Consider the following 57,671-nt stretch of genomic DNA (forward strand, 5'->3'; position numbering starts at 1 on the left):
AGCTTCCAAAAACCATTTTATTTGAACATAACAACACAAAAGAACTCGTCGAATATTTAGTAAAGGGGCATGAAAATAAGCTCCGGACAGCATTGTTAAAGGAAAAAACGAAGCCTGCAAAAAATGAAGCTCCACTTCAAACAGAGCGTACAGATCCTAATAAGCCATTTACTTTTCATACACGCCGCTTTGTTACAGAGCAGGAAGTCACTGAAACTCAGCTAGCAAATACCGAACCACCAAAAAAAGAAAAGACAAGTAATTTGCAAGGAACACATTTTAATGATTCTAGTACAGAAGATATCGCAATAATCGGGGTAAGCGGGCGCTATCCGATGTCTAACAGTTTAGAAGAGCTTTGGGGGCATTTAATCGCCGGAGACAATTGTATTACAGAGGCACCGGAATCCAGATGGCGCACATCTTTATTGAAAACATTATCAAAAGATCCAAAAAAGCCGGCAAATAAGAAACGCTATGGCGGATTTTTACAAGATATAGAGGCATTTGACCATCAGCTTTTTGAGGTGGAGCAAAACCGGGTGATGGAAATGACACCGGAACTCCGTTTATGTTTAGAAACCGTCTGGGAAACGTTTGAGGACGGCGGCTATACGCGAACCCGGCTGGATAAATTGCGGGAAGATGACGGAGTAGGTGTTTTTATAGGGAATATGTATAACCAGTATTTTTGGAATATCCCATCTTTAGAGCAGGCAGTCCTCAGCTCAAATGGGGGAGACTGGCACATTGCAAATCGCGTTTCCCACTTTTTTAACCTGACCGGACCGAGTATCGCTGTCAGCTCAGCATGCTCTAGTTCATTAAACGCCATACATCTTGCGTGTGAAAGCCTGAAATTGAAAAACTGCTCAATGGCGATTGCTGGAGGCGTCAATTTAACACTCGATCTCTCTAAATATGATTCTTTGGAGCGTGCCAATCTGCTGGGAAGCGGCAATCAAAGCAAAAGTTTTGGCACCGGAAACGGGCTTATTCCCGGGGAAGGCGTCGGAGCTGTCCTGTTAAAACCGCTTTCGAAGGCGATGGAAGATCAGGATCATATTTACGCTGTGATCAAAAGCAGTTTTGCCAACCATAGCGGCGGAAGACAGATGTATACAGCTCCGGACCCGAAGCAGCAAGCAAAGTTAATTGTCAAGTCGATTCAGCAGTCGGGCATTGATCCAGAGACTATCGGCTATATTGAATCGGCGGCAAATGGTTCGGCGCTGGGCGATCCTATTGAAGTAATTGCCTTAACAAACGCGTTTCAACAATATACAAACAAGAAACAGTTTTGTGCGATAGGCTCTGTCAAATCCAATCTGGGGCATTTAGAGGCGGCTTCCGGTATTTCTCAGCTGACAAAAGTGCTGCTGCAGATGAAGAAAGGGACGATGGTGCCGACAATTAACGCGATGCCTGTCAATCCAAATATTAAGCTGGAACACACGGCTTTCTATCTTCAGGAACAAACAGAGCCATGGCATCGCTTGAATGATCCTGAAACTGGTAAACAATTGCCTCGCAGAAGCATGATCAATTCCTTCGGAGCGGGGGGAGCCTATGCCAATCTTATTATAGAAGAATATATGGAGACGGCCCCTGAGAAAGAACATATCGCTCTCCGCCAGCAGGAATTCACTGCCGTTTTTTCAGCCAAAACAAAATGGAGCCTGCTTAGCTATCTAGAAAATATGCAATTGTTTTTAGAGAAGGAAGCTTCTCTGGATATTGAACCCGTTGTACAGGCTTTACACAGGAGAAACCATAATTTAGAGCATAGGGCTGCATTTACAGTGACATCGACTCAAGAGCTGATCGAGAAACTAAAGGTGTTCCGAACATCAAGAGAAAGCTCACTCCAGCAAGGCATCTATACATCATTCGATTTACTGCCATGGCCGGAATCAGCATCTAAGGATAGAGAAATAAACGCAGCAGAGCAATGGGCACAAGGGGCATCGATTGCTTTTAAAGAAGCTGATATAGGGAACCGATCAGGCTGGATTCATCTGCCTCACTATGCATTTGACCATAATACATCATTTCATTTCGATGTATCGTCTATCAATGAGAAATCGTCAGATGTTGAAGACAATATCAATCAGCCGGTCATTCAAGATCAATTCACTTATGATGAGCCTTACGTTCAAGGACACGTCTTCAACAATGAACGGGTGCTTGTCGGTGCCACATATGGCAGTCTGGCCATTGAAGCATTTTTTAACCTGTTCCCTGAGGAAAACAGCGGCCGTATCAGCAAATTAAGTTATATCAGTCCAATTGTCATCAAACAAGGCGAGACCATTGAACTTCAGGCAAAGCCGCTGCAAAAAGATCAAGTCATAGAACTGCAAATCATGTATCGCGAGCCGTCCTCTGGTTTGTGGAAGCCTGCCGCAATCGGACAATGCGGAATCGGTTCTTTTGAGCCCAAAAAAGTCAATATCGAGAACGTTAAGCATTCATTAACTAAGCTTCATCACATCGATCAGATGTATAAAACCGGAAACGGTCCTGAATGGGGAGAGTTATTTAAGACAATTACTCATCTTTACAGAGATCACAAATCTATACTGGCAAAAATTTGCCTGCCCCAAAGCGGGCCGGCAAACGGGCACCATTACACTGTAAGCCCACTGATGACAAACAGCGCGTACTTGGCTATCCTCAGTTTCTTAGAGCAGTTTGACATGACAGGCGGCTTCCTGCCGTTTGGAATCAATGATATCCAGTTTACAAAGCAAACGATAAAAGAGGATTGCTGGCTTTTGATTACATTGGTTAAGAATACAGGTGACATGCTGCTGTTTGATGTAGATGTGATCAATGAGTCGTCAGAAACAGTGCTGCACTACTCGGGCTACTCGCTTAAACAGCTTCGTATTTCGAATCATAGAGGAAATCAAAATAAGGCCATCAAAGCCAGCAATCTGAAAGATCGTATCAGAAGCTATGTAACAGATAAACTGGCAGTAAACATGGCCGATCCGTCAAAATTGTCTCTTGCAAAAGCGCATATCATGGATTTTGGAATCGATTCTTCTCAATTGGTTGCACTGACAAGGGAGATGGAAGCAGAGACAAAGATCGAATTAAATCCGACTCTGTTTTTTGAATATCCGACTATTCAAGAGCTAATCGACTTTTTTGCGGACAAACATGAAGCATCATTTGCTCAGCTGTTTGGTGAAGCTCATCAGCAGGAAGAACGCTCAGCTCAAATCGAAAACCAAATGAAACAGATTCCGGCATACGAGTCGAACACGGATAAAACAATCGAACACGCGGCAGACGGCATAGCCATTATCGGCATGTCGGGACAGTTTCCGAAAGCAAACAGCGTAACGGAATTTTGGGATAACCTTATCCAAGGAAAGAACTGTGTCTCTGAAGTGCCGAAAGAACGCTGGGACTGGCGCAAATATGCCGCAGCCGATAAGGAAGGGCAATCAAGCCTTCAATGGGGCGGTTTTATAGAAGGAATAGGTGAGTTTGATCCCCTGTTTTTTGGCATATCGCCTAAAGAAGCGGCGAATATGGACCCACAGGAGTTTCTGCTTTTGATACATGCATGGAAGGCGATGGAAGATGCAGGCTTAACAGGGCAGGTTGTATCCAGCCGCCCGACAGGAGTATTTGTCGCAGCCGGCAATACGGATACAGCTGTGATTCCTTCCCTAATTCCAAACCGTATATCCTATGCACTTGATGTAAAAGGGCCAAGTGAATATTATGAAGCTGCCTGTTCCTCAGCTCTAGTGGCTTTGCACAGAGCTATACAATCCATTCGAAACGGCGAATGTGAGCAAGCCATTGTCGGGGCTGTGAATTTGCTGCTTTCACCAAAAGGCTTTATTGGCTTCGACTCAATGGGCTATTTGAGTGAGAAAGGACAGGCCAAATCCTTTCAAGCAGGTGCAAATGGCTTTGTCAGAAGTGAAGGAGCAGGAGTTCTCATCATTAAACCATTGCAAAAAGCCATTGAAGATTCTGATCATATTTATTCGGTTATTAAAGGTTCAGGTGTATCGCATGGCGGCAGGGGAATGTCACTTCACGCGCCAAATCCGGCCGGCATGAAGGATGCAATGCTGAAGGCTTATCAAGGAGCACAAATTGATCCCAAAACGGTGACCTATATAGAAGCGCATGGGATCGCCTCTCCATTGGCAGACGCGATAGAAATAGAGGTGTTAAAGTCTGGCTGCAGTCAGCTCGAATTGGAACTTCCACAGGAAGTACGGGAGGAAGCGCCATGTTATATCAGCAGCTTAAAGCCGAGCATCGGACACGGTGAACTCGTCTCAGGCATGGCTGCTCTTATGAAGGTCAGCATGGCGATGAAGCATCAAACAATACCAGGCCTATCCGGATTTTCGTCTTTGAATGACCAGGTGTCATTAAAGGGCACCCGTTTCCGAGTGACTGCCGAGAATCAGCAATGGGGGGATTTAAGTGACGCTGCAGGCAAAAAAGTTCCGCGCAGAGCGAGTATCAACAGCTATAGCTTTGGAGGCGTAAATGCGCACGTCATTTTAGAAGAATATATTCCTTTACCAAAACCACCGGTTAGTATGAGTGAGAATGGTGCCCACATTGTAGTTCTTTCTGCAAAGAATCAAGACAGGCTAAAAGCAATTGTTCAACAGCAGCTTGACTATCTGAATAAACAACAAGAACTGTCATTACAAGATTATGCTTATACACTCCAAACCGGCCGAGAGGAAATGGAAGACCGCCTGGCGCTCGTCGTCCGCAGTAAAGAAGAACTGGTAATCGGCTTGCAAGCCTGCTTAGCTGCGGAAAAAGGCGATAAGCCGAAGAGTTCTGTACCTGTCTTTAGCGGAAATGCAGAAAATGGCTCGTCAGATCTCGAAGCCTTGCTGGATGGTCCATTAAGAGAAATGGTGATCGAGACTTTGTTGTCTGAAAACAACCTTGAAAAGATCGCGTTTTGCTGGACAAAAGGGGTGCAAATCCCATGGGAAAAGCTTTATCAAGGAAAAGGTGCCCGCAGAATACCGTTGCCAACCTATCCATTTGAAAAGAGAAGCTGCTGGAACGGCTTTCAAGCAGTAGAGAATACGCCTTCTGTTTCACAGGATGAGCGTATCAACAACAGCAGCGATCATCACATATTAGCAAATGTACTAGGGATGGCTCCGGATGAACTGCAGCCTCATAAGCCATTGCAGCAGTATGGATTTGATTCAATTTCTTGCATACAGTTATTACAGCAATTGCAATCAAAGGTGGACCCTCTCATTGCCTTGACGGAGCTTCAAGCATGCCATACTGTTCAGGACATGATGGACTTGATCGCAAAGAAAAAGGAGGATACATCCTTACAAAATGATCAAGCTCGCACGTTTCCGGAATTGATACCGTTAAATGACGGCAAGCGGGGGCGCCCTGTCTTTTGGTTCCATGGCGGAGTAGGAGGAGTTGAAATCTATCAGCAATTTGCACAAAAGAGCCAGCGCCCTTTTTACGGCATTCAAGCCAGAGGATTCATGACTGATTCTGCTCCTTTGCACGGAATTGAACAAATGGCTTCCTATTATATAGAGATCATTCGATCCATACAGCCTGAAGGTCCTTATGATGTAGGCGGATATTCCTTAGGCGGGATGATTGCATATGAAGTCACTCGCCAGCTGCAAAGCCAAGGCCTTGCTGTCAAAAGCATGGTGATGATTGACTCCCCATATCGTTCTGAGACAAAAGAGAATGAGGCATCTATGAAAACGTCAATGCTGCAAACAATTAATACGATGCTGGCATCGATTGCGAAACGGGAAAAACTTACGGATGTTCTCATCAGCCGTGAAGAGGTGGACATAAGCTTAGAGGATGAAGAATTCCTGTCTGAGTTGATTGACTTGGCAAAAGAACGAGGGCTAAACAAACCAGATAAGCAAATACGTGCGCAGGCTCAGCAAATGATGAAAACACAGCGCGCCTATGATTTGGAGTCGTACACTGTTAAGCCTCTCCCTGATCCTGAGACGGTAAAATGTTATTATTTCCGCAACAAAAGCAGGTCTTTCTTTGGTGATTTAGACACTTATTTCACTTTATCAAATGAAAAAGAACCGTTTGATCAAGCTGCCTATTGGGAGGAATGGGAGCGGCAAATTCCCCATTTCCACCTGGTGGATGTCGATTCAAGCAACCACTTCATGATATTAACCGAACCGAAAGCGTCAACAGCCATGTTAGAATTTTGCGAAAAGCTTTATTCAAACAGGGGAGTAGTGAATGCGAATTTCCTTAAGGCTTTCCGGAAGAAACATGAAGCGAGGGAAGAAAAAGAAACAGATGAATTGGTGAAGCGCTGAGAAAACACAAACGCCCCCTCTTTTAAAAGGGGGCGTTTTGAATATTATTTTGAAAGTGAAACAGGGAGACTTTCTAATCCTCTTAAAAAGACATTTTTTCTCCATTGAATGTCATCAGGTGCAACCGCAAGTTCAATATCAGGAAATCTCTTCAAAAGTGCGTTAAATGCAATGTGGCCTTCCAGCCTGGCAAGAGGCGCTCCTAAGCAGAAATGAATGCCAAAACCGAAAGAAATATGTCTGTTAGGCGACCGATTTATATTTAATATTTCGGGGTTCTCAAAAAAATTCGGGTCGCGATTGGCCGATCCGATGCCTATAAAAATCATGTCTCCTCTTTTGATCGAATGCCCCTTATATGTAAAGTCTTCGATGGCCCACCGATTTGCCATCATAACGACAGGTGAGGTGTATCGCAGCAATTCTTCAACCGCTGTAGCGATCATTTCAGGCTGCTGCTTGAGCTTCTCACATTCCTTCTTGTGCTGCAGCAATGCGAGGGTGCCTGAGCCGAGTAAGTTAACAGTCGTCTCAAGGCCGGCTACAACGAGCAAGAACAGCATCGAATAGAGCTCTTTTTCGCTTAACTTGCTGCCGTTTTCCTCAGCATGCACAAGTTTGCTGATTAAATCGTCTTTTGGCTTTATCCTTCTGTCATGGATCAGCTTGGCGATATAATCTTTAAATTCACGAAGAGCCTGATTTGTCAGCTCTCTATTACCTTCAGAGGTATCAACCATCGCATTGGTCCAGATTTGAAACTGTGACCGATCTTCTTTTGGGATTCCCATCAATTCAGATATAACAATAAAAGGCAAAGGGGAAGCGAAGGATTTCATGATATCCGCTTTATTTTCATTTTCCATTTCATCTAAAAGCTGTTCAGCAATTTGTTCAATGCTGCCGCGCAGATTTTCAATGGTTCGGGGAGTAAATGCTTGATGAACAAGTGATCTCAGGCGGGTATGGTCAGGTGTGTCTTTTGCCAGCATATGATCGGATACAAAATCGATATCTTCACTAACGTTGAGCATTTTGATTTGTTCTTGGTTCATCACATTTTTTACGTCTCTTGTAATTCGATTGTCTTTTAAAAAGGCCATACAATCATCGTATCGGGTAATTAACCAGGCCGGATATGTGGCTCCGAACCGTTTTAATTCAAATCGGTGAATGGGCTCTTCCTCTCTAAATCGTCCTAAAACTGAAAAAGGATTGTGATGAAACTCTTTACCATGCGGATGAAACATCAATTTTTCCATTTGCATTCTCCTCGCCTAATAGGGTAAATAGATGAATCAAATTGCTGAACTAGTTTACAAAAAACAGAATGATTTGAAATGTAATCCTGTCTCTAAAACTATATATCTATTTTAGGAGTCATTCAATAGGGTGAAGAACGAAAAAAGTGAAAAAACGGCTCGATATAAAGCAGCGCCTTTGAACGAAAGCTCAAAGGCGCTACGCTGTATTATTTTGATGAAAGTGGCTTTCAGCTGTGCTGGATATCAATTGTATATACTGCACGATCTGTTACGACCTTCAATCCTTCGTTTTCTTGGTGAATATGAATTTCACCTAATAAAGGAATCTCATAGGCATTTTGCGGAAGCGGTACGTTTCCGTCCTCAGTGAATGTTGTTCCTTCGCCTTCTAAAACCAGCTCTTCTTTCGCAACATAATCATCAGGATGATTCGTACTGCGTATAGCCACTTTTTGAAGGTGGAGAACTATCTGATCCAAGTCTGATATCTCTTCATTATGGGTCAATTCACCTTTTCTAATATCAAGCGTCTGGCCGACTTTTGACTCCAGCCATTGAGAAAGCTGTGTATTCGTGTGTGCCATCAATATTCCTCCTTTTGATCTACACGATACTATTCCCAATTGCTGCATCTTTTACACGGAAAAGAGCCGCCTCACTCTTTATGTATGAAACAATTCGCTGTTGAGAGCCTTGATATAGCGTACGGCAGAACGCTGGACCGCTTCGCCGGCATTTTCTTTGACAACTTTAGAAAAAGCATTGTAAAGCCGGTTGAATTGAAGCGGTTTTACTTTGGCTGCTATTTCTTCAACTTTGGAGGCGGGAAGGGGAATGAGATTTGGGTAGCTGTACATAAAGCTGACCCAGTTTCGGTCCGCCGCAACCGTAATGATATCTCCGGTCAATAGACAGCCTTTCCCTTCATTGCCCTTGCTCCAATGCAAAACAGCACCGCCTTTAAAATGTCCGCCCAGTCGGTAAAGGTCCAGTCCCGGCTTCACGTTGAGCGTTTCCCCTGACCAGAAGTGAATGTGATTGCTTGGCCTTGTCACCCATTCTTTATCATCCTCATGGATATAGATCGGGGCCTGAAACGTTTCAGCCCACTCAACCTGAGTAGAGTAATAATGTGGATGAGACAAGGCGATGGCTTGAATACCGCCTAATTCGTTGATTTGGCCAATTGTCTTTTGGTCAAGATATGTCATGCAATCCCACAGCACATTGAAGCCCTTATGCTGGATAAGATGGGCTGTTTGTCCAATCGCAAACTCTGGTTCAGTTTTGATGCTGTAAAGATGCTCTTCTTCCTTTTTGAGGATGTTTTGAAGGTTTCCTTTCTCACGCATGTCTTCAAGGGTTGTCCAACTTTGTCCATCGGGATGAATATACTGCCTTTCATCCTCGCAAATCAGACACGAGTTGGGCGGATCTACAGTCTGTGCATGTTGCACACCGCATGTGTTGCAGATATAATATGGCACTTTCTTCAGTTCCTTCATCTATTTTCCATTATTTTACCTTATGATTATGAATATTCAAACAAAAAAACCGGCAGTTCTGCTGAGAGAGAATTGCCGGCTTTTGATGATGTTTATTGGCCGGGAACGGAATTTTCTGCGTTGACAGCGCCCGCTCCGTACACATTCGGATCTTCATCTTTCCATTTGTCCGTGCCGTTTTTCAAAAGCTCTTTTACTTCATCAGGGGTAAGATCCGGGTTTTGCTGAAGAATTAAAGCTGCGATTCCTGCGCAAATCGGTGTTGCCATCGAGGTTCCTGACATTGTAAAGTACTGAGACCCTACACGGCTTGACTTTTGGAGCTTATCAATATAAGAATTCGGAGAGCGAAGGGAAATAATATTAACACCCGGCGCTAAAATATCGGGCTTTTCTTTCCCGTATACTGTCGGGCCGCGGCTTGAGAAGGAAGCGACAGTATCATCATCGCTGCTTGCAGTATTGTTATCGTCAAGCGCACCTACTGTAATCACCTTTTCGCTCACGCCCGGGCTTGCAATGGTCTGCGAATCAGGGCCTGAGTTTCCGGCAGCGACACAGACGACAATCCCTGCGTTCCACGCTTCTTCAACCGCTCTGACTAACGGATCTTCCTGTTCATGATCATATCTAAGGGCATCGCCCCCGAGCGACATGCTAATAATATCAATCGGTTCATCGGGGTTGTCCTCATTGTATTGAATACACCACTCAACACCCTCTATAATATCTGCTAACGTTCCTGAACCCTGCTTGTTTAATACCTTTACGCCGATGAGATTGGCTTCCGGTGCAGGTCCGCGGTATTGACCGGAAGAGGATGCGCCGCTGCTTGCGACATCACCTGCACAGTGTGTGCCATGACCATTATCATCGTATGGCTCTGTTTTTTGATTGACCATGTCCGCGAATCCGATAATTCTGCCTTCTAGATCAGGATGCGGGTAGATTCCTGTATCGACAACAGCGACAGTAACACCTTTTCCTGTCAGGGTTTGCCCGTTTCTGACGACTTCCTTCGCATGGCTTGCTTCGGTTGCCGTGTCTAAAAGCGCTTTGACTTCGCGGTTTAAATACACTTTACGAATATTGCTGCATTCAGAGAGAAGGGAATGTAATGCTGAAGGAGTAACCTCGGCGCTGCAGCAGTTGATTTTGTTGAAGCGGCTTTTTAGCTTGCTGCGTTTTTCTTTTTGCAGCACCTCTCCAGCCATTTGAAAGCCGGTCTCGTGACAGCCTTCCTCAAATTCGATAATGACTGACATTTTTTTTCTGTTTTGCAATTTGGTTTCGAAAAATTTATGCAAGAAGCAAGGAGTCCATTTGAAGGGCTTGTAAAGCTGCAATACGGTTTCCCGTAACGGCCAATCTAGCTTGTGAGCATTTGCTCTCACCATTTGTACCATAGAGTACCCAAACATGTATTTTCCTCCTATTATAAGGTTGTCTGTATACTCTATGAACAGATGATAGGTTTGGTAAGTTTGTTTGTCCTCTGTAAGAGACAGACAAGAGTTTGTTTTTCTGAATCTTTCGCATTAGATACGATGGATTCAGAAGTTGAGGAAATCATTGGGGATTGAAAAAGAACGTTTGTTCGTATTATAATGTGGTCATATCAAACTGGGAAGGGGAGAGCAACTGTATGAATTTCTACTTGCACCGTTCTTTGGAAAGCCAAATGCCAATCAGCATTATATATATGAAGAAAGACGGAACGATTAGTAAAAGAACGATTATTGTGAGACAGAAAAGCAAAACGAAAATCAAAGCATTTTGTTTTTCGAAACAACAGATCAGAACATTTTTATTGGACTCTATCCTCTCCTGTGATTTTGTGAGAACAAATAAGCAAAATCTCTATTCTGCAGGCCGGTAACAGCTGTCCGTCTCAGCAACCGGGCAGCCTGTTACTAAAACCCTCCTTAAACCTATATACATTTATTTGCCAAGTGAGGTTGTTCCTACCTTTTTTTGTCTTTCCTCTCAACCTTTTTTCACTCTTATTTGAAATGAACCGCTAATAACCGTGACAATCAATTGATTTTTTGAAACCGGGAACTTTTTCACTGATGATATTGTGTATACAATGGTAAGATAAAACCTATTGGCTAAACCTCATATAATGAACCGCGCCATTCTTATGAAAGGAGTTAAACATGAGAAGATTTTTACTAAATGTCATATTAGTCTTAGCCATTGTCTTGTTCTTGAGATATGTTCATTACTCATTGGAACCTGAACCATCAAATCAGCCAGATACATATTCAAATTTCAGCAGCTTGGCAGAGAATGAGAGCCCAGCCGATTACGATATTTCATATAATGAGAAAAAAGGAAGCAAAGTCTTAATTATGTCTCCGCATGGCGGAAGAATTGAAGGCGGAGTAAGTGAGCTTGTGCGTTATTTCAATAATGAATACTCTACATACCTGTTTGAAGGGTTGAAGTCCCACGATAACCAAACGCTGCACATTACAAGCACCAACTTTGATGAGCCATTGGCTAAAAAGAAAATCAAGGAGCATCAATATGTGGTGGCTTTTCACGGATATAAAGGAGAGAACAAGAATACGCTTGTAGGGGGAACAGACCGAAAGCGGGCGAAAATGATTGTGAGAGCCCTTGAGCGGAGAGGGTTTTCCGCTGAGTTAGCGTCGTCTAAAAGCGGTCTTGCTGGATTGAATGCCGAAAACATTAATAACCAAGGGGAAACGGGGCTAAGTATCCAGCTGGAAATCAGCCGTGAGCAGAGAGAAGCATTTTTTGATGATTTTTATTATAAAAATAGAAAATACACAAAGAACAGTGAATTTTATGCTTATGTCAGTGCGATCAAAGGTGTCCTGGAAAAAGAGTATTCGTAACAAGCAGATCAGAAGACAAAAAAAGAGAAGATCAGTAGACTGAAATAGGATAAAAAAGGAGGCAAAACAATGGCAGATCATCATTTTTATTTAAAAGCGAACTGGCCGGGTAACCGCAATGATGTCGGTACGATCGAAAGCGGAAACCTGATCACATCGATTTCCATTCCTAAAGAAATGGATGGCCCGGGAGAAGGGACCAACCCAGATGAAATGCTTCTCGGGGCGGCAGCGACCTGTTACATTATTACACTTGCAGCGATGATGGAGAGAAGCGGGCTGGAAAAAGAACACTTACAGATGGAGTCAGAAGGCATTGTCGACGTCACAAAAGGAGTCTTTACATACAAAAAGATCATTCACCGTCCCTATGTCGTGCTTAAACATGATGCTTCACAAGACGACGTCGCATTGGCGCACAAGCTTTGTAAAAAAGCGGAGTCGTCATGCATGATTTCGCGTGCAATTCAAGGAAATGTCGAGCTGCAGCTTGAAGCCTCTGTGAAACTGGGTGGAGAATAAAGAAAACAGACGGTCACTCACAGACCGTCTGTTTTTTATCTTCAGCGTGGGCTTTCGATTGATTTAGCACGACCACGCCTGCAATGACAAGCGTGAGACCGAATACACCTTTTAAACTGATGGTTTCGCCAAAAAGCAAAAACCCGACAATTGCTGTAAGCGCGGTACCAACGCCCGACCATGTTGCATACGCGCTTGATAAGTCAATTGTTTTTAAAGAAAAGCTTAGAAACGTAAAAGCAGAAAGAAATCCGACTATGACTCCGGCAATGGGCCAGGTTTGTGTAAATCCTTCTGAAAGCTTCAGCATCGTGCTCCCAAACACTTCAGATACAATGGCGAGAGCCAAATAAAGCAATCCTCTCATCTTCATCACTCCTTTACTGCCAATTAAGTAACACGACCCCTGATAGTAATAAAAGAATCCCGATCAGCCCTTTGGCATTCAGATCTTCCTTGAACCATTTTACTCCGATCACTGACGTCAGCACCGTGCCCGCCCCGCTCCAAGTCGCATAGGAGAGGCTCAGGGGAATATGGTTTAAAGTCAGGGACAGCATATAAAAGGCGAGGGAATAGCCAATAACGACCAAAGCACTTGGCTTCCACTTTTTGAAGCCATCAGATACCTTCAGCATGGCTGCTCCTATCGATTCCGAACATATGGCAATCGTGAGGAATATATATCCTATCAACATCATGAATTCTCCTCACTATATTTTTAGATTAGAAAAAACTTCAGCTAGAAAAATATTAGTGTATGCCTATGTATGAGTCAAGAGATTCATTTTCACACACATAAAAAGACCCCTTTTTAAGGGGCCTTTTGCGTTTAATAATAATAAGGGAACGGGGCATACGGATAATAGGGGTATCCGCCATACAAATAAGGATTAAATAAAGCGCTTCCTATAAGCCCGCCTGCAAGGCCGCCGATAAACGGTCCTCCAAAAAATCCGAATGGCCGGCCAAACCCAAATCCATAGCCAAATCCGGGTCTTCCAAACCCGTAACCAAATCCGAACGGTCTTCCAAACCCAAATGGTCTCCCGAATCCGAACGGTCTTCCAAATATTCTTGTATCTTCAGGGCTGAAATGCTCTAACTCGTTCATGTTTTCTTTCCTCCTGTAATAAAGTGTAGATGATGCAGTGTATTCACCCTGCCCGGATTTGATTGGGCGAATCGAGGAAAAGGAGGATGTGAACACATTGGGCCTGTATCAGTCTGACTGGTCAAAAGCACCGCCCCACGCACATGCTTATCATGTCAAAACAACGAGAGAACAGGGCCATTATCATCTCATCGAAGGGTTTACTCAGCCGGCAAACGGATCAAATACCGATCAGCATACACATTACTATACAGGGATCACTTCATTTGAAAACGGCCATTTTCATCGGTATTACGGAATCTCAGGACCGGCGATTCCTTTAGCAGATGGCACACATTATCATGAAATCGAAGAAACGACGTATCTGGCCTATAACGAGCCGATTGAGATCCAGTACGGAGGGGTTGTGTACGATCCCGGAGATGACAGAAGAAAAACGCATCGTCATACCCTGAAAGGAAAGACAAGGGAAATTGTCGGCAATGAGCCGCTCGGCTGGTAGAAGGATGTTTACCGATGCAAAAAAAGGGCAAAATGGATAGGTGGTTGTCCATGTTGAATGCTATAATGGGGGGAGATTTATAAAAGAGAGTGATACATATTGAATAATACGAAGCAGCCCGTTGTCATTTTAGTCGGACCGACGGCAGTGGGGAAAACCAATTTAAGTATTCAGCTAGCCAAATCCTTAAACGCGGAAATTATCAGCGGAGATTCGATGCAGATTTATAAAGGGATGGATATTGGAACAGCTAAAATTACCGAACAGGAGATGGAGGGAGTGCCCCATCATCTGATTGACATTTTAGATCCCCAAGACTCTTTCTCTACTGCCGATTATCAAAGCTTAGTAAGAAATAAAATCAGCGAGATTGCAAATAGAGGAAAGCTTCCGATGATTGTCGGCGGTACAGGGCTTTATATACAATCTGTGCTTTACGATTATACATTTACGGAAGAGGCAAATGATCCCGTGTTTCGAGAGAGCATGCAAATGGCCGCTGAGCGGGAAGGCGCTGACTTTCTTCATGCCAAACTTGCTGCAGCAGATCCCGAGGCAGCAGCTGCGATTCATCCGAATAATACAAGAAGAGTCATTCGCGCACTGGAAATTTTACATACGTCCGGAAAAACGATGTCCCAGCATTTGAAGGAACAAAAACGAGAACTTCTGTACAATGCAGTGTTAATTGGCCTAACAATGGATAGAGACACGCTTTACGAAAGAATTAATCAGCGGGTCGATTTGATGATGCAGTCAGGCCTTCTTCCCGAAGTGAAACGCTTATACGACAAGAACGTGAGAGACTGTCAATCAATACAGGCGATAGGCTATAAAGAGCTGTATGCATATTTTGACGGTTTTGTGACACTTTCCGATGCTGTCGAACAGCTAAAGCAGAACTCGAGGCGGTATGCGAAACGCCAGCTGACGTGGTTTCGCAACAAAATGCAGGTCACATGGTTCGATATGACACCGCCTGTTGATATGGAGCTGAAAAAAAAGGAAATTTTCACACATATAGCAGGAAAACTCGAATTTTAATCGAAACTGTATGATATAGAGAATCAAGGAGGACGAAACATGAAACCGATTAATATTCAGGATCAGTTTTTGAATCAAATCCGGAAAGAAAATACGTATGTCACTGTTTTTTTGCTGAACGGCTTTCAGTTGCGGGGCCAGGTGAAAGGCTTTGATAACTTTACCGTATTGTTGGAATCGGAAGGTAAGCAGCAGCTTATATATAAACATGCGATCTCAACGTTTGCGCCGCAAAAAAACGTCCAGCTTGAACTCGAATAGATCAAAAAATGCCATGTCAAGACATGAGGAAAGGCTGCCGGGGGTTCCCGGCGGCCATTTTTAACATGAATCCACTTTTGCTCCAAGCTTTTTGTGTAAGCTGACCATGCCAAGGCACGGTCTTTTTTTATGAGAACAACATACGGAAGTGAAAATGGTATATTATGTATAAAATGAATTTAGGAGTGATCGACCTTGTTTGAAAGTGAAGCAGAACTGAGACGAATCAGGATTGCACTTGTATGGATAGCTGTCTTTTTACTGTTCGGGGCGTGCGGGAATCAAGATACCATTATTGAAACAGACAGCGGCAATTCAGACTATGAAACGCCTCAGCCCACCTCGTTTCCACTTGAACATAACCATTTTGGCGTTATGGAGGACGGCTATATCAAAATTTATGAGTATAATGAGTCCCGCAATGAGGTAAAGCTGAAGAAAGAATACGCGGATGATGAACTTGAATAAAATTCACAAGCATTCGAATTTACAAAGCGGATTCCAGCCGCTAAACTAAATACAGACACAGATCAAACAGAGGGTGAAAACATGAAGCATAAAGTGATCGTGAATCATTGGGAAGAAATTTGCGAAGATGATTCTTGCTATGAATACGGAACAAGTATCATTGTGAACGGAAAAGAATTAATCAGAGAAGCGTCAATTATCACTGCTTTGAAGGCGGTTTTAGAAGAGATCGGCGCGGATGTTGAAATAGAAGAAACAGTAGAGAGTGAAAAATGCTGTGATAGCTTAAGAAAAAAAAATCTAGACTACTAAGCAGTTTTTTTTCATGTTATGATAAACATCGGCTAAAAAACGACACCCCGAGTAGGACGAGAGATGATTCTCGTTCTGCTCTCTTTTTTGGGCCCTAATGAGTCTGCCCATTTGCCTGATTTGATCAAAATATGAATTTTTCATAAAAACGAATCTATATATTGTGTTTTTGCTAGAGGGTAGTATACTATATATAGTGTTAGTAATGAGAGATTCATATTTTTTGATAGGTCGTGATAAAACGTGGTACAAATCATATTTGATTCGAAAACAGGGAATGTTCAGCGGTTTGTGAATAAAACAGGCTTTCAGCAGATACGCAAGGTGGACGAAATGGACCACGTGGACACTCCGTTTGTTTTGGTCACCTACACGACAAACTTCGGCCAGGTACCGGCATCAACACAATCATTTCTCGAAAAATACGCCCATCTCTTATTAGGAGTCGCTGCGAGCGGCAACAAAGTATGGGGCGATAACTTTGCAAAAAGCGCCGATACCATTTCAAGACAATATCAGGTGCCGATCTTGCACAAATTTGAACTCAGCGGCACATCTAAAGACGTTGAATTGTTTACTCAGGAGGTAGAAAGAGTTGTCACAAAATCAAGTGCCAAAATGGATCCAGTTAAATAACGAAATCATGATCCAAAAAGATGGAAAATTCCAGTTTGATAAGGATAAAGAGGCTGTACATAGCTATTTTGTAGATTATATCAATCAAAACACAGTCTTCTTTCACGATTTAAAAGAGAAGCTGGATTATTTGGTTGAAAACCAATACTACGAAGAGGAATTCTTAAGCCTTTATTCTTTTGAAGACATTAAAGAAGTGTTTAAGACAGCTTACGCTAAGAAGTTTCGTTTTCCTTCCTTCATGAGTGCGTTTAAATTCTATAATGACTATGCTTTGAAAACGAATGACAAGAAAAAAATCCTCGAGCGTTATGAGGACCGGATCTCAATTGTTGCGCTGTTCTTCGCTAACGGCGACACTGAGAAAGCAAAAGAATATGTAAACCTGATGATCAATCAAGAATATCAGCCGAGCACACCGACATTTTTGAACGCCGGCAGAAAACGCCGCGGTGAACTTGTGAGCTGCTTCTTGCTCGAAGTTAATGATTCTTTAAATGACATTTCAAGAGCGATCGATATCTCCATGCAGCTTTCTAAGCTTGGCGGCGGGGTTTCTCTTAACCTGTCCAAGCTTCGCGCGAAAGGTGAAGCCATTAAAGATGTTGAGAATGCGACAAAAGGCGTTGTAGGCGTCATGAAGCTTCTTGATAACGCGTTCCGTTACGCTGACCAAATGGGACAAAGACAAGGATCCGGCGCGGCGTATTTAAACATTTTCCACCGCGATATCAATGATTTTCTTGATACGAAAAAGATTTCTGCGGATGAAGATGTGCGTGTCAAAACGCTTTCGATCGGTGTTGTCATTCCGGATAAGTTCGTTGAGCTTGCACGCGAGGACAAAGCGGCTTATGTATTCTACCCGCACACGATTTATAAAGAGTACGGCCAGCACATGGATGAGATGGACATGAACGAAATGTACGACAAGTTTGTCGACAACCCTCGGGTGAAAAAGGAAAAAATCAACCCGCGGAAACTGCTTGAAAAATTGGCGATGCTTCGTTCTGAATCAGGCTATCCATACATCATGTTCCAAGATAACGTCAATAAAGTGCATGCGAATAACCATATTTCCAAGGTCAAATTTTCTAACCTTTGCTCTGAAGTGCTGCAGGCATCTCAAGTTTCTTCATACACAGACTATGATGAAGAAGATGAAATCGGTCTGGATATTTCCTGCAACTTGGGTTCGCTTAACATTCTCAATGTCATGGAGCATAAATCAATCGAAAAGACAGTCAAGCTTGCGACAGACTCTTTAACACACGTGTCTGAAACAACTGACATCCGTAATGCGCCTGCTGTAAGACGGGCAAACAAAGCGATGAAATCAATCGGCCTCGGTGCTATGAACCTTCACGGCTACCTTGCGCAAAACGGCATTGCGTATGAAAGTCCGGAAGCGCGTGACTTTGCAAACACGTTCTTTATGATGGTGAACTTCTACTCCATCCAGCGTTCTGCGGAAATCGCAAAAGAGAAGGGTGAAACGTTTGATCAATATGAAGGCTCAACCTATGCGACAGGTGAATACTTTGACAAATACGTTTCTACTGATTTCTCACCGAAATATGAAAAAATCGCTAATCTGTTTGAGGGTATGCATATCCCGACGACAGAGGACTGGAAAAAGCTAAAAGCATTTGTGGCTGAACACGGTATGTATCACAGCTACAGATTATGCATTGCGCCGACAGGCTCTATCTCATACGTCCAATCAAGTACGGCGTCTGTTATGCCGATTATGGAACGCATTGAAGAACGAACATACGGCAACTCAAAAACGTACTACCCAATGCCTGGGCTTGCATCTAATAACTGGTTCTTCTATAAAGAAGCCTACGATATGGACATGTTCAAGGTTGTGGATATGATCGCCACTATCCAGCAGCACATTGATCAGGGAATCAGCTTTACATTGTTCTTAAAAGACACAATGACGACCCGTGATTTAAACCGAATCGATCTGTATGCACATCATAGAGGAATTAAAACCATTTACTATGCAAGAACGAAAGATACTGGGCAAGACAGCTGCCTTTCTTGTGTTGTTTGATTAAAGGAGAGTTTATAGTGACAAAAATTTATGACGCAGCAAACTGGTCAAAGCATGAAGACGATTTTACCCAAATGTTCTATAACCAAAACGTGAAACAGTTCTGGCTTCCGGAAGAGATTGCTTTAAACGGCGATCTCCTCACATGGAAGTACCTCGGAAAAAATGAGCAGGACACTTATATGAAGGTACTGGCCGGACTTACGCTTCTTGATACAGAGCAGGGGAATACGGGGATGCCGATTGTGGCTGAACACGTAGATGGCCACCAGCGGAAAGCGGTGCTGAACTTTATGGCGATGATGGAGAACGCTGTCCATGCGAAGTCGTACTCTAATATTTTCATGACCCTTGCACCGACTGAAACGATTAATGAAGTATTTGAATGGGTTAAACAAAATAAATATTTGCAGAAAAAAGCGCAAATGATTGTCGGGCTTTACAAAGCCATTCAAAAAGATGATGAAATTTCACTGTTCAAAGCGATGGTTGCTTCCGTCTATCTGGAAAGCTTCCTTTTCTACAGCGGTTTCTATTATCCGTTATATTTCTACGGACAAGGAAAACTGATGCAAAGCGGTGAGATCATTAACCTGATCCTTCGTGACGAAGCGATTCACGGCGTGTATGTCGGTCTCCTTGCTCAGGAAATTTATAATAAACAGACAGAAGAGAAAAAAGCAGAGCTTCGTGAATTTGCGATCGACCTTCTGAATCAGTTATATGAAAATGAGCTTGAGTATACAGAGGACTTGTACGATCAAGTCGGACTCTCACACGATGTAAAGAAATTCATCCGCTATAATGCGAATAAAGCGCTGATGAATCTTGGATTTGATCCATACTTCGAAGAGGAAGATATTAATCCGATCGTATTAAACGGATTAAACACAAAAACAAAATCGCATGACTTCTTCTCTATGAAGGGGAATGGTTATAAAAAAGCGACAGTTGAGCCGCTCAAAGATGATGACTTTTATTTTGAAGATGAAAAAGAGCAGATATAATATCTGCTCTTTTCGGCTTGAAGGTTCAAATGAGGAGGACGCAGTACCCATGGGAAAAATGGACGAAATGATTTTAGTTGCCCCGCGCGATGATGTGTTTAAGAAAGAAAGCTTAACCTTCCAGGGCGTGTACAGTGAAGATAGCAGAGTAGCCGAAATCATGGCTCAGATTGAAGCGGCCTATCGTGAAATGAGAAGAGGGGACGCAGAAGAAGATCCGCGTTTCAAGCAGCCGATACCTTATGTCGTCATTAAGCGTGAAGATGAAGTTTTTCTTTACGAGCGGCTGGCTGGCGGCGGTGAATCACGACTGCACAACAAGCTTTCTCTCGGCTTTGGCGGCCATATGAACGCCATCGAAGGGGCAGCTTCATTTGCTGAAGTCTTAAAGCTGAACACAGACCGTGAGCTTGAGGAAGAACTGCAAATAAATGAAGAAGATAAACAGGCGATTGTCACACTGGGATTGATCAATGATGATGAAAACAGTGTTGGCAAAGTGCATATCGGTATTCTTTCTGCGCTTCAATTAAAGCCTGGCGCACAAGTGGAAGTGAAGGAGAAAGAACAAATTGCGGGTAAATGGATGAAAGTTTCTGAATTAAAACAGGATGACATCTACAACCGTCTGGAAACATGGTCACAGTTTGTTGTTGATATTCTTGAATAAAAAAACCCGGTTTCTCGCGATGAGGAGCCGGGTTTTTTTATGAGACGCTCGTCCCCGTCTCGGCTATGATTCTAGGATCACAATAGCGTCAAAGCCGGCATTTTTCGCTCTGGCAGCGAGGGTGTCTGCATTGTCTTTGGATGAAAATGCGCCAATCTGCACTTTGTATAATCCGTCCTTTAAAAGGACAATCGAGTCAAAACCTTTGGCTTCGGCATTACTTGCGAGCGAGTCGGCATTCGCTTTGACTTTAAATGCGCCGATTTGAACCTTATATAACCCTGAGCTGGAAGTCTTTTTAAGGTTAAAGGCTTGCTCCAGCCCGTTTGCATGTCCTCTCGCTAAGCTTTGAATAAAACTGCTCGTTTTCAGCTTATTTGCATCGGCAACGGTATCAATGAAGCCGTTCTCGGTCAAGAGGGCAGGCATTGCCGACTCCCTTAGGACGTGGAAGTTCGCTGTTTTTTTGCCGCGATCGGCAAAGTCGACAGCTTGTATCACTTCAGAGTGAATTGTCGATTGATAAGTCGTCGTTGGGGCTCCTACATCTGGATAAATATAGCTTTCAAAACCTGTGCCTCCCCCGGAATTAACGTGAATGGACAAAAAGAAATCTGCTCCCCAGTTATTTGCGGCATTTGTCCGGTCGTTTAAGCTGACATATTGGTCGCTTGTCCGGCTCAGCAGCAAAGAAATGCCTTCATATTCATTAGTTAATATCGTACGTAAGGCTAAAGCGATTTGCAGGGTTAACGTTTTTTCCTGAAGGCCATTACCTGTTGCGCCTGGATCAGACCCGCCATGGCCAGGATCAATAAAAATTTTAACCATTTTTCATCACCTCATTACAGGATATGAAAAAACACGGCTTCTGCTTGTACGATTATCATTCAACTGAAAAATAAGGAAATAACCCTTTCAAATTCGGAAATTATTTCTCGGGAAAGCGCACAATTCAACATGAAGCGACAACAGATACGGTCCGACATGAAATCTGTGCATACGCCATATGTTTGTATGTACTATGGGTTCGGTTAACCTGCACTGATTCCTGCTGGTTTTAAGCTTTGCGTTCATATTAAATCAAGCATTTGAAACGTAAATTGATGAGAAAAGCTCCTTTCATTAAAGACACCACTTTATAAATCGAAAAAAAGAAAAACGCTTCAGGTATCTTAGGGCGGGTAATACGCTTCGTACAAAAAACAGCCCGTTGCATGAAAAAAGGATTGGCGAATGGAGAAAATAATGAGAAAGAAGCTCACCATAATACTCTGACAAAATGATTAAAAACAAAATCTCATGGTTTGTCCACCCCATGTCCGTGAATACAATAAGAAATAAAGTATTTCTCGGGAAAGCGCAGGATTCCTTATTGTTCCCGAAAAAAGCAATTGTTTCGACACATGATAGGCGTTTGTCACAATCGGCATCCGCTTGAATATCATATAGAGAGAACAGAGAGGTGAAGATGTTGGAGCGCGCTGTGACTTATAAAAACAACGGACAGATCAACATTATTCTGAACGGGCAAAAGCAGGTGCTGACGAATGCTGAGGCAGAGGCGGAATATCAGGCTGCATTGCAAAAAAACGAAGCAAAGCACGGCATTTTGAAGGAAATCGAAAAAGAGATGAGCGCATTAGTTGGGATGGAGGAAATGAAACGCAACATCAAGGAAATATACGCCTGGATTTTTGTGAACCAAAAACGCGCGGAGCAAGGCTTGAAGGTTGGAAAGCAAGCGCTGCACATGATGTTTAAAGGAAATCCGGGAACGGGAAAAACGACGGTTGCACGGCTCATCGGCAAGCTGTTCTTTGAAATGAATGTCCTGTCAAAAGGCCACTTAATAGAAGCGGAGCGGGCTGACCTGGTCGGGGAGTATATCGGACACACCGCCCAAAAGACGAGAGATTTAATCAAAAAGTCATTAGGTGGCATTTTGTTTATAGACGAAGCCTACTCGCTGGCAAGAGGCGGCGAAAAGGACTTTGGGAAAGAAGCGATCGACACACTTGTAAAGCATATGGAAGACAAACAGCATGAGTTTATTTTGATACTCGCCGGATATTCACGGGAAATGGATCATTTTCTCTCGTTAAATCCCGGACTCCAATCAAGATTTCCCATCTCCATTGATTTTCCAGATTACTCTGTGACCCAGCTCATGGAGATTGCGAAACGAATGATCGATGAAAGGGAATACCAGCTCAGTCAAGAAGCTGAATGGAAATTGAAAGATTACTTAATGACAGTGAAAAGCACGACAAGTCCCATTAAATTCAGCAATGGACGTTTTGTCAGAAATGTGATCGAAAAATCGATCAGAGCACAAGCCATGAGGCTTTTAATGGGAGACCAATACTTAAAAAGCGACTTGATGACCATCAAAAGCCAAGATCTTTCCATTAAAGAAGAAGCATCTGGATCTGCATAGACCTCTCTGTTTTTGAGAGGTCTGTTTTTTGCTCGTATTTCCGCTTTTCAAAGCAATCGATTTGTGGTATACACATGCAGGGTTTGGTATGATAATACTACTGCCCAATATGCAAAAGAAAGGAACATCCATTTGAACGAACAAGAAACGATTCAGGAGAAAGCCATTTTAGTCGGATGTCAGCTGCCGCATATCACGGATGAGCATTTTGAAAATTCTATGGAAGAGCTAGCATCTCTGACAAAAACAGCAGACGGAAAAGTACTGACCAGCGTCACACAAAAACGGAACAGGGCTGACGCCGCTACATATATAGGAAAAGGGAAGGTAGAAGAGCTGAAGGCACTGGTGGAAGAGCTTGAAGCTGATCTCCTCATCTTTAATGATGAACTGTCGCCAAGTCAGCTGAAGTCATTGGCAACAGCAATTGAAGTGAAGATGATTGACCGCACGCAATTGATATTAGATATTTTTGCAAAGCGGGCGAGAACGAGAGAAGGCAAACTTCAAATTGAGCTGGCTCAGCTGCAATATGCACTGCCGCGTCTGACGGGACAAGGGATCAATCTCTCCCGGCAAGGCGGAGGAATTGGGGCAAGAGGTCCCGGGGAAACGAAACTGGAAACCGACCGCCGCCATATCAGAAATCGCATTCATGAAATCAACACACAGCTTTCCACTGTCATTCGCCATAGAAGCCGATACCGTGAAAGAAGAAAGAAAAACGGTGTGCTTCAAATTGCGCTTGTCGGCTATACAAACGCAGGGAAATCAACATGGTTCAACCGCCTGACGAGTGCTGACAGCTATGAAGAAGATCTCCTGTTTGCCACGCTGGACCCGATGACCAGAAAAATGGTCCTGCCAAGCGGCTACAGTGTTCTTCTTTCAGATACAGTAGGATTTATTCAGGATCTTCCGACGACATTGATTGCTGCATTCCGCTCAACGCTTGAGGAAGTAAAAGAAGCGGATTTGATCCTGCATTTAATTGATTCTTCAAATGAGGATTATGCGGGACATGAAAAAACAGTGCTTGGGCTTCTCGAGGAGCTTGAAGCAGATGATATCCCGATGCTGACGGCTTACAATAAACGTGATCAAAAACTGCCTGATTTTATACCGTCCGCCGGAAGGGATCACATTATGGTCAGTGCGAAATTTGAGGACGACGCTGCAGCCTTTAAAGAAGCGATTCAGCGCTATTTGCGCCAAGAACTGTTAACGTCTTTTGAAGCACATGTGCCGGCAAGTGAAGGGAAGCTCCTTTCCAGAATCAAATCGGAAACGATGGTAGACCGCTTCTATTTTAATGAAGAAAATGAACAGTATGACATATCCGGCTATGTCCAAGAAGAGCAAAGTATCATCGGTGAATTAAAGAAGTATATGTAGGAAGGAAATATAAAGACATGTTTGACACATTAACACACGGAGAATTATTAAAGAAAACGGCAATGGAAGTGGAAGCGGACATTGCCGGCATTCATAAACAAATAGAAGAAATCAGCGAGCGAAATGAGTGGAGAGTGCTTCAAAGCTATAGAAAACACAAAGTAAGCGACACTCATTTCACGCCGTCTACTGGATACGGCTATGATGATATCGGAAGAGACACGCTTGAAAGCATATATGCGGATGTGTTTGGCGGAGAAGCGGGGCTTGTAAGGCCGCAAATCATTTCAGGCACACATGCCATCTCAATTGCTTTGTTCGGTGTCCTCAGACCGGGGGACGAGCTCCTTTATATAACGGGCAAGCCGTATGATACGCTAGAGGAAATTGTGGGCGTCAGGGGTGGAGAAAACGCTGGTTCGTTAAAGGATTTTCAAATCGGCTATAATGCGGTTGATCTGACGAAAGACGGAAAGATAGACTATGATGCAGTCGCCGCTGCGATCAATCCGAAGACAAAAGTAATCGGTATTCAGCGCTCAAAAGGATATGCGAATCGCCCTTCTTTCTTAATTAGTGAAATAAAAGAAATGATCCGTTTTGTAAAAGAAATCAATGAAAATCTGATCGTCTTTGTGGACAACTGTTACGGAGAATTTGTGGAAGAGCTTGAGCCTTGCCATGTCGGAGCCGACCTGATGGCGGGATCTCTCATTAAAAATCCCGGCGGCGGCCTTGCGAAAACAGGCGGCTACCTCGTCGGAAAAGCGAAATGGATTGAAGCTTGCTCATACCGTATGACGTCACCCGGCATCGGCAGAGAAGCGGGGGCATCTCTTTACTCGCTCCAAGAAATGTACCAAGGCTTCTTTTTGGCGCCTCACGTTGTGTCTCAAAGTCTAAAGGGAGCGGTGTTTACAGCGAGATTCCTTGAAAAACTCGGCTTCACTTCAAACCCGAAATGGGATGCGAAAAGAACGGATTTAATACAATCCGTTGAGTTTTCTGACAGAGAAAAGATGATTGCTTTTTGCCAGGCTATTCAATTTGCATCGCCAATCAATGCTCATGTGACGCCTTATCCAGCCTACATGCCTGGATACGAGGATGATGTCATTATGGCAGCAGGGACGTTTATTCAAGGAGCAAGCATCGAATTATCAGCTGATGGCCCTATCCGCCCGCCGTATGTAGCGTATGTTCAGGGAGGATTAACCTATTCGCATGTGAAGAATGCCATATGCAGTGCAGTGGATTCATTGATGGAAAAGCAATTAATTTAAATTTTTTAAAAATTTCTCTGGATTTGATGTTAAGAATCCTTACATCGTATTGACACATAATATAACATCACCTATAATGAAACTAAGTTAAGAAAAGGAGGAAATTGAGATGAGTGATAATATTCGCCGCTCAATGCCTTTATTTCCAATAGGAATTGTCATGCAGTTAACTGAGTTATCAGCAAGACAAATTCGATATTATGAGGAAAATGGACTGATATTTCCAGCCAGAAGTGAAGGAAATAGACGATTATTTTCATTTCATGATGTAGATAAACTGTTAGAAATCAAGCACCTGATAGAACAAGGTGTAAACATGGCAGGAATTAAACAGATTCTGGCGAAAGCCGAAGCCGAGCCAGAACAAAAACAAAACGAGAAGACGAAAAAACCAATGAAACATGATCTGTCCGATGACGAACTGAGACAGCTCCTGAAAAACGAGCTCATGCAAGCCGGCCGTTTTCAAAGAGGGAATACATTCCGTCAAGGCGACATGTCCCGCTTCTTTCATTAATCCGTTAGCAACTGTTTTGCTATATACATTTACCTTTTAAGAGGAGGAATTTTACCAAATGGCAAAGTACACTAGAGAAGATATCGAAAAATTAGTAAAAGAAGAAAACGTGAAGTATATCCGTCTTCAATTTACTGACATTCTTGGAACAATCAAGAATGTTGAGATTCCTGTAAGCCAGCTTGGAAAAGCGCTTGATAATAAAGTCATGTTTGACGGTTCTTCTATTGAGGGATTCGTTCGTATCGAAGAGTCAGACATGTACCTGTATCCAGATCTAAATACATTTGTTATCTTCCCATGGACAGCTGAAAAAGGTAAAGTAGCACGTTTCATCTGTGATATTTACAATCCGGATGGCACACCTTTCGAAGGTGACCCGCGAAACAACTTAAAACGGATTCTGAAAGAAATGGAAGACCTCGGCTTCAGTGATTTTAACCTTGGGCCTGAGCCTGAATTCTTCTTATTCAAATTGGACGAAAAAGGCGAGCCGACGCTTGAACTAAACGACAAAGGCGGGTATTTCGACTTAGCTCCAACTGATTTAGGAGAAAACTGCCGCCGCGATATCGTACTTGAGCTTGAAGAGATGGGCTTTGAAATCGAAGCGTCTCACCACGAAGTAGCACCTGGTCAGCATGAAATCGACTTTAAATATGCTGGAGCAGTCCGCTCTTGTGATGACATCCAAACATTTAAACTAGTTGTCAAAACAATTGCCCGTAAACACGGCCTGCATGCGACATTTATGCCAAAACCATTGTTCGGTGTGAACGGTTCAGGTATGCACTGCAATCTATCACTCTTCAAAAATGGTGTTAACGCATTCTTTGACGAAAACGCAGATCTTCAGTTAAGTGAAACAGCGAAGCACTTCATTGCAGGTATCGTGAAGCACGCAACAAGCTTTACAGCAGTAACAAACCCGACAGTAAACTCTTACAAACGTCTTGTTCCTGGCTATGAAGCACCTTGTTATGTAGCATGGAGCGCGCAAAACAGAAGCCCGCTTATCCGTATCCCGGCTTCTCGCGGCATCAGCACACGTGTTGAAGTACGCAGTGTAGACCCAGCTGCAAACCCATACCTTGCACTTAGCGTATTGCTTGCTGCAGGATTAGACGGAATCAAAAACAAACTGGAAGCGCCGGCTCCAATCGACCGCAACATCTATGTGATGAGCAAAGAAGAGCGCATGGAAAACGGAATCGTTGACCTTCCAGCAACACTTGCGGAAGCACTAGAAGAATTCAAATCAAACGAAGTCATGGTCAAAGCGCTGGGCGAGCACCTATTCGAACACTTCATCGAAGCAAAAGAAATCGAATGGGATATGTTCCGCACGCAAGTACATCCTTGGGAACGCGAACAGTATATGTCTCAGTATTAATCTTTCAATCCCTTGGCACTATTGGTGTCAAGGGATTTTTTGATTCGTTAACAATTTTAATAACTTAATATAAATCATAGACCACCCACAAAACACCCACAAAAAAACAATTAAAAATTACTCCAAAATAGTGGAGATATAATTTTCGTACTTATTCATTGAATCCCTATCAATCTTTTTGCTGATATGTGAGTAAATATCTGACGTAACTTGAATACTTTTATGACCCAGTCGTTCTTCTACATATTTCATTGAAGCACCTGACTCAAGGAACAAAACAGCATGTGTGTCATGAAGGGCGTGAATAGGGAGTTTCTAGACCAGCTTTATTTAGTATTCGGACAAAAGCATTATAATGTGAACCATCTTTGCGAGTGAAGACTAAGTTAAGGTCATGGTGATAGATCCCGTTAAGCTGAAGTTTATCTTTGTTTTGTCGTTTTCTAAGTTCGTGAAGTTCATTTACCAACCTTTGATCAATAGTAATAATACGCCTGGATGTATAAGTCTTAGGGTCGCCAAATAATTCATCTTTTGAAGCTGCTTTAAAATCTAGAGTTTTAGAAATTGAGCTGGTTTTATTTTTTAAATCAATATCTGACCACTGTAAAGCAGCAGTCTCGCCTTTGTGCATGCCAGTATTTCCGAGTGTTTTAAAGAAAATATAGTACATATAACCATATTCATATGCTACACGTAAAAAAAGAGGTATGTCATCGCAATTGATAAACTCCATATAGTATTCTCGTTTTTTATTTGTTTTAATCTCGATACCATAACAAGGATTTTTTTGAGCTTTCCTAATATTGCTGCTTTCTCCATTGCATTTCGCATTGTTGTGTGGATAATTTTGGTGGTTCATATAAGAATTGGTCATCATTGCCGCTCGGCCGTCTGTCGGGAAAACTGCTTTTTGCTTAAACGTTGCGGCTAATTTTATGGGTAGTGCATTAAATCAATATAGCGGCGGGGCGGTAGGGATTTTCTCTCTTGAAATGTCACGTAAGCAGCTCTTAAAAAGAATGGCTTCAATTCTCGGAAATATCAATGCAGATGCGATGCGTAGGGGAAATTTGACAGCGAATGACTGGAACAAGCTTTCACAAGCAAATGGCATTCTTGGTTCTGCTGATCTGAGAATATTTGATCGTCCAGGCGTCACAGTTAACGAAATATGGTCAAAGGCAAGAAAAATGAAACGGGAGTATGCCGGCAAAGATATCTTGATCATTATTGATTATTTGCAACTGATTACAGGATCAGCAAAATATAGGGGGAACAGAACACAAGAAATAGGCGAAATAAGTCGCATGCTCAAGCATATGGCTCGAGAGTTAGACATTTGTGTGATTGCTCTTAGTCAGCTTTCAAGAGGCGTAGAACAGCGGCAGGATAAGCGCCCAATGATGTCTGATATAAGAGAATCAGGGCAAATTGAGCAGGACGCAGATGTCATTGGGTTTCTTTATCGGGACGATTATTATGACAAGGAAAGTGAAAGTAAAAACATCATCGAAATCATCATTTCTAAACAGAGAAACGGTCCTGTTGGTACAGTTACTTTAGTATTCATTAAAGAGTACGGCTTGTTCTTAAATTTGGAGCGTAGGTATGACGGTTAGAGAATGGTATCAAGCGGCGCTTCAGTATAATTATTATTCTCTCATTCTGCTGATTGAGTTTTTAGTTTATGAGAAAAAAACGATTCAGCTCGAAGATTCGGAACAAGCACTTAATTTTTATATGCAAGAGAGATTTAAAACCAAAATGAATACTTGTTTGCTTGAATATCAAACAAAATTGAAATCGGAGAGATAAAATAATGAGAGTTGAAAATTTAATTATTAACCATAGTACTAAAAGGCTGGAGATTGATATAATGAAGTACAGGAATAACTTTGCTGTTGTGGTTGGAGATGGAAAAGCTAAGTTGATAGAGCTTCCTTCCCATGGTGAAACAAAAATTATTACACACCAAGAGAGAGTGAAGCGGATTCGAATTGATGAGGGGGAAGAATTTTGATTTTTAGCCATAAAACTATTGTTGAATTATTCGAACAAAAAGGTTTTTCTACACACAATGAAATTGAAATGTTTTGCTTAAAACATGATTTTGATATCGATTTGAGCGAACAAGTAAGTGTAAATAAAAAAATTACTAATATGATTAAGTATGTAATTTCTGAGCAAATAAGTGATGATAATTTGTTGGAAATTGCTCAAGATCTAGCTTTGGAGATATTTTCCGATGATGAAATGTTCAAAGATTCTTTAGCGCTTTTCGGTAAGAACAGGGTTTATAAAAAGGAGTTACTTAAGAATCATCTGTTACTGGACGGCTTTAATGTTCTTAAAGGAGGTTTGTTAGAAACAATAGTTAGTCGGTCAATAGGAGAACAGAAAAATGAAGTTCAGTCCCTTTTAGAAAAGTATAAATCTATCTTTGTGGATTCCTTGTTACATATCCAGAATGCGGAGAAAGCTTTTGTAAAAGCTGAATGGGGAAATGCCGCTAGTAATGCTAGAAAGTTTATTGAATCTTTAATCTTAGATATGTCTAAGTATTTAAACTTAGATAAAAAAAGTAATGGAGAAAATGACTCGCAAAATAATATGAGGCAGAAATTATCTTTAAGTAACCCACCTATTTTAACCCAGAGTAATAAGTTTTATGATAAAGAAGGGAAAGGGCTATATAATGGATACTATAATTATTTATCGCTTGTAGGTGCTCATGCTGGGCCTCATCCCGAAAAAGAAGATGTATTACTTATTTTCCAAACAGTATACCCAATTGCTCTTTATCAGCTTAACCGTTTTACTAAGACAATTATTTAATATGCAATGCTCTACCAGTTAACTGGAGATCACTGAAACAGACAGCTTTAAAAAGCAGTCTGCTTCAGTGATTTTTTTTGCTTGGAATTTATAAAAGGAGATTAAACCATGAGTCAAAAGATAATGAAATTACCTCTGATTAACGAACAAGCGACTAAATTAAAAGTTGAGAAGTTGCTGGATCAATACCGGCTTTATCTCTTACAGGTTCCAGACGATTCTTTACCAAAGATCACACCGACTTACAGCATTGTGCCGCCGAGTATTACAAATGAGTTTTATTCTTCAACAGAAGAGAATGCGATAAAGCGTCTTGATTGGGAGATTGAGCGTAACCGTTTTTTGAAAAGGATCCAAAAAGCAGTTAACCGTCTTTCGCTTAAGGAACGCCAGGTTATTGTCATGCTCTATATGCAGCAGGATGAAATGTATGATTATGAGGTATATGCCGAAATGGGATTAAGTCAGCGGAGCTTTTATCGAGTGAAAGCAAAAGCACTTTATAGGCTGGCGTTTGCTCTTAGAGAAGAGGTTTATACAAAAAAGCGTGAAAAACCAAAAAGGGTGCACAACTTTGATTTTATTTGAGAGGATTTTTCGAAAAAAAGAAGCGCGTAAAAAACCAAAAAGGGTGCACAACTTTGATTTTATTTGAGACGCTTTTTCGAAAAAAGAAGCGCGTAAAAAACCAAAAAGGGTGCACAACTCTAATTTTATTTGAGAGGATTTTTCGAAAAAAAGAAGCGCGTGAAAAACCAAAAAGGGTCACAATTTTGATTTTATTTGAGAGGCTTTTTCGAAAAAAAGAAGCGTGTGAAAAACCAAAAAAGAGTGACAAAAAATCAATTTTTTATATAATATGAGTAAAGTATTTTTTCGGGAAAAATATAAAAGGCAAGTTATTTTTTTGACTTTTTTATTCTCTTTGTTTATAAAAAAGTCAAAAAAAAACTTGTTAAACACAAGTCATTTTTGTTATCATAAGTTTATCGGTAATGGGCTTATATTTTTTGCCTATGAATTAAATTGATGAAAAATATAAAAGCCAATTTAAAAACTTTGCAACTTTTTAAAACATAAAAACTTGTTAAACACAATTTAAAACAAAAGTTTTGCAATGAGGATATTAAATTTAACATAATGATAATAGGATTTTAAAAAAGAAAAGCCACCTAGGGTTATAGATGGCTTGTAAGTAATAGTTACTGTTGTAGTCTATTTAAGATCTTTTCTGTAATTCTGTTTTCCAATTTAATGTAATGATATCTAATTAACAAGATACCAATGGCTAAATAACCAATGCTCATTTCTTTCCCGAAAATTATTAACTTTGTGTCGAATAATTTTTCGAGTAAGAGTAGAAACAATCCTTCCATATTCATTTATCATTCACCTCCAATTTCAAAGGGTTTTCACTTGGAGGACTAAATGATTCTAGCACTTTAATCAACTTAACTATAACAGTCACCCTTTCTCATGTTTTAGCACGTTACACGGCGTGCTGAACCTATTGTATGTAAACAGAGGCTGCAACCTCTGGTGATCTCAAAAAAAGTAACACGAAAATGCCCTTTTAGGGCTTTTTTTAATATTTAAGAAATGCTAAGGATGTTAACATATTATTTTCCATGTTAGCATTCTGATAGATTTATAGTCAATAAAATTCGACAAATTTTCAAAAATCTTTGTAATCGGCTAAAACTCAATGCTCGAAAAGAAATGTGTACTTTAGAGATTATGAAAGGTTCTCACCGCAACAGGGTGTTGCTGTGATTTAATTTTTTAAGGGCTTTTTAATCCTTATGCTGAGTATTTTACATGAATCATCCAACTGCTGGATGATTTTTTTGTTTTTCATACATTTTTTAAAAAAACAGGTGTGATTTGAAGATTTGGCTTAATAATAGAGAGGACAAGGGATTGTCTCAGCTCAACGAGTTGCACAGTATAAAACATATGGGTAATTCGTGGATAAATGTTACAAAATCTGTTATTCTTAATTTGAAAAAATAATAGAAGAGGTTAAAGATGGGATATAGTCACGAGCAATGGGTAAACAGAATAGCTTATAGGGCAGATATAACAGGTCACTTAACACATTTAACAAAGCCTGTTTATGATGAAAATGGGGAATTGATAAAAAAATCTATATCTGTACTGAAGAAAATTATTGAGGAAAAAACTATTTTGGGAAGCTCTACAGAGAGTGGTTTTATAGTTGGAGATAGAAGAGCAGCTTGTTTTCAAGATATGCCTGCATATGGAATTAGTCAAAATATTTTACATGAACAAAATAATAAGGATGAATTAGGAAATAAACTAAGGTATCAAGGATATGGTTTAGCGTTTACTAAACCTTACGTTTTTGAGCGGGGTGGGCGTCCTGTTATATATGAAAAGACAGAAACTGCAAAGAGATTTTTACCGAGAAACGAATATTGGAGAATAGTTAACTATGATCTTGATAATGAAGAACATATAATTGATTGGACTCATGAAAGAGAATGGCGGGTTCCAGATCAATTTAAATTCGAACTAGATGAAGCTTATATACTTGTTCCAAATCATCATTCGTACAAAAAGTTATTAGAGAGAATTGATATGGATATTTTAAAAGAAATTAAAGGTATAAGCGTTTTGGGGAGTATATTGCTTTAATTGGCACAAACTTGGCAGAATAACGGCACACCATTTTGTTTTCGGTAAGGTATTATGGTAATAGGCAATAAAACGATAAGAGCATTTCATTGGATTTATGATGAGCCAATTCTCTTTTATTCATCTAGCAGCATCAATTCTTAAACTTTGAATAAGGTGTTAAATTTAGGATGTATAAGACTATATATAAAATAGGAGGTGAATTTAATGATCATTGACCCTATTTTAATTAGCTGTTTGAACAATTATACTCATGTAGAATTAAGTGTTGAACCAGATATACCAGGAAAAGATGAACAAATTCTACATGAGATAAAAGGTCATCAGGTATTTGAAACTAAGACGGGTGCACTCTTACTCATACATTTGAAGAATCCAGAAACTAACGAAGCATATACATACAGCTATCCTGACATAACTAAAGTTGAGCTAACCAATTGGTCAGACCGTCACGATAAATGGTATATATATTCTTTAGATCGCTCAGAGTTTAAAAATGAGAATTATGAGAAGAAGATGATATATAGGTTGATCTTTAAAAAATAAACAAAAAGCATCCCTAGAGATGCTTTTTGTATTTAGTTAAAACATATTAGGGGTGAAATGATTGGCATTAGATATTAATCAAACTTTTCTGATGAATTTACGAGAAAAATTAGAGGGAAATGGTTTTACTGCGGATGATTTTAAAATCTCCACGTTAACTAATAATTATTTGAAAGCAATAACTTTGCAAATTACTTATATTTATCACAAAGATTATTACTTTTCATTTGAATTAAATCCTGATGGAGAAATGAAAAATTTGGAGTTAAGTCCCGGGAAATTATTATCCCGTGAAAAAACAAGTGGCGCTTTCAATTATGGTACTCTTTCAAGAGAAATTAATACTTGGGTTAAGAATTTAAGAAGTGAAATGGGAAATTCAGTTGTTGGAAGACAAATTAAAGATACGCAAGAAAAAATAGAAGAAATTGAAAAGATTATTGATGAAAAGTTTGAAGAAGTATCTGAGAGTTATTTTACAAAAGCTGAGGGACAAAAGCTGAAAGATAAACTTGATGAGCTTGAAGAAAAGTATTCTTCAGCCTTTGATAAATCGGAAGAACTTGAATTTGAACTAAATGCTGAAAAGGAAAAGTTGCATCAGGAAATTGAGTTGTTGAAGGACCAAGTTCAATATTTAACTAAAAAGAAATGGGCAACTGCTTTAATGGTTAAGCTAGTTAATTGGTGTGCGAGAAATCCTCAGGCGGCAAAACAGATTGGTCAATCGGCAGTAAAAACCTTACTTCCAAAAGAGATCGAAGATTCTTTACCTACAAGTTTACTTCCACCTACAGATGAGAATAATTAAAATTAATATTCAGCGTTATGAACTTACTAACATACAATTTATAAAAATCTAACATTTTTAAAAGCTCTCCTAATTGGAGAGCTTTTTTATTGTAAGTGGTCTATTATTATGCATAAGTTTTTGAAACCTTGTAATGAACCTGGATGCCCTAACCTGGTAAGAGAGGGCTATTGTAAAAAGCACAAGAGAACCAAGCTAGCCTATGACCAGTATCGTGAGTCCGCTGCTAAAAGGGGTTACGGACTGCAAGTGGAGGCAGGCGCGGCTCGGTTATCTATCAACGCGTCCGTTCTGTGTATCTTGCATGATGAAAGGTAGACGGGTGCCGGCAACAGTAGTTGAGCATATCAAGCCGCCCTTTTTGAAAGTTATTAACTCACTAGTTTCAAATGGAACCGGAGTTTATCTAAAAAGTTCGACAAATTCCGCAAATTGTTTCTTTATACATTGCTTTCACCGATAATAAGGTGGGAGGTATTAATATGAAAATTGATTCAAAAGATTTTATTTTGATTCTAGTTATACTATCTTTATTATTAGGGGATTTACTGATTTATACAGGAATCTTAAATGAATTTTTTAAAGATAAAGAAACTTTATGGGCTGGGATAATTGCTTTTGTAGGAGCTGTTGTTGGAGGTCTAATAACATACTATGGTGTAAAGATCCAAATTTATTCCAGAGAAGTTGAAGTATTTATGAGTACTGTCTCAGAAAAACTAACAAAGCTTGATAGTTTATTAGGATCATTAGGAGGTTACCTAGACTTCATAGCTGTTATTCAAGATGACCCTACTTTGCTTGAACAAACTAAGACAGTTCATATTGATGGTCATATTAATGATTTTTGTAACAGTCTACGTGAAAATTTAAAAGAAATAAATGACTTTCTGGATTATGATTCGAAATTTAAAATAAAAAAATATCTTTCATCTATGTCAATACATTTTATGGATTATGAAGATGCATGTAAAGCTGAAGATACATGCAGGAGTATTTACCTGATATTATCAGAAGAAAAACAAATTTTATACAGAAAGTATAAAAAATATAAGATCAGAAGCATCCTGTAGGATGCTTTTTCTGTAAACTGCTTCCGGTAAATCTCAAGATAGACAATTGGCGGTTAACGGCTTGAGTGCGGTGCAGTTTTGAGTGAATAAACATTCAAGAGAATCGTTCGACAAATTTCGCTGACTGTTTCTTTACAATAGATCTTATCCGATAATAGTTATGGAGGGATTATAATATGGATTTTTCATGGATAATACCAGACATACCAGAAAAGTTAAGGCCAGCTGTATTAACAGCAACAACTACGTTAATTGGAGCTTTTATAGGAGCATGTGTTGCTCAATTTTTTTCACATCGACTTACTCTAAAAAGAGAAAGAAAGCATAATCAAAGAGTAATTTATAATGAACTATATGCTCCTATTTTAACTGAGATTTATTTATATTATGATTATGTCACTGCTTTTAGAAAAGATTTATTCACCAAAGAAGTTAATGTAGATAAAATGATGAATGAAATATGTGACCATATAGGAAAGAATCTTAAATATGCATCACCTAGAATAATAAATGCTTATAATACTCTAGCTCGGTTTGATTATATGGAGGATTTATCGGGGGTGGGGAGAGAGCGTTCTAAATACGAATTAATTGTTGAAGTTCTTAATGAATTAATAAAGATAGCCCCTTATGATAAAAAGAATATCAAAGAAATCTCGAAATATAGAACATGTTACTATTTACTGCAAATTTTCGGTTTTATATTTTACGAGTATGGAAAAGCAGAGCTGTTTTTAAGTTATGATTTTAATTTCAAGAGAAAAAAACTTTACAATGATAGAACTTACAAAAGATTAAAGTTATATTACGACATTAAATATCCAAGTAATTGGGCAAAAAAGATTATTAAAAAACTGTTTATATTAAGGTATGACTCTTTTGAGGATTATTTTTTTAGTATACTAATACCTAAAGAGCATCGTTCAACAATGAAATATACTATACAGTTTATTAAAGGGGAAATTCAGGATGAGGGCAAAGCTTTGCCTGGTTACAACTAAGTTTTATTTTGGTGTTTAAATTTCAAAGACATTGTTTTTTTATTTCATTTTTTGGTATAGATATATACTCTGAAGTCTTTTCTTAACTGAAAAGACTTTTTATTTTAGGAGGTTGTACATTCGATGATTAAAGATATAGACGGGCAACTTCATGCCTCTTAGGCCGAAGAGAGTATGCGCCGCCCCTGGGTGCCCCAGCCTCACCCGTGGCCGGTACTGCGATGCACACAAAACACAGCAACCAGAAGCAACAAAACATTACAACAAACATTCAAGAAACAAAACAATAACAAGTTTTTATAAATCAACAGATTGGAAACGAACAAGAAAACTTGCTTCACTCCGGCTGACATGGTGCATCATATTGTGTAAGTAAAAGAAGATTGGGCGAAAAGATTAAACTTGGACAACCTTGTAAGCCTGTGTAACGCCTGTCACAACAAGGTTCATGGCGGAAAGGGCAAGTGACCCTCCCCCCTATCCAAATCTCTGGGAAGGAAACGTTAGGAGAACGGCGCCCCCTCTTCTGCAAACAAACACCGCTTTTCAAAGTTCTGGAAAAACAAAATACCCTCCCGGCGAAATTGCCGAGAGGGCTTGGTACGACTGGTTTTGTTGTTGATTCCATCGTATCACGATTGGTGAAAAAACAAGCAAAAAATGCAATTTTTTTGATGTGAAATGAGGTGAGAACATGCCGAGGCCTGCAAAATCCGCGACGCTCCAATTGATACAGGGCAACCCAAATAAAAAGAATATGGAAGAGCTGGCCGCCCGGGCTGAGCACGAGAAGAAAATGAAAATGCGCCCGATAATATAAAACCGCCAACGTGGTTGGATAAGGTCGGGAAAAAAGAATTCAAACGGGTTGCTGCTCTATTAACAGAAGTTGAAATCATCACGGAAGCGGACATCAGCATGTTGGCTGCCTATTGTAATGCCTATTCGCAGTATGTATCAATTTCTAAAATTATTGAAGAAGACGGGATCATGGTCCATACGGAAGCAAAAGACGAAGACGGCAACCCAATAAAGCTTGTTGGTGAAGAGCATCCGTTATTAAAGTGGCAAAAGAATTATTTTGATCAAATGAATTCAGCAGCGAATGACTTTGGCCTTACACCGTCTGCCCGGGCAAAACTTGCTATCACCCGTACCCAGGAAGAGCGGGAAAAGACGGCTGCGGAGAAGGAGTTTAAAAACGTATGAAGACAATCAAACAATTTCTCATTGATTACTCGCGCGATGTGATATCGGGTGAGATTGAGGCGTGTGAAAAACACATTTGGGCCTGCGAGCGTTTTTTAAATGATGTGAGTCGGGAAGGAACAAGGGAGTTTCCTTATGTGTTTGATGATGAAAAAGCTCGCCGGTTCCTTTACTGGATGACTCAGTTTAAACATACGAAAGGGCCTTTGCTGGGAGCTCAAAGGGGATGACGTAAGGCAGGTTCAAAAAGCGCTGGCTGCGCTTTATTTCTACCCGGATAAAAGGGGCGAAGAATAACGGTATTGATGGCGTGTATGGATCAAAAACAGCAAATGCGGTCAAACGGTTCCAATCAGTAAGTGGCCTTTCTGCTGATGGCATTTATGGACCTAAGACAAAAGCGAAAATTGAAGCGCTATTGAAATAACATAATAATCCTCCCTTGCTAATTGTGACATTACGTATCAAAAATAGCCCTTTAGTAGCTGACTTTTTTTGTTACAATAATGGAAATAGTAAGGGGGGATAATATGGCTTTACTACGCTTTATAAGTTTGTACGGAATAGCCATCATTATATTGGTGGTCATAGCGAATTTTGCTCCTTTTTTGGCGATGCCATTATACTATATTGCCGTAGCTGCATTAGTCTTTCTGATTGTTTATCTGATATATCATTATACCCGAAAAAATAGTGGGAGGAAAAAGTAAAATTGTAAAGAAATGTATATAAGAGGGCGAGGTGACTGATAAACAGGAGGAGATTATCGTGAAAAAGATATTGCTTTTTTGCCTGACTTTCTCGTTGGTATTTAGTATCTTCGGTGGAGCAGCGAGCGCAGCACCTAAACAAAAGTCACAGCAAGATATTACTGACATTAGAAATTACGTTGAAAAAACAGTTCCTTTGTTGAAATCCAGCTTAGAAAATCTACCCAAAAACTCTTCTTTGGAAAAAATCGAAAAAGTAATTTCGAATCACTACAAAAACAATCCAGCACCTAAAGCGTTTAGCAATCCAGACATATCACTTTATGATGTTTTCCCAGAAATGAAATCAGAACTAGAAAAATTCAACGGTAAAGCTTTCAATATGAACAGCTTTATGGCTGAACAAGAAAAAAGCAAATCCTATGGGGATGTGCTTACTTTTGAAACACAAAACAGTACGGTTAAGGTTTATCTAGGTGATCTGGGGGATATCCAGATACTTGAGCAAAAAACTTTAACTGACTCTCCAGACTCTAATGCAAGCGTCCAAGGCACTACAAAAACAGAAAGGACCACTGGTATTGCTTATGGACTTGGTGGACCGAAGCTCTTCACACTTTGGGCCGAAGGAAGATTTAAATATGACGGCAAAAAAGTTTGGGCTACTTATAAAGATGGCGACTATCAGCGCCACCCGATGGGGACAGCTTTGGCAATCTCTCCTAGGGTATTAGGACAAGATCGGGATGCCAGCCATGGGGGATATGCCTATAGAGAGGTTTATTCACGTATATATGTTGAATCCATTGTAGGTTTTAAATGGGCCGGCATCGTTTTAAACTCAGCTCTTGTTGAGGCGTTTATAGGGTCTACTGCAAAAGGAAGTGTTTACGGAGGCGTTAAGAAAGTGTAAAGGTAATAACCTCGCCCGAAAAGCCCGTCTCATAAGGCGGGCTTTAAATAATCCATAATTTCTTTTCTTTATCCCATGAAAGAGCGCCTTTGCGGATCAGGCTATGATATTTACTAAAAACACTTATATCAAGTCGACTAAGTTGATGACTAAAATTTGACCAAAAAATATAATTAATCATACATACCGCATTACAATTTTATACGAATGAACTGCTGATACGCATATACATTATGTATATTATCTAAAAAATCATGTTCCGCACGCAAGTACATCCTTGGAAACGCGAACAATATATGTCTCAGTATTAATCTTTCAATCCCTTGGCACTAAAGGTGTCAAGGGATTTTTTATGTTAATAGGTAATAAATTATGGAGCGGCACTGCTAAAAAGCAGGGTCACTTTTAGTCTATGTCACTAATAATTCTATGTACTAAATTTTCAATTAGGGAAATAATTCCACGCATACGCATAAATAATTCGACAAATTCTGTGATAATTCCATTGTTCAATACTTCTACCAGCAATAATAAGATGAGTAAGGTAGATGTTTATCATTGACGTCATAACCAAATGAATCCATAATTACGTTGAAATCTAAATCAATTTTCAAAAAGGAGATTTCTATGAAAAAATTGACTATCTTCTCCGGGGGATTAGGAGTGGTTTTTTCTGTACTGGCTCAACTGTTTGCGGTTATAGATGACTCTTACACTTTGGGGAATTTATAGTTTTTAGGTGCTTTGGCGGGAATTATAACCATGCTTGCTTCAATCCAGACAAATAATAAACCAGTCTTCAGCATATTATTAATTGCTAGTTCAGTAATAGGTCTACTTGGAACTGGTCTTGTATACATCATACCAACACTTTTCAATATAATAATAATTTATAAATTTTCAAAAGTAAGCCAATGGTAAAATAAAGGTTTTTTTATTTAGTATTTCTTTGACAAGGTCGGTAATGAATCGCAGAATGCTTATGCTTGCAACTGGTCCACACAGCTGGGGCTTCCGTGGGCATGATTATCGAACGCCATGTTTCTAGGATACCGGAATTGAAATATTTGCTGAGACATTTCGTGAAGCTGATCACCAAATGACCATTTTCATAGAGGCACGTCTAAAGAAGCTATCATAGGAGGACAATACTGTGTGGAAAGCTTTAAGTCAATTACTCAAGAAACAGAAAAATCAAAGTCCAAGCGATGAAGATTATATACAGATTCCAGAATTAGAAGTAAAAGTTTTGGGGATGCTTCACAGTATCAATATAGACCTGGTTAATGTAATAGCCCAAGCAGTAAAGTCTAAGGAGTTTATAGGACAAATCGAAGGCATCTGGCATTCTATAACAAATCAATTTTATTCACTCGCTCAAGGGTTTGAGAATGAGGATATCAATAAGCTTTCTGCGGATCTTGATCATGCTGCCGCCACTTGGGAAACTGTTTTGCTAATAAAGCAAAAGAGTTTGTAACAAATTCATACCAAGGGTAAAAGAAAAATAAGGGCCTGAAAGGGCTCTTTTGCTTATAGTCATATTTCCCGTAAGTATTACTTTTTGGATTTTTAAATTTTAAAGCGTGTTTGTTTCACTGAATTCATAGTCAAAAGGGGAATGTTTTTATGCTTGGAATCAACGTTGAAAAATCAAATGAAAACTTAATTATCAATTGGCAGCTATCCAAAATTGAAATTCCAATCAAAGAAATCAATGATGTATTTCTTGATCCAAACTATGGGGGAGAGGAGAAAAGCGCAGTAAGGATTGGGTTTCCTTATGGCTCAACAGATAGGGTAGTAATTAAAACAGCATATAACACTTACATTTTGTTCACCACTAATCCTGCTTTAATTATGAGTAAAATTGTTTCTTAATAAACAGTTTATGTCCCTTTTAAATTTATCTTAATGTTCTGTGTGGTAAAATTTAGTGAGATGATTTAAGGAGGAGGAGCATTTATGGAAGAAGGAAAGTTAGTTCACATGACATTAGATGGTATTAAGAAAGCAGTTACTAAATATGGTACATTTCCTGTGTTCCATCATGGGGGTTATGTCTTGGAAGATGCTACTTTTCATTTCAAAGATCCTGCTAGTCCTCAAGAAATTAGCGATATAGAACAGAAGCTAGGTGTTACTTTCCCTAATGACTATAAAGAGTTTTTGTTACAGCACAATGGGATGGAAATGTTTGATGGGATTGAAATACTTAGCTTAGAGGGAATCATTGAATATAATGAGGTTCAAGATTTCCCAGAGGGATACGTTTTAATTGGATATCATTTTGATGGAAGATATGTCATAGACACAAACAAATCAAAAAATGGATTAGGCTATATGCTATATCTAGACTCAATTGATGATATTGAAGATGCGATTAACTTAGATTCTAATTTCGAGATATGGTTTGATATGCTAGTGTCTTCAAATGGAACGAAATATTGGGAAGTAAATCCGAATCTCCAAGAGTATTATAAACTGGTTTCAGAATAACACTTCGGCAAAAGAAAAAATTATGACTAATTTCAACAACCAAAGAAACTGCAATTTGAGGGAAGTATAATGACAATTTACGAGCAAATTAAGGATGCTTTGAAAAATAAGATCAATGAGTTGGTTTCACCTCAAGAAGTAAAGAAAACCCTTCAAGAAAAATACGGAACTAATCCGGATAGCATTATTTTATCAGATTATTGTTATAACCGGTATAATAAGGGGATTTCTTTTAATAAGCACCTCTTTGAATATATGAATAGAAGTTCTTACAAATACTTAGGTGAAAACTCTCTTTATACAGGACTTATTTTCAGAAAATCAAAAGGGGAAGATAAGGAAGTTATCGTAGGCGAATGGGTAAACGGTGTTAAATCACTCCGAGAAGCTTCTGTTACTAATAACCAAATAAATGATCAAGACGAAATCATTAGTAAAGAACAACTTGTAAACCTTTATAATGAATATAACCAAATCCTGAGATATGAAATGAATGTATTGAACTGTAAGCCTACAGAATTGAGGCATTTAATTGGCAGAATCGGTGAATTCATTTGTGCAATCCAAACCAACGGCACTCTGGCACGTCAAACTAATCAGCATGGATTTGATGTTGTGAGTGATGGCAGGCGGATTAGTGTAAAAACAACAGCTCAATCAAGTGGTTTTATTTCGATAAATAAAAATACATTTGATGATTTTGATGTTTTTTTTGTAGTTCAATACGTAAATGATGATTTTAAAGTTATTTTCTTCGGCTCAAAGGAAGAAGTGCAAAAAATAAGCAGAGTTTATGGAAGCCAATACGAAGTTGAAATATCACTTCTTAAAAAGCTTAATAAGGAATACCAATTAAATTAAACAATCTTGTTGATAACAAACATCCTCTTACTTATTGTAAGGGGATGTTTGTTTAATTCTTACATATTTTATCTTTGCAATCTGGCTTACGAGTTGCATCCACAGTAAATGATCTTACTTCGTCTTTAGTTTTGTCATAAATCCCCATATTACCCCTCAGAGAAGGGTAAGGTAATTATTTTGGAGAATCATATTCCATTGCTTGTTCACAGTCAGAAATCCTTGAGTTGTTCTAGCAAGAGGCAATATTGTTGAATAAGGATAGTTTTAAAGAGGTTATTGTTGTCTTCATATTGAAATAAAGATTAAGTATATTAGAGGGGAGTTGCTTTAATGCACATAACAACAAAAAGGTTATTGATACGTGAATTTGAATTCAAAGATTGGCAAGCTGTATATGAGTATACATCTGATAGTAATGTAATGAAGTATATACCTGAAGGGGTTTTTACTGAAGAAGATGCAAAGGCATTTGTAAATAAAAACAAAGGTGATAACGCTGAAAAATTCCCTGTCATACTAAGAGATGAAGACTTTCTTATAGGCCATATTGTTTTTTATAAGTATTTTGGTGAACATACATATGAAATTGGGTGGGTGTTTAATCCGAATTATCAAAATAAAGGGTATGCTTCTGAGGCAGCACAAGCTATTTTGGAATATGGATTTAAAGAAATGAACTTACATAGGATTATAGCTACGTGTCAACCTGATAATATTCCCTCATACCGAGTTATGGAGAAGATTGGAATGAGAAGAGAAGGATTTTTTAAAAAATGTATTCCAAAAGGCAATGAATGGTGGGATGAATATTATTACGCTATTTTAGAGGAAGAGTGGAATTGAACTTTATTGAGTGCGGCAATACAAACAAAATATCACCCTCTACTTAGAACATATTAGTTAAATGAAGGTGATATATAAAGTGATATGACAGTGATTAAATGGGATTCAATGAGCTCCGGTGAATTGTTTTTGGGTGAGTTCACTAAGGATGATACCTGATACGCAGCCATACCATTCGAGCGTTAATCATTTTATAACTGATCTTTTCACTTTTGCCCACGGGGGAATAAGACCCTATTTAAGTTTGCCAGACGATTGTTTGATCCGTTGTTGATGATTGTCAGGATTTTTTGTGAAGGAATATCTTTATATAGTGGTTGATTATTCCCTTCTGGTAAAAATTGATCTATGTTGGATTGCTTAACATGTCATTGAACTCAGAGAATAAAGTGAACCTGCCACAGATGTTCATTATCTTTTAGGGGGTTCCAAAAAGACCGTATTCCTATCGATCACTCAGAGTGAAAATGGTATACTAAAGTTACAATCACAGGAAGGAATTACAATTTTTCTAGGTCTACATAAAATCATCTGATTAATCGAAAGTGAGAATGTATGAATGAATTTAATAGGGTATATGGAGGAAAGGTTTCAAAACCTCGAATTAATTCCTAGCATCTATAATCAATGGGGCACAGGAATCCATTTTTGTCTTGGGGAAAATATCTATCAACTCAAAGCAAATGAAGAATTGAATCTAAAGATGTTTCAGGTTGTATATGAACAAACCTCAATCATTTTTAATGAATTATTTGAACAAAATGATGACATATTCCTTGTGACGAATATGTATAAGCACAAAAAGAAAGAGAAATGTATAAGAAAATTAAAGGTGTATCAACCGTTTCTAAAATGTAAAAATCATTTGAATCAAATTATGGTGAAGACATATCCCTACCCTTTCGAAATCAATAAAGCTGAAGAATACGAGATGCAACAATTTTCCCTGTTATGCAAACCTCGAGACTTACGTGTAACTGAATTACTTAAAGCAGCCAGTAATGAGGATTTTCCACAAAAACCGAAATTCGGAGGTTACTCTATTGATTACCCTGATGTTTTCTTTGTGAACATTACAAAAGACATTATTTTCTTTATCTATGATGATCGTGGATGTGAAGTCATAGCTCTTGATTTCAAACGAATACGTCCACTTTATGAAAAATATCACGACTGGGTAGAAGAGTATAAGTGCATGTAATACTCTTTCATAAAACGATTTATACCAGAAAAAGCAGAATTAGATTATGGGGGCCTTACATTAAACGGTTATTGAAACTAAGAAACTTAGAATTTTTTCAGTTGGGATTGATGATGAGAGATCTGCATTTTTATTAGTACTTGATGAAAGATTATTAGATTTTGATTCTCAAGGTGGAAACCTTATTAGTGTTTATTTAGTTACTCACTTTGAGTTATCTGATCAATCGTATTCTTTTGGGTATGAAGCATAACTGTTCGTATGCAATGGATATTCTAAGCGCTAAAGAGGAATTTGATTTCGATTTCCCATTTAATATGCTTGCAATAAAAAGCTATGTACAAGAATTAATAAAAATGTTAGGGATTGATATAACTCTGCCTGAAATGAAAGAAAGAGATTTTGACAAACTTTCTCAAGATTAAATAAAACTACGATTTTAAAGAGAACGGAGACTTGCTTTCAATATGAATGTTAAAAAAACTGCAGCTGTTTTTTCAATCACGATTCCAATTATCTCAGCTATCCTAATTATTAATTTTTTTACGGGAGTTATGTCAATTCCATGGCAAGGAATGCCGGTGTTTTTTCCATTATTGCTTTCTCCTATAGGAATCATTTTAGCGTTCGTTTCAATGAAGACAAATAAACGGTGTGCTGTATATGGGATTGTCTTAAATGCAATTATGTTTCCATTTCCTTTTTTCTGGTTTATCGGAGGGACTTTGTTATTTGGAGTTTAAGATCCATTAGGCAATACGCTTATACATTGGTATTTTCGAGCTTGTAAAAAGAAGGAATAAAAAATTTTCAGAATTGCTTGGCTTTACTTTATGTTGAAAGGGGTCGAGTAAGGTGGATAGGAAAAAGGATGAAATACAAAGAAAATATAGGGAACAAATGAGGGAGAAGAAAGAACAAGAAAAAGAAGATGGCAGTTCACATACTTTTGAAATTGTTGTTGTGCTAGCCATTATCATTTTGATGTTTTTCTTTAATTCAGTATTCAAGGCTTTTTAGATATTGTACAGATGACTTTCAGGATGTTTGAAAAAATAACCCTTTGAGATATATACCACATGAAAGTATTGAAGGACTTATGAAAATTCAAGAGCTAGTTGAATCTTAATAATTAATCACCAAATAATGGGGATGTAAAATGAAATTGTATAATGAATTTATCAATATAGCTAAAACGTTTAATAAAGAGTTAGACATAATTCCATTATTATATGGATCTTTAGGCCTTGAAAAGGTAACTGGGTTAGACTTTTCCCCAGAAGATATTGATATCCTTATTCCTTTAATTTTTTTAGAGGAAAAGTGGGAAAAACTAAAAAAAGTGATGGAACTGCATGGATACAAAATGGTTGATTTACATGAGCATGAATTTAAGAAAACTAATACAAAAATAGGCATTGCTTACATTGAGGATTTAAAACCATTTGCAGATGTAGACTATAATAACCTAGAGGTTTTTGAAGATGGCGGAGCGAAATATCATTTGCTAACGATTGATGATTACCTCAAGGTTTATAAAAAGTCTTTATTAGATGGTTATAGAAGAAGGAAGAAGAATCATAAAGACCAAAGTAAAATTAACATATTGAATAAATTAATACGGAATTAATTTCTGTATTCTCTTTTGTTTCCAGTCTCAATTAAAATTTTTAAGATTAAAATAAGTTTGAAAGGGTAAATCATAGTGTTTAACAGAGCCATTAATCCTCAGACAGTCAAAAAGCCATTTCTACTCCGGTTGAAAGCTTCTCAATTTTTGCTTCTTATTTATCTTTCCTGTATTGATATATGTATGTAGGGTTGGACTTATAACATAAACTATTCTGCCATTCCTGTTCTTTCAATTCATGACCGGGCTTGCCATCAGCATAAATCTAGGATAACAGTCTCCATACATCCTGTGATCACCTTTATCAAACTCTTAAATGCAACTTACCACTAACCAATTCCTTATTTCGCATAGATCATCTTTGTCATGTGTTTACACAAGAATCTGTTTTGGACTAATCGTCGTTAACTGATACATGACATTCGCAAATATTTGAGACACTGAATATAACGAAACAGTCAAAAATCAATATTTAATTCATTCTGTTTAAACTTTCTGAAAAAGATGTTGAAAAAGTCGAGAGGATTTTATAATATTAAATCAAGTTAGTTTGTTCGATCAACAAACTAACAAGATGAACTTTCATTGTCCACAAGATAAGGTCTTACTGAATATGGATGGAAGGGGGATAAGAGAATCGATTTAATGGAGCTAAACAATATAACAAACAAAAGAAAGAAGCTTTTATCCTTTTCCAGGTATATAAGGTATGACGAAAAAAGATGAATTTTCTGCTTGCTGATCACCATATTTTTTTGCACTGTTTTGAAAGCGCTTTTATAAAAGTTTACTGACCGTAAATTCGAGAAATTGTTATACCGTTTCACACTGTTCCATATTAAAGGATCGAAAAGGGGAGAAATCATGCTCAGTGAAAATATAAAGAAGATTAGCATGGTTGAAAAAGTTGGATATGCGTCTGGAGATTTTGCTTGTAATTTAATTTATGCAACAGTGTCTACGTATCTTTTGTTCTTCTATACAGATGTTTTTGGTTTATCGGCAGCAGCAGCCGGTACTATGTTTTTAGTGGTTAGAATAATCGACGCTCTCGCTGATCCTTTTATCGGAACAATAGTTGATAGAACGAACAGCAGATTTGGACGCTTTAGACCGTATCTTTTATTCGGAGCTTTTCCATTTGTCATACTGGCAATACTCTGTTTTACAACACCAGACTTTTCGGATATGGGGAAATTAATATATGCCTATATAACCTATGTTGGCTTGTCGCTTACATACACAACGATAAACGTTCCATATGGCGCGTTAACTTCTGCAATGACTAGAAATAATCAAGAAGTGGTTAGTATAACTTCTGTTCGCATGTTATTTGCGAATCTTGGGGGACTTGTCGTTGCATTTTTTGTTCCCTTACTGGCTGCATATTTAAGCAATACTTCCGGCAACGAGTCTCTTGGCTGGCAACTAACCATGGGTATTTTGGGAGTGATAGGCGGGTGCCTTTTAATCTTTTGTTTTAAAAGCACAAAAGAGCGGATCACTCTTCAAAAATCCGAAGAAAAAATTAAATTTACGGATATATTTGAGCAGTTTCGTGTTAATCGTCCACTTGTTGTATTAAGTATTTTCTTTATTATTATTTTTGGAGTGAATTCCATCAGTAATTCGGTTGGCATTTATTACGTAACGTATAACTTAGAAAGAGAGGATTTGGTGAAGTGGTACGGTTTGATAGGCAGTTTGCCCGCTTTGGTCATTTTACCGTTTATTCCAAGGCTTCATCAATTTTTGGGGAAGAAGAAATTACTAAACTATGCATTATTACTGAATATTATCGGCCTCTTAGCTTTACTGTTTGTTCCGCCAAGTAATGTATACCTCATACTTGTCTGTCGATTAATCGCTGCTGCTGGAAGTCTCACTGCCGGGGGATATATGTGGGCGCTTATTCCTGAAACAATAGAATATGGAGAGTACAGGACTGGAAAAAGAATGGGTGGGCTCATTTACGCTATAATCGGATTTTTCTTTAAGTTTGGTATGGCCTTAGGAGGAGTTGTTCCGGGTCTGGTTCTTGATAAGTTTGGATATGTGGCAAATCAGGCACAAACCCCGGCGGCATTAACGGGGATTTTAATTACAACAACCATTATTCCCGTGTTCTTGCTGGTTCTAGCTTTAATTGATATTAATTTCTATAACTTAGATGAGAAAAAATATAAAAACATGGTTCGAGAATTAGAGAATAGAGACAAAGTTTATTTGGATCATATTGATGATTTCAAGGCTTAAAAAAGAAAATAAACTGAGGAGGAGTCCCAAATGAAGATTACCAATCCAGTACTCAAAGGATTCAATCCCGATCCAAGTATTTGTAGGGCAGGAGAGGATTATTATATCGCTGTATCTACATTTGAGTGGTTTCCGGGAGTCCAGATACACCACTCAAAAGATTTAGTAAATTGGCACTTAGTTGCACATCCATTACAGAGAGTTTCACAATTAGACATGAAAGGAAATCCAAATTCAGGTGGGGTTTGGGCACCATGTTTAAGCTATAGTGATGGGAAGTTTTGGCTGATCTATACGGATGTTAAGGTAGTAGATGGCGCATGGAAAGATTGTCACAATTATTTAGTTACTTGTGAAACGATTAATGGTGATTGGAGTGAGCCGATTACATTAAATAGCTCGGGGTTTGATGCTTCTTTGTTCCATGATACGGATGGAAAAAAGTATTTATTAAATATGTTATGGGATCACCGTATTGATCGGCACTCATTTGGAGGAATTGTTATACAGGAATATTCTGATAAAGAGCAAAAATTAATCGGTAAACCAAAAGTTATATTTGAAGGAACTGATAGAAAACTGACAGAAGCTCCGCACCTTTATCATATCGGGAACTATTATTATTTATTAACTGCAGAAGGAGGAACACGGTACGAACATGCTGCTACAATTGCCCGTTCTACAAATATTGAGGGACCATATGAAGTTCATCCCGATAATCCAATCTTAACGTCATGGCATGACCCAGGAAATCCATTGCAAAAATGTGGTCATGCATCCATTGTTCAAACACATACAGATGAGTGGTATTTAGCTCATTTAACGGGACGTCCTATTCATCCTGACGATGATTCAATTTTTCAGCAGAGAGGATACTGTCCTTTGGGCAGAGAAACAGCTATTCAAAAACTTTACTGGAAAGATGAATGGCCCTATGTAGTAGGTGGAAAAGAAGGAAGCTTGGAGGTAGATGCACCTTCTATACCCGAAACAATATTTGAAGCAACGTACCCGGAAGTTGATGAATTTGAGGATTCAACATTAAATATAAATTTTCAAACTTTAAGGATTCCATTCACGAATGAATTAGGTTCATTGACTCAAGCGCCAAATCATTTACGATTATTCGGTCATGAATCATTAACTTCGACATTTACTCAGTCATTTGTAGCCAGACGCTGGCAAAGTCTCCATTTTGAAGCGGAAACTGCTGTTGAGTTTTATCCGGAAAATTTTCAACAAGCCGCTGGATTGGTGAATTATTACAATACAGAGAACTGGACGGCTCTTCAAGTCACGCATGATGAAGAACTGGGCCGCATTCTTGAATTAACAATATGTGACAACTTTTCTTTTTCACAGCCATTAAATAATAATATTGTTATTCCTCGTGAAGTAAAGTATGTATATTTAAAAGTAAATATTGAAAAGGACAAATATTATTATTTCTATTCTTTTAACAAAGAAGTTTGGCACAAAATTGACATTGCACTGGAATCGAAAAAATTATCAGATGATTACATCCGTGGGGGAGGATTCTTCACAGGGGCCTTTGTAGGGATGCAATGCCAAGATACCAGCGGTCATCATATTCCGGCCGACTTTAGATATTTTCGTTATAAAGAAAAATAATTTGCACATGAAAAAGGAGATTTCTATTTTAGAACTCCTTTTTCATGTGAGAAGGTGCCTATATCAATATTGCTTCAGAAATACTCCTAGAATAAAAAAGCTCATCTTTAAAGATGAGCTGTCTATTCCATAAAAATTACATTGTAACCTTGTCCAGAAAATGATCAATCACAATGGAGGACATTCCTAATGCCGGTGCATTCTGTCCTAAGGAAGATGGCAATAATTCATAGCTATTGCCTAATTGGGAATAAACCCTTGACGACACTTCACTTCTCATTGAATTTAAAACCATAGGATGCGATTCAATTATGCTATTTCTTAAAATTACGGCTTGAGGGTTGAAAGTATTTAGAATATTGGTAAGGCCTATTCCTAAATAGAATCCAAAATTTTGTAATGCATTTAAGGTTCCGATATCATTCAGATGGGCGAGGTCTATGATATCTTGATAGGACAGTTTTTTCTCTTTGGTCTGAAGAGATTTTAATAAAGCCTTCTCTGAAGCATACAATTCCCAGCAGCCTCGGTTTCCGCAACTGCATTTAGGACCATTAAAGTCTATTGTCATATGTCCCATTTCTCCAGAGAAGCCGCTTACTCCTCTATATAAATGATTGTTGATAATAACACCGATCCCTATCCCTGTGCTGATACTTACGTAAATAATGTTATCGTGATTTTTTGCAGCTCCAAATACTTTCTCTCCATATGCGCCAGCATTTGCCTCATTTTCAATAAAAACAGGTACATTGTACTTCTCTTGTATCGAAGATTTTAAGTCAATATCCCTCCAGTTGGAGTTCGGAGTGAAAACAATTTTTTGATCTTTATCAATGAGTCCAGGCACGCAAATACCTATACCAATAAGCCCGTACGGAGATTGGGGCATATGCGTCATAAAGTGATGAATCATATCAATCAAAATGTCTTTCGTTATTTCTGGAGAATTGGATTCCAAATGGCAGTATTGATCAAGAACGATCGTTCCTTCGAGGTCTGTTAAAATGCCATTGATATAATCCACACCAACATCTATTCCTACGGAGTATCCTGCCTTTTTATTAAAAACAAGCATGACAGGTCTTCTTCCGCCACTTGATTGTCCTTGACCTATTTCAAATACCAGATTTTCTTTCATTAACGTGTTTACCTGTGATGAAACAGTTGATTTATTTAATCCAGTCATTTCAGATAATTTTGCTCTTGAAATAGGTGAATTTTTAAGGATTTCTTTTAATAATAACTTTTGATTTACTTTTTTGACAAAGGTTTGATCAGCGATATCCACTTCATCCACTCCATTTGTTTAATCTTTAAATTAAGTATGAACATAGTACATAGCGAATCTTCCCTTTATTATATCTAATGTGTTCATAAAAAACTAAAAAAAATATTGAAAATACTGATGAGGTTATATAAGATGAAAATAAGTTAGTTTGTTTAAACAACAAACTAATAGGTAACTTACAATATGAAATAAAATGCATTTGTATTTGAATGATCATGTTTTGAATTTATTTTTAAGGGGGAAATTACATGGCTCAATCTCATTCCAGTTCAACCAACTATTTTGGAAGCGCAAACAAAGTGGTTTACGAAGGGAAAGATTCGACTAATCCTTTAGCATTTAAATATTATAATCCTCAAGAAGTAATCGGCGGAAAAACGATGAAAGAGCATTTGCGATTTTCTATTGCCTATTGGCATACATTTACTGCTGATGGTACAGACGTTTTTGGAGCAGCTACGATGCAAAGACCATGGGATCACTATAAAGGCATGGATCTAGCGAAGATGAGAGTAGAAGCAGCATTTGAGATGTTTGAAAAACTAGATGCACCATTCTTTGCTTTTCATGACCGGGATATTGCACCAGAAGGCAGTACGCTAAAAGAGACAAACCAAAATTTAGATATGATCGTGGGCATGATTAAAGATTACATGAGAAATAGCGGCGTTAAGCTATTATGGAATACCGCAAACATGTTTACGAATCCCCGTTTCGTCCATGGTGCCGCGACTTCTTGCAATGCAGATGTGTTTGCGTATGCTGCAGCACAAGTGAAAAAAGGGTTAGAAACAGCAAAAGAGCTTGGCGCTGAGAACTATGTATTTTGGGGCGGCCGTGAAGGATATGAAACATTGTTAAATACCGATTTAAAATTTGAGCTTGATAATTTGGCTAGATTTATGCATATGGCAGTGGATTATGCGAAGGAAATCGGGTACACAGGGCAGTTTTTGATTGAGCCAAAACCAAAAGAGCCGACCACCCATCAATACGATACAGATGCAGCAACAACCATTGCCTTTTTGAAGCAATATGGCTTAGACAATCATTTTAAATTAAATCTTGAAGCCAATCATGCCACATTAGCCGGGCATACATTCGAACATGAATTGCGCATGGCAAGAGTACATGGTCTGCTTGGCTCTGTTGACGCAAACCAGGGTCATCCTCTTTTAGGCTGGGATACGGATGAATTTCCGACGGATTTATATTCTACGACATTAGCAATGTACGAAATCCTGCAAAATGGCGGCCTAGGAAGCGGCGGATTAAACTTTGACGCGAAGGTCAGAAGATCTTCTTTTGAGCCTGATGATCTAATATATGCCCATATTGCAGGGATGGATGCATTTGCAAGAGGATTGAAAGTTGCCCACAAATTAATCGAAGATCGTGTGTTTGAAGATGTGATTCAACATCGTTACCGCAGCTTTACTGAAGGGATTGGTCTTGAAATTATAGAAGGAAGAGCTAATTTCCACACACTTGAGCAATATGCGCTAAATCATAAATCAATTAAAAACGAATCTGGAAGACAGGAAAAATTAAAAGCGATATTGAACCAATACATTTTAGAAGTATAACAGGATAAGCTCCAGATCCTGCTATCAATACCAAGTCACTGAATTACCCGTCATGATTCCTTTCCTATTGCTTGTTGTTATGACGGGTAACTTCTATAATTAGGATTTATTTAGAGTGAATGGTTTTTTAAAAGGGCAAGGAGTGAAAAAATGAAGTATGTCATTGGAATAGATCTTGGAACGAGTGCTGTTAAAACCATTTTAGTTAACCAAAACGGCAAGGTTTGTGCAGAAACGTCCAAAAGGTATCCGCTTATCCAAGAGAAGGCGGGATATAGTGAGCAAAATCCTGAAGACTGGGTGCAGCAAACAATTGAAGCATTGGCTGAATTGGTTTCTATATCCAATGTTCAAGCCAAGGATATTGACGGGATAAGCTATTCGGGACAAATGCATGGATTAGTACTGCTTGATAAAGATCGTCAGGTGTTACGTAATGCAATTCTTTGGAATGATACCAGAACAACGCCTCAATGTATCCGGATGACCGAGAAATTTGGCGATCATCTTCTTGACATCACAAAAAACCGTGTTTTAGAAGGGTTTACATTACCTAAAATGTTATGGGTAAAGGAACATGAACCTGAACTTTTTAAAAAAACTGCTGTGTTTTTGCTTCCGAAAGACTATGTGCGATTCCGTATGACCGGTGCCATTCACACGGAATACTCCGATGCAGCAGGAACTTTACTTTTACATATTACTCGCAAGGAGTGGAGCAATGATATTTGCAATCAAATTGGTATTTCTGCAGATATTTGTCCTCCGCTTGTTGAATCTCATGATTGTGTAGGGTCGCTGCTTCCGCACGTTGCCGCCAAGACCGGGCTATTAGAAAAAACAAAAGTGTACGCTGGGGGAGCAGATAATGCTTGCGGCGCTATTGGAGCAGGTATCCTTTCTTCCGGAAAAACTTTATGCAGTATTGGGACCTCAGGGGTCATACTTTCCTACGAAGAAGAAAAAGAAAGAGACTTTAAAGGCAAAGTCCACTTTTTTAATCATGGAAAAAAGGATTCTTTTTATACGATGGGCGTCACGCTCGCTGCAGGATACAGCTTGGACTGGTTTAAAAGAACGTTTGCACCAAACGAATCGTTTGAGCAATTATTGCAGGGGGTGGAAGCTATTCCGATAGGAGCCAATGGACTGCTATACACTCCTTATTTGGTTGGTGAAAGAACGCCGCATGCTGATTCTTCTATTCGGGGAAGCTTGATCGGAATGGATGGAGCCCACAATAGAAAGCACTTTTTGAGGGCAATAATGGAAGGTATCACATTCTCTTTACATGAATCAATTGAGCTATTCCGCGAAGCGGGAAAATCAGTTCATACTGTTGTTTCTATTGGTGGGGGAGCTAAAAATGATACGTGGCTGCAAATGCAAGCTGATATTTTCAATACGAGGGTAATTAAGTTAGAAAATGAACAAGGGCCAGCTATGGGGGCTGCAATGCTGGCTGCCTTTGGAAGCGGATGGTTTGAATCCCTTGAAGAATGTGCAGAGCAGTTCATTCGTGAGGCTGCTGCATTTTATCCAAAGGCGCAAAATGTTCAAAAATATAAAACACTATTTGATTTGTATAAGAACATTTATACTCACACAAAGGATCTCAATCAAGCTTTGAAGAGCTTTCGAAAAAACTAATGATGTTATTGTCCGGAGATCAACCGAAGAACAATTAATGATCAATCATCATCAAAGGCCTTTTATGACATGGCTGCCTTCTTTTGAAAAGATGGTGAGAATAAGGTATCGCAACCTTTAAACAGTATTCGAGTGTCCAGCAGACAAAACGAACGAGCGGAACCGTATTCTGTCAGCGAACACTTCAAGAAGTGAGAAAGCTTAGGAATGCCAATGGGTAAGATATATGAAACTGCGCTAACGACGGTAGAGGGATCTCTTGATTTATGATGAAATAGGAAGGATGTTTACACACAAATAACCCCCTCACATTGACGTGAAGGGGTGTTTTTTATTGTTACTATACAGCGGGAATTTTACAGGCTAGTTGCATGATTTTAGCTTGATAAGCAGAATGGAAACTAGACACGCCATCATCTCTTTCTAATTCTTTGGAAACTGCATTCTGCTAGGTTTGCTGCTTTTTTTAACAAACAGTGTTTTTCTATTTCACACAGCCATTAAATCCTCTGTTCGTCACATAACCGCTCTTACTCCAAATTGACAGTTTATCTGATTTTGCTTCTTGCTCATCTAGTCTGAATTGGTCTATGTATTTTGTGTTAGGCTCATATACATATGCTACTCTGGCCAATCCCTCTTTCAATAATGTCTCTTGAACAGATTTGCCGTCAACATAAACGTATGCTAACAGTCTTCCATACTTATCTCTGCGATCGCCTTTATCAAATTCCAGCTGTAGCTTACCGCTGTTGACCAATTCTTTATTTCGTTTCGACGCATCCTCACCGTATGGTTGAACACAAGAATTTGGTTTCTTCGTCTCAGGTGTATCAACGAGCAAGTAGCGTACTGTGTCTTCCTTTCCGTTGTAAATAACCTTAATCGTATCTCCATCTATTGCTCTATCTAATGTAACATCGACCAATTTCTTCTGATTTTTTGAATGAGGCGTGCCAGCCTTTTGTTCTGTCTGATTATATTTATTAGATTGAGTATCTTGAGAGACTTGCTCCGTCCCATTAGAATCTGAATGGTTTTTGGCTGCGTGATTTGATCCGCAAGCTGCCAAAGTAATACTTAAAACGATTGCGATCATACTGATCAAAATCTTCTTCATATTGATTCCCTCTTTATCATTTTCTCTTTTTGCGATTAAACATCATCATTATAACGATATGGACATTTTTTGTGAATGGAAAACTTCAAGGGAACTTATAACACTCCAAATTGCCAATAGTTAACTTCACAACGAGATGATCAAAACATCACCATCACATAGCGGAAATAAATAATCCTGAAAATAATATTGACTGAAAATGCTTTTGGAATTATGATAATATGAGAAATGACAATAATGTGACAAAAACATTACTACAACATAACAACTGATAGCTTAGGTTTATTCTATTGGCTAAAAATGTAAACGGTTACAAATCCAGAGGCGAAAATCTAAGATAGAGATGACTTTAGTTTTGACTCAATATCCACACTGAAAGAGCTTATTAAGTATTCTTAATAAAGGCAGGGGAAATGGATATGAATGAACATCGAAATCGAAGGTTGAAATTAATAATGATTTCAGCAACTTTTGGAGGGCTTCTCTTTGGATATGACACCGGAGTTATAAATGGAGCTTTACCTTTTATGGCAAGGCCAGATCAGCTTGATTTAACACCGGTTACAGAAGGGCTTGTTACGAGTATTCTTTTATTAGGTGCCGCATTTGGAGCGTTGTTATGCGGAAGATTGGCTGATCGATATGGCCGACGTAAAATGATCCTTAATCTTTCCTTTTTATTTTTCCTGGCATCACTGGGAACAGCGTTAGCACCTAATGTTTTCATCATGGCGGCCTTTCGTTTTTTACTGGGGCTGGCTGTTGGAGGAGCCTCGGCGATGGTGCCGGCCTTTTTAGCAGAAATGGCACCGCATGAAAAGAGAGGGCGTATGGTAACCCAAAATGAACTAATGATTGTTGGCGGGCAATTTTTAGCATATGTTTTTAATGCGATCCTCGGTGTAACAATGGCAAATACGGGACATGTTTGGAGATACATGCTAGTCATTTGTGCTGTTCCGGCTATCATGTTATTTGCCAGTATGCTTAAGGTCCCAGAAAGCCCGCGATGGCTAATCTCCAAAGGCAAAAAAAGTGAGGCGCTGCGAGTTCTTAAACAAATTCGAGAAGATAAACGTGCAGAAGCTGAATGTAGAGAAATTCAAGAAGCGGTAGAAAAAGATACAACACTAGAAAAGGCATCACTCAAGGACTTTTCTACACCATGGCTGCGCCGTCTTTTATGGATTGGAATCGGTGTTGCCATAGTGAATCAAATTACAGGTGTGAACTCGATTATGTATTATGGCACACAAATCCTTAAAGAATCTGGTTTTGGTACAAAAGCGGCTTTAATCGCTAATATTGGAAATGGGCTGATATCAGTTATTGCAGTTATATTTGGGATTTGGCTGGTCGGAAAAGTGAGACGGCGTCCAATATTATTGATTGGTTTGGCGGGGACGACTACAGCGCTCCTATTGATTGCGATTTTCTCAATTGTACTTGATGGATCTATGGCACTTCCTTATGTAGTGCTTTCTTTGACCGTTTTATTTCTTGCCTTTATGCAAGGGTGTGTAGGACCTGTGACTTGGCTTGTCATAGCGGAAATATTCCCTCAAAGGTTAAGAGGACTTGGTTCTGGGATAAGTGTTTTTTTCCTTTGGATATTAAACTTTGTGATCGGTTTTGCTTTCCCGATCTTGCTTAGCTCTGTAGGTTTGTCTTTTACATTCTTTATATTTGTGGCTTTAGGTGTATTGGCAATCGGTTTTGTATACAAA

Annotated in this window: 53 protein-coding genes and 10 pseudogenes (2 of these 63 running past the window's edge); 51 read left to right on the top strand and 12 right to left on the bottom strand. The window is 39.2% G+C overall.

The genetic code is table 11. The annotated features are described in order from the left end of the window. A protein-coding gene (locus AC07VD_RS09795; RefSeq protein ID WP_494721720.1) for a beta-ketoacyl synthase N-terminal-like domain-containing protein crosses the window boundary here: on the top strand, nucleotides 1–6,350 show its 3' portion. 1,285 nt of this gene lie to the left of the window's left edge; only the last 6,350 of its 7,635 coding nucleotides appear in the window; its start codon lies beyond the left edge, outside the window; the stop codon is at nucleotides 6,348–6,350. 44 nt (nucleotides 6,351–6,394) lie between these two features. Here the strand turns inward: AC07VD_RS09795 and AC07VD_RS09800 are convergent, their stop codons facing one another. The 4 genes from AC07VD_RS09800 to aprX form a co-directional block, all read right to left on the bottom strand. Next, nucleotides 6,395–7,612 (bottom strand): cytochrome P450 family protein, encoded by a 1,218-nt coding sequence (locus tag AC07VD_RS09800; protein WP_217017835.1) that lies wholly within the window; start codon nucleotides 7,610–7,612, stop codon nucleotides 6,395–6,397. Nucleotides 7,613–7,842: 230 nt separating this feature from the next. Continuing rightward, nucleotides 7,843–8,199 (bottom strand): protein YmzB, encoded by a 357-nt coding sequence (gene ymzB / locus AC07VD_RS09805; protein ID WP_024572611.1) that lies wholly within the window; start codon nucleotides 8,197–8,199, stop codon nucleotides 7,843–7,845. 78 nt (nucleotides 8,200–8,277) lie between these two features. Continuing rightward, nucleotides 8,278–9,102, bottom strand: a complete 825-nt coding sequence (locus AC07VD_RS09810) for an MBL fold metallo-hydrolase (RefSeq protein WP_217017837.1) — start codon at nucleotides 9,100–9,102, stop codon at nucleotides 8,278–8,280. 110 nt (nucleotides 9,103–9,212) lie between these two features. Next, nucleotides 9,213–10,541 (bottom strand): serine protease AprX, encoded by a 1,329-nt coding sequence (gene aprX / locus AC07VD_RS09815; RefSeq protein WP_217017841.1) that lies wholly within the window; start codon nucleotides 10,539–10,541, stop codon nucleotides 9,213–9,215. Between the two features lie 224 nt (nucleotides 10,542–10,765). Here aprX and AC07VD_RS09820 point away from each other — a divergent pair, with 224 nt between their 5' ends. From AC07VD_RS09820 to AC07VD_RS09830, 3 genes are all read left to right on the top strand, one after another. After that, nucleotides 10,766–10,999, top strand: coding sequence for a hypothetical protein (locus AC07VD_RS09820; RefSeq protein ID WP_014476869.1), 234 nt, complete (start codon nucleotides 10,766–10,768; stop codon nucleotides 10,997–10,999). Nucleotides 11,000–11,279: 280 nt separating this feature from the next. Further along, nucleotides 11,280–11,987, top strand: coding sequence for a poly-gamma-glutamate hydrolase family protein (locus AC07VD_RS09825; RefSeq protein WP_003245758.1), 708 nt, complete (start codon nucleotides 11,280–11,282; stop codon nucleotides 11,985–11,987). Nucleotides 11,988–12,056: 69 nt separating this feature from the next. Beyond that, nucleotides 12,057–12,509 (top strand): OsmC family protein, encoded by a 453-nt coding sequence (locus tag AC07VD_RS09830; RefSeq protein ID WP_217017842.1) that lies wholly within the window; start codon nucleotides 12,057–12,059, stop codon nucleotides 12,507–12,509. Between the two features lie 13 nt (nucleotides 12,510–12,522). On the opposite strand, the gene ebrB is transcribed toward AC07VD_RS09830, so the two are convergent. The 3 genes from ebrB to ymaG all read right to left on the bottom strand — a co-directional run bounded on the left by ebrB (nucleotide 12,523) and on the right by ymaG (nucleotide 13,623). Next, nucleotides 12,523–12,876, bottom strand: a complete 354-nt coding sequence (gene ebrB / locus AC07VD_RS09835) for a multidrug efflux SMR transporter subunit EbrB (protein WP_151262189.1) — start codon at nucleotides 12,874–12,876, stop codon at nucleotides 12,523–12,525. 13 nt (nucleotides 12,877–12,889) lie between these two features. Then, on the bottom strand, nucleotides 12,890–13,207 hold the full coding sequence (gene ebrA / locus AC07VD_RS09840; RefSeq protein WP_024572445.1) for a multidrug efflux SMR transporter subunit EbrA: 318 nt from the start codon (nucleotides 13,205–13,207) through the stop codon (nucleotides 12,890–12,892). Nucleotides 13,208–13,341: 134 nt separating this feature from the next. Beyond that, nucleotides 13,342–13,623 carry an inner spore coat protein YmaG gene (ymaG, locus tag AC07VD_RS09845; protein ID WP_015715926.1) on the bottom strand — a complete coding sequence of 94 codons (282 nt, stop codon included), beginning with the start codon at nucleotides 13,621–13,623 and terminating at the stop codon, nucleotides 13,342–13,344. Nucleotides 13,624–13,711: 88 nt separating this feature from the next. Between ymaG and AC07VD_RS09850 the strand changes: the two genes are divergently transcribed. The 9 genes from AC07VD_RS09850 (at nucleotide 13,712) to AC07VD_RS09890 (ending at nucleotide 20,585) form a co-directional block, all read left to right on the top strand. Next, nucleotides 13,712–14,125 carry a YmaF family protein gene (locus tag AC07VD_RS09850; protein ID WP_003231769.1) on the top strand — a complete coding sequence of 138 codons (414 nt, stop codon included), beginning with the start codon at nucleotides 13,712–13,714 and terminating at the stop codon, nucleotides 14,123–14,125. A gap of 99 nt (nucleotides 14,126–14,224) precedes the next feature. Then, a complete protein-coding gene (gene miaA, locus AC07VD_RS09855) occupies nucleotides 14,225–15,169 on the top strand; it encodes a tRNA (adenosine(37)-N6)-dimethylallyltransferase MiaA (protein WP_494721721.1) in 945 nt (314 codons plus the stop codon). A 39-nt stretch (nucleotides 15,170–15,208) separates the two neighbouring features. Further along, the gene (gene hfq / locus AC07VD_RS09860; protein ID WP_003221097.1) at nucleotides 15,209–15,430 is read left to right on the top strand and encodes an RNA chaperone Hfq; all 222 of its coding nucleotides are present in this window, start codon (nucleotides 15,209–15,211) and stop codon (nucleotides 15,428–15,430) included. A gap of 195 nt (nucleotides 15,431–15,625) precedes the next feature. Beyond that, the gene (locus tag AC07VD_RS09865; protein WP_014479841.1) at nucleotides 15,626–15,898 is read left to right on the top strand and encodes a YmzC family protein; all 273 of its coding nucleotides are present in this window, start codon (nucleotides 15,626–15,628) and stop codon (nucleotides 15,896–15,898) included. Nucleotides 15,899–15,979: 81 nt separating this feature from the next. After that, nucleotides 15,980–16,210 (top strand): hypothetical protein, encoded by a 231-nt coding sequence (locus AC07VD_RS09870; protein ID WP_003245262.1) that lies wholly within the window; start codon nucleotides 15,980–15,982, stop codon nucleotides 16,208–16,210. A gap of 243 nt (nucleotides 16,211–16,453) precedes the next feature. Continuing rightward, nucleotides 16,454–16,846, top strand: a complete 393-nt coding sequence (gene nrdI / locus AC07VD_RS09875; RefSeq protein WP_003231758.1) for a class Ib ribonucleoside-diphosphate reductase assembly flavoprotein NrdI — start codon at nucleotides 16,454–16,456, stop codon at nucleotides 16,844–16,846. After that, on the top strand, nucleotides 16,806–18,908 hold the full coding sequence (gene nrdE, locus AC07VD_RS09880; protein WP_014479842.1) for a class 1b ribonucleoside-diphosphate reductase subunit alpha: 2,103 nt from the start codon (nucleotides 16,806–16,808) through the stop codon (nucleotides 18,906–18,908). The genes nrdI and nrdE overlap by 41 nt, the downstream gene beginning before the upstream one ends. Nucleotides 18,909–18,925: 17 nt before the next feature. Continuing rightward, the gene (gene nrdF / locus AC07VD_RS09885) at nucleotides 18,926–19,915 is read left to right on the top strand and encodes a class 1b ribonucleoside-diphosphate reductase subunit beta (protein ID WP_003231754.1); all 990 of its coding nucleotides are present in this window, start codon (nucleotides 18,926–18,928) and stop codon (nucleotides 19,913–19,915) included. 49 nt (nucleotides 19,916–19,964) lie between these two features. After that, entirely contained in the window at nucleotides 19,965–20,585 is a 621-nt protein-coding gene (locus tag AC07VD_RS09890; protein WP_003245105.1) for a hypothetical protein, read from the top strand. 63 nt (nucleotides 20,586–20,648) lie between these two features. Here AC07VD_RS09890 and cwlC read toward each other — a convergent pair whose 3' ends face one another. After that, nucleotides 20,649–21,416, bottom strand: coding sequence for a sporulation-specific N-acetylmuramoyl-L-alanine amidase (gene cwlC / locus AC07VD_RS09895; protein ID WP_217017844.1), 768 nt, complete (start codon nucleotides 21,414–21,416; stop codon nucleotides 20,649–20,651). A gap of 640 nt (nucleotides 21,417–22,056) precedes the next feature. On the opposite strand from cwlC, the gene spoVK reads away from it, so the two are divergent. From spoVK to glnA, 5 genes are all read left to right on the top strand, one after another. Further along, complete coding sequence (spoVK, locus tag AC07VD_RS09900) at nucleotides 22,057–23,025, top strand: stage V sporulation protein K (protein ID WP_003231746.1); 969 nt, start codon at nucleotides 22,057–22,059, stop codon at nucleotides 23,023–23,025. A gap of 132 nt (nucleotides 23,026–23,157) precedes the next feature. Beyond that, nucleotides 23,158–24,420 carry a GTPase HflX gene (hflX, locus tag AC07VD_RS09905; protein WP_029317828.1) on the top strand — a complete coding sequence of 421 codons (1,263 nt, stop codon included), beginning with the start codon at nucleotides 23,158–23,160 and terminating at the stop codon, nucleotides 24,418–24,420. A gap of 17 nt (nucleotides 24,421–24,437) precedes the next feature. Then, nucleotides 24,438–25,703: a methionine gamma-lyase family protein gene (locus AC07VD_RS09910; protein ID WP_029317829.1), complete on the top strand. Its 1,266-nt coding sequence runs from the start codon at nucleotides 24,438–24,440 to the stop codon at nucleotides 25,701–25,703. Nucleotides 25,704–25,812: 109 nt separating this feature from the next. After that, on the top strand, nucleotides 25,813–26,220 hold the full coding sequence (gene glnR, locus AC07VD_RS09915) for a transcriptional repressor GlnR (RefSeq protein WP_003238341.1): 408 nt from the start codon (nucleotides 25,813–25,815) through the stop codon (nucleotides 26,218–26,220). Nucleotides 26,221–26,278: 58 nt separating this feature from the next. After that, a complete protein-coding gene (gene glnA / locus AC07VD_RS09920) occupies nucleotides 26,279–27,613 on the top strand; it encodes a type I glutamate--ammonia ligase (protein ID WP_003231737.1) in 1,335 nt (444 codons plus the stop codon). Nucleotides 27,614–27,902: 289 nt separating this feature from the next. On the opposite strand, the gene AC07VD_RS09925 is transcribed toward glnA, so the two are convergent. Beyond that, nucleotides 27,903–28,493 (bottom strand): site-specific integrase, encoded by a 591-nt coding sequence (locus AC07VD_RS09925; RefSeq protein WP_494721722.1) that lies wholly within the window; start codon nucleotides 28,491–28,493, stop codon nucleotides 27,903–27,905. On the opposite strand from AC07VD_RS09925, the pseudogene AC07VD_RS09930 reads away from it, so the two are divergent. The 22 genes and pseudogenes from AC07VD_RS09930 to AC07VD_RS10035 form a co-directional block, all read left to right on the top strand. Continuing rightward, nucleotides 28,480–29,235: pseudogene (locus AC07VD_RS09930) on the top strand (replicative DNA helicase); the annotation flags it as partial. The gene AC07VD_RS09925 and the pseudogene AC07VD_RS09930 overlap by 14 nt on opposite strands. After that, nucleotides 29,225–29,431, top strand: a complete 207-nt coding sequence (locus AC07VD_RS09935) for a hypothetical protein (protein ID WP_229150158.1) — start codon at nucleotides 29,225–29,227, stop codon at nucleotides 29,429–29,431. The pseudogene AC07VD_RS09930 and the gene AC07VD_RS09935, both read left to right, overlap by 11 nt. Before the next feature lie 4 nt (nucleotides 29,432–29,435). After that, complete coding sequence (locus tag AC07VD_RS09940) at nucleotides 29,436–29,636, top strand: XtrA/YqaO family protein (RefSeq protein ID WP_494721723.1); 201 nt, start codon at nucleotides 29,436–29,438, stop codon at nucleotides 29,634–29,636. Then, nucleotides 29,633–30,451: a hypothetical protein gene (locus tag AC07VD_RS09945; RefSeq protein ID WP_494721724.1), complete on the top strand. Its 819-nt coding sequence runs from the start codon at nucleotides 29,633–29,635 to the stop codon at nucleotides 30,449–30,451. Before AC07VD_RS09940 ends, AC07VD_RS09945 begins: the two co-directional genes overlap by 4 nt. A gap of 108 nt (nucleotides 30,452–30,559) precedes the next feature. Then, nucleotides 30,560–31,039, top strand: a complete 480-nt coding sequence (locus AC07VD_RS09950; protein ID WP_494721725.1) for an ArpU family phage packaging/lysis transcriptional regulator — start codon at nucleotides 30,560–30,562, stop codon at nucleotides 31,037–31,039. A gap of 1,440 nt (nucleotides 31,040–32,479) precedes the next feature. Then, nucleotides 32,480–33,109 carry a DUF2971 domain-containing protein gene (locus AC07VD_RS09955; RefSeq protein ID WP_494721726.1) on the top strand — a complete coding sequence of 210 codons (630 nt, stop codon included), beginning with the start codon at nucleotides 32,480–32,482 and terminating at the stop codon, nucleotides 33,107–33,109. A 207-nt stretch (nucleotides 33,110–33,316) separates the two neighbouring features. Then, on the top strand, nucleotides 33,317–33,655 hold the full coding sequence (locus AC07VD_RS09960) for a hypothetical protein (RefSeq protein ID WP_229147561.1): 339 nt from the start codon (nucleotides 33,317–33,319) through the stop codon (nucleotides 33,653–33,655). Nucleotides 33,656–33,716: 61 nt separating this feature from the next. Then, entirely contained in the window at nucleotides 33,717–34,466 is a 750-nt protein-coding gene (locus AC07VD_RS09965; protein ID WP_494721727.1) for a hypothetical protein, read from the top strand. A 108-nt stretch (nucleotides 34,467–34,574) separates the two neighbouring features. Beyond that, nucleotides 34,575–34,784 carry a DUF8602 domain-containing protein gene (locus AC07VD_RS09970; RefSeq protein ID WP_494721728.1) on the top strand — a complete coding sequence of 70 codons (210 nt, stop codon included), beginning with the start codon at nucleotides 34,575–34,577 and terminating at the stop codon, nucleotides 34,782–34,784. Nucleotides 34,785–34,948: 164 nt separating this feature from the next. Then, nucleotides 34,949–35,539, top strand: coding sequence for a hypothetical protein (locus AC07VD_RS09975; RefSeq protein WP_494721729.1), 591 nt, complete (start codon nucleotides 34,949–34,951; stop codon nucleotides 35,537–35,539). Between the two features lie 176 nt (nucleotides 35,540–35,715). Next, the gene (locus AC07VD_RS09980) at nucleotides 35,716–36,540 is read left to right on the top strand and encodes a hypothetical protein (RefSeq protein WP_494721730.1); all 825 of its coding nucleotides are present in this window, start codon (nucleotides 35,716–35,718) and stop codon (nucleotides 36,538–36,540) included. A gap of 151 nt (nucleotides 36,541–36,691) precedes the next feature. Then, nucleotides 36,692–37,008, top strand: a pseudogene (locus AC07VD_RS09985) (DUF8602 domain-containing protein). 226 nt (nucleotides 37,009–37,234) lie between these two features. Then, a pseudogene (locus tag AC07VD_RS09990) lies at nucleotides 37,235–37,749 on the top strand (phage terminase small subunit P27 family). Continuing rightward, nucleotides 37,746–37,964: pseudogene (locus AC07VD_RS09995) on the top strand (terminase large subunit); the annotation flags it as partial. The pseudogenes AC07VD_RS09990 and AC07VD_RS09995, both read left to right, overlap by 4 nt. Before the next feature lie 13 nt (nucleotides 37,965–37,977). Beyond that, nucleotides 37,978–38,176: pseudogene (locus AC07VD_RS10000) on the top strand (peptidoglycan-binding domain-containing protein); the annotation flags it as partial. Nucleotides 38,177–38,517: 341 nt separating this feature from the next. Then, nucleotides 38,518–39,372 (top strand): hypothetical protein, encoded by an 855-nt coding sequence (locus AC07VD_RS10005; protein ID WP_131227446.1) that lies wholly within the window; start codon nucleotides 38,518–38,520, stop codon nucleotides 39,370–39,372. Nucleotides 39,373–39,999: 627 nt separating this feature from the next. Next, nucleotides 40,000–40,293, top strand: a pseudogene (locus tag AC07VD_RS10010) (hypothetical protein). 232 nt (nucleotides 40,294–40,525) lie between these two features. After that, a pseudogene (locus AC07VD_RS10015) lies at nucleotides 40,526–40,872 on the top strand (hypothetical protein). Nucleotides 40,873–41,001: 129 nt separating this feature from the next. Further along, nucleotides 41,002–41,253, top strand: a complete 252-nt coding sequence (locus tag AC07VD_RS10020; protein WP_014479887.1) for a SunI/YnzG family protein — start codon at nucleotides 41,002–41,004, stop codon at nucleotides 41,251–41,253. A gap of 183 nt (nucleotides 41,254–41,436) precedes the next feature. Continuing rightward, nucleotides 41,437–41,871, top strand: coding sequence for an SMI1/KNR4 family protein (locus AC07VD_RS10025; protein WP_072175706.1), 435 nt, complete (start codon nucleotides 41,437–41,439; stop codon nucleotides 41,869–41,871). Nucleotides 41,872–41,940: 69 nt separating this feature from the next. Further along, nucleotides 41,941–42,732: a DUF7225 domain-containing protein gene (locus AC07VD_RS10030; RefSeq protein WP_494721731.1), complete on the top strand. Its 792-nt coding sequence runs from the start codon at nucleotides 41,941–41,943 to the stop codon at nucleotides 42,730–42,732. 333 nt (nucleotides 42,733–43,065) lie between these two features. Next, nucleotides 43,066–43,578, top strand: a complete 513-nt coding sequence (locus AC07VD_RS10035; RefSeq protein WP_124059893.1) for a GNAT family N-acetyltransferase — start codon at nucleotides 43,066–43,068, stop codon at nucleotides 43,576–43,578. Between the two features lie 175 nt (nucleotides 43,579–43,753). Here AC07VD_RS10035 and AC07VD_RS10040 read toward each other — a convergent pair. Continuing rightward, nucleotides 43,754–43,984, bottom strand: a pseudogene (locus AC07VD_RS10040) (SOS response-associated peptidase family protein); the annotation flags it as partial. A gap of 153 nt (nucleotides 43,985–44,137) precedes the next feature. Between AC07VD_RS10040 and AC07VD_RS10045 the strand changes: the two are divergent. The 7 genes and pseudogenes from AC07VD_RS10045 (at nucleotide 44,138) to xynB (ending at nucleotide 50,297) form a co-directional block, all read left to right on the top strand. Continuing rightward, nucleotides 44,138–44,779, top strand: coding sequence for a DUF3885 domain-containing protein (locus AC07VD_RS10045; protein WP_124059894.1), 642 nt, complete (start codon nucleotides 44,138–44,140; stop codon nucleotides 44,777–44,779). A gap of 106 nt (nucleotides 44,780–44,885) precedes the next feature. After that, nucleotides 44,886–45,204 (top strand): annotated as a pseudogene (locus AC07VD_RS10050) (hypothetical protein). A gap of 42 nt (nucleotides 45,205–45,246) precedes the next feature. Then, a complete protein-coding gene (locus tag AC07VD_RS10055; RefSeq protein ID WP_124059895.1) occupies nucleotides 45,247–45,522 on the top strand; it encodes a YnaG family membrane protein in 276 nt (91 codons plus the stop codon). Between the two features lie 112 nt (nucleotides 45,523–45,634). Then, nucleotides 45,635–45,799, top strand: a complete 165-nt coding sequence (gene ynzI, locus AC07VD_RS10060; protein ID WP_047182651.1) for a small membrane protein YnzI — start codon at nucleotides 45,635–45,637, stop codon at nucleotides 45,797–45,799. Nucleotides 45,800–45,938: 139 nt separating this feature from the next. Further along, nucleotides 45,939–46,409 carry a hypothetical protein gene (locus AC07VD_RS10065; protein WP_042975853.1) on the top strand — a complete coding sequence of 157 codons (471 nt, stop codon included), beginning with the start codon at nucleotides 45,939–45,941 and terminating at the stop codon, nucleotides 46,407–46,409. A gap of 864 nt (nucleotides 46,410–47,273) precedes the next feature. Then, on the top strand, nucleotides 47,274–48,665 hold the full coding sequence (locus tag AC07VD_RS10070) for an MFS transporter (protein WP_494721732.1): 1,392 nt from the start codon (nucleotides 47,274–47,276) through the stop codon (nucleotides 48,663–48,665). A gap of 30 nt (nucleotides 48,666–48,695) precedes the next feature. After that, on the top strand, nucleotides 48,696–50,297 hold the full coding sequence (xynB, locus tag AC07VD_RS10075) for a xylan 1,4-beta-xylosidase (protein ID WP_494721733.1): 1,602 nt from the start codon (nucleotides 48,696–48,698) through the stop codon (nucleotides 50,295–50,297). A gap of 136 nt (nucleotides 50,298–50,433) precedes the next feature. Here the strand turns inward: xynB and xylR are convergent, their stop codons facing one another. Continuing rightward, nucleotides 50,434–51,588 carry a transcriptional repressor XylR gene (gene xylR / locus AC07VD_RS10080; RefSeq protein ID WP_124059898.1) on the bottom strand — a complete coding sequence of 385 codons (1,155 nt, stop codon included), beginning with the start codon at nucleotides 51,586–51,588 and terminating at the stop codon, nucleotides 50,434–50,436. A 248-nt stretch (nucleotides 51,589–51,836) separates the two neighbouring features. On the opposite strand from xylR, the gene xylA reads away from it, so the two are divergent. From xylA to AC07VD_RS10095, 3 genes and pseudogenes are all read left to right on the top strand, one after another. Then, nucleotides 51,837–53,174, top strand: coding sequence for a xylose isomerase (gene xylA / locus AC07VD_RS10085; protein ID WP_185184374.1), 1,338 nt, complete (start codon nucleotides 51,837–51,839; stop codon nucleotides 53,172–53,174). Between the two features lie 150 nt (nucleotides 53,175–53,324). After that, on the top strand, nucleotides 53,325–54,824 hold the full coding sequence (gene xylB / locus AC07VD_RS10090; RefSeq protein WP_185184375.1) for a xylulokinase: 1,500 nt from the start codon (nucleotides 53,325–53,327) through the stop codon (nucleotides 54,822–54,824). Between the two features lie 104 nt (nucleotides 54,825–54,928). Further along, nucleotides 54,929–55,094 (top strand): annotated as a pseudogene (locus AC07VD_RS10095) (glycoside hydrolase family 11 protein); the annotation flags it as partial. Between the two features lie 214 nt (nucleotides 55,095–55,308). Here the strand turns inward: AC07VD_RS10095 and yncB are convergent. Further along, nucleotides 55,309–55,944 carry an endonuclease YncB gene (gene yncB, locus AC07VD_RS10100; protein WP_015252020.1) on the bottom strand — a complete coding sequence of 212 codons (636 nt, stop codon included), beginning with the start codon at nucleotides 55,942–55,944 and terminating at the stop codon, nucleotides 55,309–55,311. Between the two features lie 413 nt (nucleotides 55,945–56,357). Between yncB and AC07VD_RS10105 the strand changes: the two genes are divergently transcribed. Further along, nucleotides 56,358–57,671, top strand: partial view of a sugar porter family MFS transporter gene (locus AC07VD_RS10105; protein ID WP_167559652.1) — the 5' portion only. 102 nt of this gene lie beyond the right edge of the window; 1,314 of the gene's 1,416 nt are visible here — the first part of the coding sequence; the start codon lies at nucleotides 56,358–56,360; its stop codon lies off the right edge, out of view.

The sequence above is a fragment of the Bacillus sp. GW821-FHT01G09 genome (assembly GCF_059422205.1).

Coding starts and splice junctions, on each gene's coding strand:
- AC07VD_RS09800 (WP_217017835.1), bottom strand. CDS start 7,612: ATGGAAAAATTGATGTTTCATCCGCATGGTAAAGAGTTTCATCACAAT.
- ymzB (WP_024572611.1), bottom strand. CDS start 8,199: ATGGCACACACGAATACACAGCTTTCTCAATGGCTGGAGTCAAAAGTC.
- aprX (WP_217017841.1), bottom strand. CDS start 10,541: ATGTTTGGGTACTCTATGGTACAAATGGTGAGAGCAAATGCTCACAAG.
- AC07VD_RS09820 (WP_014476869.1), top strand. CDS start 10,766: ATGAATTTCTACTTGCACCGTTCTTTGGAAAGCCAAATGCCAATCAGC.
- AC07VD_RS09825 (WP_003245758.1), top strand. CDS start 11,280: ATGAGAAGATTTTTACTAAATGTCATATTAGTCTTAGCCATTGTCTTG.
- AC07VD_RS09830 (WP_217017842.1), top strand. CDS start 12,057: ATGGCAGATCATCATTTTTATTTAAAAGCGAACTGGCCGGGTAACCGC.
- ebrB (WP_151262189.1), bottom strand. CDS start 12,876: ATGAGAGGATTGCTTTATTTGGCTCTCGCCATTGTATCTGAAGTGTTT.
- ebrA (WP_024572445.1), bottom strand. CDS start 13,207: ATGTTGATAGGATATATATTCCTCACGATTGCCATATGTTCGGAATCG.
- ymaG (WP_015715926.1), bottom strand. CDS start 13,623: ATGAACGAGTTAGAGCATTTCAGCCCTGAAGATACAAGAATATTTGGA.
- hfq (WP_003221097.1), top strand. CDS start 15,209: ATGAAACCGATTAATATTCAGGATCAGTTTTTGAATCAAATCCGGAAA.
- AC07VD_RS09870 (WP_003245262.1), top strand. CDS start 15,980: ATGAAGCATAAAGTGATCGTGAATCATTGGGAAGAAATTTGCGAAGAT.
- AC07VD_RS09890 (WP_003245105.1), top strand. CDS start 19,965: ATGGGAAAAATGGACGAAATGATTTTAGTTGCCCCGCGCGATGATGTG.
- cwlC (WP_217017844.1), bottom strand. CDS start 21,416: ATGGTTAAAATTTTTATTGATCCTGGCCATGGCGGGTCTGATCCAGGC.
- spoVK (WP_003231746.1), top strand. CDS start 22,057: ATGTTGGAGCGCGCTGTGACTTATAAAAACAACGGACAGATCAACATT.
- AC07VD_RS09910 (WP_029317829.1), top strand. CDS start 24,438: ATGTTTGACACATTAACACACGGAGAATTATTAAAGAAAACGGCAATG.
- glnR (WP_003238341.1), top strand. CDS start 25,813: ATGAGTGATAATATTCGCCGCTCAATGCCTTTATTTCCAATAGGAATT.
- glnA (WP_003231737.1), top strand. CDS start 26,279: ATGGCAAAGTACACTAGAGAAGATATCGAAAAATTAGTAAAAGAAGAA.
- AC07VD_RS09925 (WP_494721722.1), bottom strand. CDS start 28,493: ATGATGACCAATTCTTATATGAACCACCAAAATTATCCACACAACAAT.
- AC07VD_RS09935 (WP_229150158.1), top strand. CDS start 29,225: ATGACGGTTAGAGAATGGTATCAAGCGGCGCTTCAGTATAATTATTAT.
- AC07VD_RS09940 (WP_494721723.1), top strand. CDS start 29,436: ATGAGAGTTGAAAATTTAATTATTAACCATAGTACTAAAAGGCTGGAG.
- AC07VD_RS09950 (WP_494721725.1), top strand. CDS start 30,560: ATGAGTCAAAAGATAATGAAATTACCTCTGATTAACGAACAAGCGACT.
- AC07VD_RS09955 (WP_494721726.1), top strand. CDS start 32,480: ATGGGATATAGTCACGAGCAATGGGTAAACAGAATAGCTTATAGGGCA.
- AC07VD_RS09960 (WP_229147561.1), top strand. CDS start 33,317: ATGATCATTGACCCTATTTTAATTAGCTGTTTGAACAATTATACTCAT.
- AC07VD_RS09970 (WP_494721728.1), top strand. CDS start 34,575: ATGCATAAGTTTTTGAAACCTTGTAATGAACCTGGATGCCCTAACCTG.
- AC07VD_RS09975 (WP_494721729.1), top strand. CDS start 34,949: ATGAAAATTGATTCAAAAGATTTTATTTTGATTCTAGTTATACTATCT.
- AC07VD_RS09980 (WP_494721730.1), top strand. CDS start 35,716: ATGGATTTTTCATGGATAATACCAGACATACCAGAAAAGTTAAGGCCA.
- AC07VD_RS10020 (WP_014479887.1), top strand. CDS start 41,002: ATGCTTGGAATCAACGTTGAAAAATCAAATGAAAACTTAATTATCAAT.
- AC07VD_RS10030 (WP_494721731.1), top strand. CDS start 41,941: ATGACAATTTACGAGCAAATTAAGGATGCTTTGAAAAATAAGATCAAT.
- AC07VD_RS10035 (WP_124059893.1), top strand. CDS start 43,066: ATGCACATAACAACAAAAAGGTTATTGATACGTGAATTTGAATTCAAA.
- AC07VD_RS10045 (WP_124059894.1), top strand. CDS start 44,138: ATGAATTTAATAGGGTATATGGAGGAAAGGTTTCAAAACCTCGAATTA.
- AC07VD_RS10055 (WP_124059895.1), top strand. CDS start 45,247: ATGAATGTTAAAAAAACTGCAGCTGTTTTTTCAATCACGATTCCAATT.
- AC07VD_RS10065 (WP_042975853.1), top strand. CDS start 45,939: ATGAAATTGTATAATGAATTTATCAATATAGCTAAAACGTTTAATAAA.
- AC07VD_RS10070 (WP_494721732.1), top strand. CDS start 47,274: ATGCTCAGTGAAAATATAAAGAAGATTAGCATGGTTGAAAAAGTTGGA.
- xynB (WP_494721733.1), top strand. CDS start 48,696: ATGAAGATTACCAATCCAGTACTCAAAGGATTCAATCCCGATCCAAGT.
- xylA (WP_185184374.1), top strand. CDS start 51,837: ATGGCTCAATCTCATTCCAGTTCAACCAACTATTTTGGAAGCGCAAAC.
- xylB (WP_185184375.1), top strand. CDS start 53,325: ATGAAGTATGTCATTGGAATAGATCTTGGAACGAGTGCTGTTAAAACC.
- yncB (WP_015252020.1), bottom strand. CDS start 55,944: ATGAAGAAGATTTTGATCAGTATGATCGCAATCGTTTTAAGTATTACT.